34 protein-coding genes, 1 tRNA gene and 1 pseudogene are annotated in these 41080 nt (G+C 62.1%); 24 read left to right on the top strand and 12 right to left on the bottom strand.

What is annotated here, in order from left to right; translation table 11 throughout:
* Positions 1 to 491: RNA-guided endonuclease TnpB family protein (locus C3418_RS11410; RefSeq protein WP_146054105.1), on the top strand; the 491-nt coding region annotated here is incomplete at its 5' end.
* A gap of 325 nt (positions 492 to 816) precedes the next feature.
* Positions 817 to 2460 carry a mechanosensitive ion channel family protein gene (locus tag C3418_RS11405; protein WP_029314351.1) on the top strand — a complete coding sequence of 548 codons (1644 nt, stop codon included), beginning with the start codon at positions 817 to 819 and terminating at the stop codon, positions 2458 to 2460.
* Positions 2461 to 2522: 62 nt separating this feature from the next.
* Here C3418_RS11405 and C3418_RS11400 read toward each other — a convergent pair whose 3' ends face one another.
* The 5 genes from C3418_RS11400 to adhE form a co-directional block, all read right to left on the bottom strand.
* On the bottom strand, positions 2523 to 3944 hold the full coding sequence (locus C3418_RS11400) for a carbon starvation protein A (RefSeq protein WP_103858533.1): 1422 nt from the start codon (positions 3942 to 3944) through the stop codon (positions 2523 to 2525).
* Between the two features lie 144 nt (positions 3945 to 4088).
* Positions 4089 to 4793, bottom strand: coding sequence for a two-component system response regulator BtsR (gene btsR, locus C3418_RS11395; RefSeq protein WP_103858532.1), 705 nt, complete (start codon positions 4791 to 4793; stop codon positions 4089 to 4091).
* Positions 4790 to 6481 (bottom strand): sensor histidine kinase, encoded by a 1692-nt coding sequence (locus tag C3418_RS11390; RefSeq protein ID WP_103858531.1) that lies wholly within the window; start codon positions 6479 to 6481, stop codon positions 4790 to 4792. Before C3418_RS11390 ends, btsR begins: the two co-directional genes overlap by 4 nt.
* A 352-nt stretch (positions 6482 to 6833) precedes the next feature.
* The gene (locus C3418_RS11385; protein WP_103858530.1) at positions 6834 to 8069 is read right to left on the bottom strand and encodes an HD-GYP domain-containing protein; all 1236 of its coding nucleotides are present in this window, start codon (positions 8067 to 8069) and stop codon (positions 6834 to 6836) included.
* Positions 8070 to 8179: 110 nt separating this feature from the next.
* On the bottom strand, positions 8180 to 10855 hold the full coding sequence (gene adhE / locus C3418_RS11380; RefSeq protein WP_103858529.1) for a bifunctional acetaldehyde-CoA/alcohol dehydrogenase: 2676 nt from the start codon (positions 10853 to 10855) through the stop codon (positions 8180 to 8182).
* A gap of 833 nt (positions 10856 to 11688) precedes the next feature.
* Between adhE and C3418_RS11375 the strand changes: the two genes are divergently transcribed.
* The 7 genes from C3418_RS11375 to C3418_RS11345 all read left to right on the top strand — a co-directional run bounded on the left by C3418_RS11375 (position 11689) and on the right by C3418_RS11345 (position 19490).
* On the top strand, positions 11689 to 12324 hold the full coding sequence (locus tag C3418_RS11375) for a YchE family NAAT transporter (protein ID WP_010674328.1): 636 nt from the start codon (positions 11689 to 11691) through the stop codon (positions 12322 to 12324).
* A gap of 280 nt (positions 12325 to 12604) precedes the next feature.
* Positions 12605 to 14224: an ABC transporter substrate-binding protein gene (locus tag C3418_RS11370; RefSeq protein WP_041212840.1), complete on the top strand. Its 1620-nt coding sequence runs from the start codon at positions 12605 to 12607 to the stop codon at positions 14222 to 14224.
* 97 nt (positions 14225 to 14321) lie between these two features.
* Complete coding sequence (gene oppB / locus C3418_RS11365; RefSeq protein ID WP_010674330.1) at positions 14322 to 15242, top strand: oligopeptide ABC transporter permease OppB; 921 nt, start codon at positions 14322 to 14324, stop codon at positions 15240 to 15242.
* 14 nt (positions 15243 to 15256) lie between these two features.
* Positions 15257 to 16168 (top strand): oligopeptide ABC transporter permease OppC, encoded by a 912-nt coding sequence (gene oppC / locus C3418_RS11360; RefSeq protein ID WP_010674331.1) that lies wholly within the window; start codon positions 15257 to 15259, stop codon positions 16166 to 16168.
* Between the two features lie 108 nt (positions 16169 to 16276).
* On the top strand, positions 16277 to 17257 hold the full coding sequence (locus C3418_RS11355; RefSeq protein WP_039038983.1) for an ABC transporter ATP-binding protein: 981 nt from the start codon (positions 16277 to 16279) through the stop codon (positions 17255 to 17257).
* Positions 17258 to 18253, top strand: coding sequence for a murein tripeptide/oligopeptide ABC transporter ATP binding protein OppF (oppF, locus tag C3418_RS11350; protein ID WP_103858528.1), 996 nt, complete (start codon positions 17258 to 17260; stop codon positions 18251 to 18253).
* Positions 18254 to 18545: 292 nt separating this feature from the next.
* Positions 18546 to 19490, top strand: coding sequence for a TerC family protein (locus tag C3418_RS11345; protein ID WP_029314355.1), 945 nt, complete (start codon positions 18546 to 18548; stop codon positions 19488 to 19490).
* A 54-nt stretch (positions 19491 to 19544) separates the two neighbouring features.
* Here the strand turns inward: C3418_RS11345 and alr are convergent, their stop codons facing one another.
* The gene (gene alr, locus C3418_RS11340; protein ID WP_103858527.1) at positions 19545 to 20771 is read right to left on the bottom strand and encodes an alanine racemase; all 1227 of its coding nucleotides are present in this window, start codon (positions 20769 to 20771) and stop codon (positions 19545 to 19547) included.
* 179 nt (positions 20772 to 20950) lie between these two features.
* Between alr and C3418_RS11335 the strand changes: the two genes are divergently transcribed.
* On the top strand, positions 20951 to 21397 hold the full coding sequence (locus C3418_RS11335) for an isoprenylcysteine carboxylmethyltransferase family protein (RefSeq protein ID WP_010674336.1): 447 nt from the start codon (positions 20951 to 20953) through the stop codon (positions 21395 to 21397).
* A 70-nt stretch (positions 21398 to 21467) separates the two neighbouring features.
* Here the strand turns inward: C3418_RS11335 and C3418_RS11330 are convergent, their stop codons facing one another.
* From C3418_RS11330 to C3418_RS11320, 3 genes are all read right to left on the bottom strand, one after another.
* Positions 21468 to 22727, bottom strand: coding sequence for a dicarboxylate/amino acid:cation symporter (locus C3418_RS11330; protein WP_103858526.1), 1260 nt, complete (start codon positions 22725 to 22727; stop codon positions 21468 to 21470).
* A 203-nt stretch (positions 22728 to 22930) separates the two neighbouring features.
* Entirely contained in the window at positions 22931 to 23407 is a 477-nt protein-coding gene (locus C3418_RS11325) for a hypothetical protein (protein ID WP_010674338.1), read from the bottom strand.
* Between the two features lie 120 nt (positions 23408 to 23527).
* Positions 23528 to 23604 (bottom strand) — tRNA-Pro (locus C3418_RS11320).
* A gap of 34 nt (positions 23605 to 23638) precedes the next feature.
* On the opposite strand from C3418_RS11320, the gene C3418_RS11315 reads away from it, so the two are divergent.
* Positions 23639 to 23953, top strand: a complete 315-nt coding sequence (locus C3418_RS11315) for a hypothetical protein (RefSeq protein WP_103858525.1) — start codon at positions 23639 to 23641, stop codon at positions 23951 to 23953.
* Here C3418_RS11315 and C3418_RS11310 read toward each other — a convergent pair.
* Entirely contained in the window at positions 23943 to 25286 is a 1344-nt protein-coding gene (locus tag C3418_RS11310; protein WP_103858524.1) for a dihydroorotase, read from the bottom strand. The genes C3418_RS11315 and C3418_RS11310 overlap by 11 nt on opposite strands.
* 79 nt (positions 25287 to 25365) lie before the next feature.
* Here C3418_RS11310 and C3418_RS11305 point away from each other — a divergent pair, with 79 nt between their 5' ends.
* Entirely contained in the window at positions 25366 to 26250 is an 885-nt protein-coding gene (locus C3418_RS11305; RefSeq protein WP_180911619.1) for a 6-carboxytetrahydropterin synthase, read from the top strand.
* A gap of 67 nt (positions 26251 to 26317) precedes the next feature.
* Here C3418_RS11305 and C3418_RS11300 read toward each other — a convergent pair whose 3' ends face one another.
* Entirely contained in the window at positions 26318 to 28330 is a 2013-nt protein-coding gene (locus C3418_RS11300) for a methyl-accepting chemotaxis protein (RefSeq protein WP_043155729.1), read from the bottom strand.
* Between the two features lie 256 nt (positions 28331 to 28586).
* On the opposite strand from C3418_RS11300, the gene hinT reads away from it, so the two are divergent.
* The 10 genes from hinT (at position 28587) to C3418_RS11250 (ending at position 38604) form a co-directional block, all read left to right on the top strand.
* Positions 28587 to 28937 (top strand): purine nucleoside phosphoramidase, encoded by a 351-nt coding sequence (gene hinT / locus C3418_RS11295; RefSeq protein ID WP_010674343.1) that lies wholly within the window; start codon positions 28587 to 28589, stop codon positions 28935 to 28937.
* Positions 28937 to 30358, top strand: a complete 1422-nt coding sequence (locus C3418_RS11290; RefSeq protein ID WP_180911620.1) for a COG3014 family protein — start codon at positions 28937 to 28939, stop codon at positions 30356 to 30358. The genes hinT and C3418_RS11290 overlap by 1 nt, the downstream gene beginning before the upstream one ends.
* Positions 30359 to 30426: 68 nt before the next feature.
* Positions 30427 to 30825: a YcfL family protein gene (locus tag C3418_RS11285; RefSeq protein ID WP_041212850.1), complete on the top strand. Its 399-nt coding sequence runs from the start codon at positions 30427 to 30429 to the stop codon at positions 30823 to 30825.
* Positions 30825 to 31421, top strand: coding sequence for a penicillin-binding protein activator LpoB (gene lpoB, locus C3418_RS11280; protein ID WP_010674346.1), 597 nt, complete (start codon positions 30825 to 30827; stop codon positions 31419 to 31421). Before C3418_RS11285 ends, lpoB begins: the two co-directional genes overlap by 1 nt.
* A complete protein-coding gene (locus C3418_RS11275) occupies positions 31411 to 32274 on the top strand; it encodes a phosphotransferase (RefSeq protein ID WP_103858523.1) in 864 nt (287 codons plus the stop codon). The genes lpoB and C3418_RS11275 overlap by 11 nt, the downstream gene beginning before the upstream one ends.
* A 51-nt stretch (positions 32275 to 32325) precedes the next feature.
* Positions 32326 to 33186 carry a DUF6279 family lipoprotein gene (locus C3418_RS11270; RefSeq protein ID WP_041215412.1) on the top strand — a complete coding sequence of 287 codons (861 nt, stop codon included), beginning with the start codon at positions 32326 to 32328 and terminating at the stop codon, positions 33184 to 33186.
* Positions 33187 to 33292: 106 nt separating this feature from the next.
* Entirely contained in the window at positions 33293 to 33760 is a 468-nt protein-coding gene (locus C3418_RS11265) for a hypothetical protein (protein WP_041212852.1), read from the top strand.
* Between the two features lie 148 nt (positions 33761 to 33908).
* A complete protein-coding gene (gene secD, locus C3418_RS11260) occupies positions 33909 to 35711 on the top strand; it encodes a protein translocase subunit SecD (RefSeq protein ID WP_103858522.1) in 1803 nt (600 codons plus the stop codon).
* 109 nt (positions 35712 to 35820) lie between these two features.
* Positions 35821 to 36735 carry a protein translocase subunit SecF gene (gene secF, locus C3418_RS11255; RefSeq protein WP_174213908.1) on the top strand — a complete coding sequence of 305 codons (915 nt, stop codon included), beginning with the start codon at positions 35821 to 35823 and terminating at the stop codon, positions 36733 to 36735.
* A 249-nt stretch (positions 36736 to 36984) separates the two neighbouring features.
* Positions 36985 to 38604, top strand: a complete 1620-nt coding sequence (locus C3418_RS11250) for a methyl-accepting chemotaxis protein (protein WP_103858521.1) — start codon at positions 36985 to 36987, stop codon at positions 38602 to 38604.
* A 54-nt stretch (positions 38605 to 38658) separates the two neighbouring features.
* Here C3418_RS11250 and C3418_RS11245 read toward each other — a convergent pair whose 3' ends face one another.
* Positions 38659 to 39261, bottom strand: a complete 603-nt coding sequence (locus C3418_RS11245) for a DUF924 family protein (RefSeq protein WP_103858520.1) — start codon at positions 39259 to 39261, stop codon at positions 38659 to 38661.
* 206 nt (positions 39262 to 39467) lie between these two features.
* On the opposite strand from C3418_RS11245, the gene C3418_RS11240 reads away from it, so the two are divergent.
* Both C3418_RS11240 and C3418_RS11235 read left to right on the top strand, forming a co-directional pair.
* Positions 39468 to 40379: a DUF808 domain-containing protein gene (locus C3418_RS11240; protein ID WP_103858519.1), complete on the top strand. Its 912-nt coding sequence runs from the start codon at positions 39468 to 39470 to the stop codon at positions 40377 to 40379.
* 169 nt (positions 40380 to 40548) lie between these two features.
* A pseudogene (locus C3418_RS11235) lies at positions 40549 to 41080 on the top strand (peptidase M3); the annotation flags it as partial.

Genomic DNA, 41080 nt, shown 5'->3' with positions numbered 1-41080 from the left:
ATATCGCCAATACCCGCCGCGATTACCTTCACAAGGTCACAACGACTATCAGCAAAAACCACGCGATGATCGTCATTGAGGATTTGAAGGTTGCCAGCATGTCAAAATCAGCAGCGGGCACGACCAGCCAGCCGGGGCGCAACGTCCGGGCAAAATCAGGGCTGAATCGTTCGATATTAGATCAGGGCTGGTTTGAGCTGCGCCGCCAGCTCGAATATAAGCAGGCATGGCGAGGCGGTCAGGTGTTGGCGATAAACCCGGCCTACACGAGCCAGCAGTGCGCCTGTTGTGGGCATACTGCGAAGGATAACCGCCAGACGCAAAGCCAGTTTAAATGCGCTGCGTGTGGTTATGAGGCGAACGCCGATGTGAACGGCGCTCGCAATATTTTAGCGGCGGGACACGCCGTTTTAGCCTGTGGAGGCGTGGTGCAATCAGGCCGCCCGATGAAGCAGGAACCCGGTACTGCGCGAGCAGCTATCACCCAGTAATGGGAATCCCCCTCCTGTGACGCGAAGCGCTAAGGTGGGGGAGGATGTCAAAGAACATGACCAAGACGACAAACACCAGGATCCCCAGGGCAATGTAGTCAAGTACCATCGATTTTTCCCGTCTGAGTCGCTAACAATGCTTCGATTGTCGAGTCGAGGCTTCGGCAATAATGACAGCATATGCCGTCGGTGCAAGTCTGCAATCGGAGAGTTGGTGTGGCGGTACAGGCATGGTTCATCGGTTGCTCATTTAACACACAAAATTGATTTGGTTAGATAAAATCAAGCAGCAATGGATGCCCGGGCAAGGTGAGAGGTGAACCTGATGAACGAATGGTGCAGTGGCAAAGGATGGCGGCTTGGCCTGTTGCTGATCTGCCTGTTGTGGTCCCGCCTCGGCTGGACCGCCGAACCCAGAATGGAGCCCAATGAGCAGGAGTTGGCACAGACCCTGGTCCTGCTTCATGAACCCATCGTCATGCTGACGGCTAAATATGGCAACCTGGATGGGGCGGCCAGGGTACGGCTGGCCCATGAGCGAGTTCAGCGGATGGAGCCAAGCGACCTCATGACGCCTGTGGCCGTGACGAAAGGCAGTCGACACGGCCAGGAGAGCCGGGAGTTTCTGGTCAATGGCAAGCGCATTCTGGTGCTGCTGGAAGGGGACCTTGATGAATTCGACGAGCTGACCCTGGATCAGGCGGCCGAACGTGTCCTGCATCGGCTCGACGGCGTGCGCATCAAGTATCTCGAGCTGCACTCGACCCCCTATTTGCTCAGAGCCGTCGGCTTGGCGGTGGTGGTCAGCCTGATCTTCTTCGGCCTCATCTGGCTGTTGCAGCGGGGGCATCGGCGAGTCAGAAAGTGGCTGGCCAACCGCCTGTTGCTGCAGAAGGGGCTGGTCCCCCACTCCTGGCGCCAGGTCACCGGGAATGTCGAGGTCCGCTTGCTCGGCCTCATCACGCTGCTGCTCATCTTCATGCTCACCTATGGCTGGCTGACCTATGTGCTCGGCCTGTTCCCCCAGACCCGGGCCTGGAGCTATCAGCTTGGGGAATCCCTGTTTGCCCTGTGTGGCGACATGCTGGAGGGCATGATTGCCGCCATGCCCGGTCTGGTAACCGTGCTGCTTATCGTGGTCATCACCCGTTTCTTCATCAAGATGCTGGCCATCCTCTTCGACCGCATCGAGCGTGGCCAGTTTCGGGTGCAGGGTTTGCACGCCGAGACCATAGGCGCCACCCGGCGACTGCTGTCAGTGGTGATCTGGCTGTTTGCCCTGACCGTGGCCTACCCCTATCTGCCGGGTGCGGATTCCGATGCCTTCAAGGGGATCAGCGTCTTCTTCGGTCTGATGGTGACACTGGGATCGGCCGGTATCATGAACCATGCCATGAGCGGCCTGGTGCTCATTTACTCCCGCGCACTGCGGCCAGGGGATCTGGTGCAGATCGGCGAGGTGGAGGGGATGGTGAGCGAGCTCAATGCCCTCTCGACCAAGCTGGTGACGCGCCAGGATCACGAGGTCACGCTGCCCAATGCAGTGGTGGTGGGGGGCAAGGTGGTGAACCTGACACGGCTGGCGGGCGAGAAGGGGGTGGCCCTGTTGACCAAGGTGACCATCGGTTATGACACCCCCTGGCGTCAGGTACATGCCATGCTGGAGCTGGCCGCGCGGCGCTGCACCCGGCTCAATCAGGATGAAGCTCCCCTGGTGCGGCAGTTGCATCTGCAGGATTGGTATGTGGAGTACGAGTTGCAGGTGAGGATGAAGGCAAGCGAACTCCCTGCGGTGGTCAAGACGGAGCTCCATGGCCATATTCAGGATGTCTTCAACGAGTTCGGGGTGCAGATCATGTCCCCCAACTTCATTGCCCAGCCGGAACAGGCTGTGCTGGTGGCCAGGGAGCAGTGGTATCAGGCGCCGGCCCGGGCGCCCGATTCCGCCGAGCCCCCCGCCAGAGAGTGACCACAAAAAGCAGAGGCCCGGCAGCAATGCCGGGCCTCTTGTCATGAAGAGAAGCTGACGCCTCAGTTCTCCTTGGCCTCTCTCAGTTGGGAGGGCCTGAATTTCACCAGGAAGGCGAGGGTGATGAGGGCGGTGCTCACCAGACCGATGATGGTGGAAACATTCATCTCGAGGCCGAAACCGATGGGGGCGTTGGCCAGGTAGGTGATGACCACTGCGGTCATGAAGATGGCGGGAATGGTGCATACCCAGTGCAGCTTGCCTTCCTTGATGAGGTAGGCGGCCGCAGCCCACAGCATGATGACGGCGGTGGTCTGGTTGGCCCAGCCGAAGTAGCGCCAGATCACCCCGAACTCGGCCTTGGAGATGATGAAACCAAGGATGAACATGGGGATGGCGATGAGCAGACGCTTGGCCATGGGCTTCTGGGTCAGGTTCAGGAAGTCCGCCACGATGAGGCGGGCGCTGCGAAACGCGGTGTCACCGGAGGTGATGGGCAGGATCACCACGCCGAGGATCGCCAGGATGCCGCCCACGGTACCGAGCAGGCTGGTGGAGACTTCGTGCACCACGGCAGAGGGGCCGCCGCTGGCCAGGGTGGCGTTGAGTGCCTCGGTGCTGTCGTAGAAGGAGAGACCCAGGGTGCACCAGATGAGGGCGATGATGCCTTCCCCTATCATGGCGCCGTAGAAGATGAAGCGACCGGAGCTCTCGTTCTGCATGCAGCGCGCCATCAGCGGGGACTGGGTGGCGTGGAAACCGGAGACGGCACCACAGGCGATGGTGATGAACAGCAGCGGCCAGAGCGGCAGGTCCGTCGGGTGCAGGTTGGAGAAGTCCATCCCGGTGTTGTAGAAGCCCTTGCCGGAGACGATGAGGCCGATGATGAGGCCGACCGACATGAACACCAGCAGCGCGCCGAAGATGGGGTAGAAGCGGCCGATGATCTTGTCGATGGGGACGATGGTCGCGAGGATGTAGTAGGCGAAGATGGCCGCAATCCAGTAGACCAGGTCGGTGGAGGTGAGGTTGGCGAGCAGGCCCGCCGGGCTCAGGACGAAGACCACGCCCACCAGCATCAGGAGCACCACGGCAAAGAGGTTCATGAAGTGCTTGGCGGCGGTGCCCAGGTGCTCACCGACTACGGTCGGCACCGAGGCGCCCCTGGCGCGTACCGACAGCATGCCGGAGAAGTAGTCGTGGACCGCACCGGCGAAGATGCAGCCAAAGACGATCCAGAGCATGGCGACCGGACCATAGAGGGCACCCAGGATGGGGCCGAAGATGGGGCCGACGCCGGCGATGTTGAGCAGTTGAACCAGGTAGACCTTCTTGTCCGACATGGGGACATAGTCCACCCCGTCCGCCATGGTGATGGCGGGGGTCTTCAACTCGGGTTTGGGCCCGAATATCCGTTCGATGAATTTGCCGTATATGAAGTAGCCGGCTACAAGTAAGCCGACACAGAGGAAGAACCAGATCATTGCTACGCTCCTGCTTTGTTATTTTTTGGTGTGCGCAGCCAGTGTAGGGGGGGACTTCTGTTAACGGCAGGTGAAAGGGGGTGAGCGGCGACATGGCGACCCGAGCGGTTGTCCGCTGTGATCCGGAGCACATCGCGCCCCGCTTTATTCCAGTCCCAGCTCGTCTTTTAGCTCCTTGAGGTAGCGGCGGCTGACCGGTACCCGGGCCCCGCTCGGGGTCACGATCTCCGCCAGCTGATTATCCAGCAAACGGATTTCGAAGATGGCGGCCGGGGCCACCAGATACTGGCGGTGACAGCGCAGCAGCGGGGTCTTCTCCTCGAGGGACTTGAGGGTGAGCTGGGTGTGAAACAGCTCGCCCTGGCAGGCGACATGGACGCCGCCGAGATCGGAGAAGGCGTACTCCACCTGGGAGGTTGGGAGCAGCCGCACCCGGTTGTGCAGGTATCCGGGGATATGGTGGATGGTCGGGGCCAGGGTTCCGACCGGTTGCGGGGTGATGTCCTGCCTGAGCCGCGCCAGGGTCTTGGCGAGGCGCGCCGGCTCCACCGGCTTGAGCAGGTAATCGAAGGCGTTCTCCTCGAACGCCTGGATGGCGTAGTCGTCGAACGCGGTGACAAAGACGATGCGGGGCAGGGGATCGAGCATGGCCACCAGCTCCATGCCGCTGAGTTTGGGCATCTGGATATCGAGAAACACCACATCCGGCTTGAGTTGCTGGATGAGGCCGAGCGCCTCGATGGCGTTGCCCGCCATGCCCAGGATCTCGATGTCGGGATCGCTGGCCAGCAGCTCTGCCAGCTCCTCGCGGGCATAGGGCTCGTCATCGACGATCAGGGTGCAGATCATGTCATCTCCTTGGCGGTGGTGCGGGGTTGTCGTGGGAGCGTCAGGGAGACCCGGGTCCATTGCTCCGGCTCCCACTGGACGTCAATGCCATAGCGCTCGCCAAAGGCGCTCTTGAGGCGCTTGTCCACCAGGCTCATCCCCAGACCATCCCCCTGGCCGGATGGCTGCCAGGCCCCGGCGTTGTCTTCGACGCAAAGGGTGATCGCCTCGGGGGTTTCCCTCGCGAAGAGGCGAAGTCGCCCCTCTCCCAGCAGGGAGCAGATGCCGTGCTTGATGGCATTCTCGATGAGGGGCTGCAGGGTGAAGCTCGGCAGTTGCACCTCGGCAAGGTGGGGCGGGATCTCGTTGATGACGATGAGCCGCTCGCCAAAGCGGGCCTGCTCTATCTCCAGGTAGGAGAGGCAGTGCTCCTGCTCCTCACGCAGCGTGGTCAGGCCGCTCTGGCGCTTGAGGTTGTTGCGAAAGAAGCGGGAGAGGTGCAGCAGCAGCTCCCGTGCCCGTCCCGGATCGCGGCGGGTAATGGCGCTGATGGTGTTGAGGGTGTTGAACAGGAAGTGGGGGTTTATCTGTGCCTGCACCAGCTTGAGCTCGGATTGCACCAGCAGGCGCTGCTGCTGCTCCAGGCGGCCTGCCAGCAGTTGCTGGGACAACAGGTTGGCGATCCCTTCTCCCAGGGTGTGATTGATCTTGAGGAAGAGCCGCTTCTTGGGCTCATAGAGTTTGATGGTGCCGATCACCCCCTCGTCACCCTGCAGGGGGATCACCAGCACGGAGCCGAGCTGGCACTGGGGGGAGATGCTGCAACGATAGGGCTGGCTGTTGCCATCGGCGAACAGCACCTTGTTCTGGGCGATGGCTTGCAGGGTGATCGCCGAGGTGATGGGGGTGCCCGGCTTGTGGTGATCTTCTCCGGTGCCGATGAAGGCGAGGATCTTGTCGGTGTCCGTGATGGCGACGGCGCCGACGCCGGTCTCTTCCTGAACGATATGGGCTATCTTGCCGCTGGCCTCCGGAGTGAACCCCTGGCTCATGATGCCGACGGTACGGTTGGCGATGGTGAGCGCCTTGGCGGAGAAGACCCGGGAGAACTTTTCGTACATCCGCTGCTGGTCGCGGATCATGCTGATGAAGAGCGCCGCCCCGCAGGAGTTGGCGAGGATCATGGGGGTGGCGATGGTGCGCACCAGCAGCAGGGACTTGTCGAAGGGGGTGGCGACCAGCAGGATGATCACCATCTGCATGATCTCGGCCACGAAGGTGGTAAAGAAGGCGACCCTGGGTGCAAAGAGGTCATTGACCCTGCCTGCCCGCATCAGCCGCCAGTGCACCAGCCCCCCCAACAGCCCCTCGCAGGTGGTGGAGATGGCGCAGGCGAGATCGGTGAACCCCCCCAGAGTATAGCGGTGCAGGCCGCCGGTCAGCCCCACCAGGAATCCCACCAGGGGGCCGCCCAGCAGTCCCCCCAGTACGGCACCGACCGCCCGGGTGTTGGCGATGGCGTCATCGATGTCGAGGCCCACATAGGTTCCCAGGATGCAAAAGCAGGAGAAGATGACATAGATGAGCACCTTGTGGGGCAGCCTGACGGAGTAGTTGGCCAGGGGACGCAACAGGGGGCTTTTGGAAAAAAGGTAGGCGATGACCAGGCTGACGCTCATCTGCTGGAGCAGAGAGAGGACTAGTTGCATAAAAAAGCTTCCTCAAACACCACGCCGGAGCCGGGCGTTGTCATGACGCAGGGTGAGCCTGAGCCCGTCTTGATGCGGGCTGCGGGCTGAACGCTGCGGCAGTTTGCCAGAATGGAAAAATAAAACCATATAAAATCAGCACGTTAAATTGATATTTGTGTAATCGATGCCCGCTTGATATTGCTGATGCGAGCATGAAGGTATCCACCGGATACGCCACACGGAGGTGGCATGCTCCGCCCGGCCATCGGCTGGGCGTTTTTTATCCAGCTCCAATGGTGGACGATTTCGAGGGGACCTGAGCAATTATTCAGGTTTGTCCAATGAGTTATCCCCAGCTTCTGGGGATAACTCAGAAGGCGAAATAGTAACAGACCCGCCGACCCAGACCGAAAAAAGCGCGTTGCGCGTCGTCCAGCTCTTCCTGTCTGAGGGTGGCGACGATGCTTCGCGCATCTTCCCGCAGATCGATCATGGCCACTCCTTCCGGCCGCTGCCCCTTGAGGTAGGGCAGCACCTTGGGTCTGAGGGGCATGCTGGGCTCGGTGGAGAGCACCAGGGCCAGGGCATCGTCATCCAGGCGCACCAGGGAACCCGGTGGATAGACCCCCAGCACCTTTATCAGCAACCTGACCTGGGTTTGCTCGAACTTCTTCTGGGAGAGCTTGTAGAGCTGGCCGATCACCTGGCTGGGCCCCGGCGGGTTGAGGCCGCTGCGCGGGTGAAGCAGCTCGTCATAGTGATCCACCAGCCCGATGAGGCGGGCGAGGGGGGGGATCTTGTCGCCCTTGATCCCGAGGGGAAAACCGCTGCCATCGAGGCGTTCGTGATGCAGGTAGGCGACCTCACGGATCCTGGGTTCGAAAGCCTGCAACTGGTTGAGCATCACCAGTCCGTACTGGGGGTGCATGTTGAGGAAATTCTGCTCCGCCTTGCTGAGCTCCCCCCGCTTCTGGATGATCTGGCCCGGGATCCTGAGCTCGCCGATGTCGTGGAGCAGGCCCGCCAGACCGGTCTCCTCGATCTCGACGGGATTCATGCCAAGCTCCCGTGCCATCAACATGGCGATGAAGGCCACGCTCAGGCTGTGTTGCAGCAGGGTATCCGTGTTCTGGCTGCGGATGAGGTGCAGACCGAGCGGCCCCTGGTGTTCTGCCAGACGGGCGGCGGTGCTGCGCACTATCTGCGCAGTATTGGCCAGGCCTTCGTCCGGTTTGAGGTTGAGGGCGCCAAGGGCGTCGCGAAGATCTGACAGGGATTGACCGAACGCCTTGTCCGCGATGCGAAGGGAGCGCCTGAACGCCTTTTCGTCGAAGGTGGGGCCCTCAGAAGAGGGGGCGGTATCCCCGGTGTCGCTCATCTCAAGAGAGGGAACGGGTTCGGCCCGCAGCAGGGGCTCGACCGGCAGATCGCTCTTGTCGGGATCCACCATCAGCAGGGTCAGGTCGAGGTGGCGGATGATGTCGAGCTGTTGCTGGTCCTTGATTTTGAAGGCGTTGAACATTAAAGGGTGGCTCGTCCATCCCGTGGGAAGATGGATGTAGTGGCCGACTCTCAACTGCTCGATGGAGGCCTGTATCAGCGCCATGGACTAGCTCTTCTGTCGAATTTGCCTATCAACAAGCTAGCAAAATTAAACAGATAGACAAACAAAAAAGCCCGCGCATGTGCGCGGGCTCTTGTCATCAGTGGCGTTTATCAGGCCTTGGATTTTTTCTTGTTGTCCACCTTGGCGTCGACCTTGGCTGCAACCGGGGCAGCAGCAGGGGCTTCCTCGATGAAGGGACGGCCGTAGTAGGTGTCCATCAGGATGGCTTTCAGCTCGGTGATCAGCGGGTAGCGCGGGTTGGCGCCGGTGCACTGGTCATCGAAGGCTTCCAGGGCCAGCTGGTCTACCTTGGCCAGGAAGTCCGCTTCGTTCACGCCGGCTTCGCGGATGGAGGCCGGGATCCCCAGGGTGGCCTTCAGCTCGTCCAGCCAGGTCAGCAGCTTCTCGATCTTGGCGGCGGTACGGTCACCGGCAGCGGTCAGGCCCAGGTGGTCAGCCACTTCGGCGTAGCGACGGCGAGCCTGCGGACGGTCGTACTGGGAGAACGCGGTCTGCTTGGTCGGGTTGTCGTTCGCGTTGTAGCGGATGACGTTGCTGATCAGCAGGGCGTTGGCCAGACCGTGGGGGATGTGGAACTCCGCACCCAGTTTGTGGGCCATGGAGTGGCACACACCCAGAAATGCGTTGGCAAACGCGATACCGGCGATGGTGGCCGCGTTGTGCACCTTCTCGCGGGCAACCGGGTCGTTGGCGCCGTTGATGTAGCTGGAGGGCAGGTACTCCTTCAGCAGTTTCAGGGCTTGCAGCGCCTGACCGTCGGAGTATTCGTTGGCCAGCACGGAGACATAGGCTTCCATGGCGTGGGTCACGGCGTCGATACCACCGAAGGCACACAAGGATTTGGGCATGCCCATTACCAGGTTGGCATCCACGATGGCCATGTTCGGGGTCAGCTCGTAGTCGGCCAGCGGGTACTTCATGCCGGTGGCGTCGTCGGTCACGACCGCAAACGGGGTCACTTCAGAACCGGTACCGGACGTGGTGGTGATACAGACCAGTTCGGCCTTCACGCCCATTTTCGGGAACTTGTAGATACGCTTGCGGATGTCCATGAAGCGCATGGCCAGGTCTTCGAACGCGGTGTCCGGGTGCTCGTACATGACCCACATGATCTTGGCGGCATCCATGGGTGAACCACCACCCAGGGCGACGATCACGTCCGGCTTGAAGGAGTTGGCCATCTCGGCGCCCTTGCGGACCACGGACAGGGTGGGGTCGGCTTCCACTTCGTAGAAGATCTCCACTTCCATGTTCAGCTTCTTGAGCAGGCGAACCACTTCATCGGCATAGCCGTTGTTGAACAGGAAGCGGTCGGTCACCACCATGGCGCGCTTCTTGCCTTCCAGGTCGCCCAGGGCGATCGGCAGGGAACCACGACGGAAGTAGATGGATTTCGGAAGTTTGTGCCACAGCATATTTTCTGCCCGTTTTGCGACTGTCTTCTTGTTGATCAAGTGCTTGGGACCGACGTTCTCGGAGATGGAGTTACCACTCCAGGAGCCGCAACCCAGGGTCAGGGACGGGGCCAGCGCGAAGTTGTACAGGTCACCGATACCACCCTGGGTGGAGGGGGTGTTGATGAGGATACGGGCGGTCTTCATCTTGTCGCCGAAGTACTTGATGCGGTCGGCATTGCGATCCTGGTCGGTATAGAGACCGGAGGTGTGGCCGATACCACCGATGTTGACCATGTCGCAGGCCATTTCGACGGCTTCTTCGAAGTTCTTGGCACGGAACATACCCAGCGTCGGGGAGAGTTTCTCGTGAGCGAACTCGTCTTCTGCGCAGAGTTCCAGACCTTCACCGATGAGGATCTTGGTGGTGGCAGGCACGGTCACGCCGGCCATGGCGGCGATCTTGGTAGCAGGCTGGCCCACGATGTCGGCGTTCAGGGCGCCGTTGATCAGCAGCACTTTACGCACCTTGTCCGCTTCGTCCTTGGAGAGGATGTAGCCGGCGTGGGTCGCGAAACGCTCCTTGACCTGGTTGTAGATGGAGTCGACCACGATGACAGCCTGCTCGGAGGCACAGACCACGCCGTTGTCGAAGGTCTTGGACATCAGGATGGAGGCGACGGCACGCTTCACGTCGGCGGTTTCGTCGATGACGATGGGCACGTTGCCCGCACCCACGCCGATGGCGGGTTTGCCGGAGGAGTAGGCGGCCTTCACCATGCCCGGGCCACCGGTGGCCAGGATCAGGTTGATGTCGTCGTGACGCATCAGGGCATTGGAGAGTTCGACGGAGGGTTGATCAATCCAGCCGATGATGTCTTTCGGCGCACCGGCAGCCACGGCAGCATCCAGTACCAGCTTGGCAGCGGTATTGGTGGAGTTCTTGGCGCGGGGGTGCGGGGAGAAGATGATGGCGTTGCGGGTCTTCAGGGAGATGAGGGCCTTGAAGATCGCGGTGGAAGTCGGGTTGGTGGTCGGTACGATACCGCAGATGATGCCTACCGGCTCGGCGATGGTGATGGTGCCCATCTCGTCATCTTCACTGAGGATGCCGCAGGTCTTCTCATCTTTATAGGCGTTGTAGATGTATTCGGAGGCGAAGTGGTTCTTAATAACCTTGTCTTCGATGATACCCATGCCGGATTCGGCAACGGCCATCTGGGCCAGGGGGATACGGGCGTTGCTGGCGGCCAGAGCGGCGGCGCGGAAGACCTTGTCTACCTGCTCTTGCGAGAAGCTGGCGAATTGACGCTGTGCTTCTTTGACGCGGGCAACCAGTGCATCCAGTTCAGCCAAATTGGTTACTGCCATGTTTATCTCCTGATGATTTGAAAACTGTTTAGTAAGACCTTGGCAATGCCCGGCAATTATAGCCACCTTGTCAAGGCGAGAATCACCATAACGGGGTATTTACATGCCTTAGTAAACTGTTTTCTGGCTCGATTATAGGGTCGGGATGTGTCAGAAAAGATTGATCTGGATCATATGTAACAAAAGAACAAAAGAAATTTTGTTTCACCCCTTGTCGCACCACTATGTTACGGGAGTGTGTCATCCTTTCTTGGCACCACGAGCTGCTGTCATGCGCCCTTGGAATATCTGCTCAGGGAAGGGGATCCGATGAATTCTCGCCTTGGCCGGGATGGGGGGAGGCGGTATCGCCGTGATGGTGGCAGAACGTCCACTCCCCTGACGTTTCATTTATGTTGAGAAAGGGGTTGTTGTTTTCATCCAGTCGCCCTGGCGAAACAGCACATCTGGCGGTGGCAGGGAGCGTGTCACCTCTTCACAGCCGGCCCCACTGGCGCCGCACCAGGGTGAGAAAGGCCAAAAATCGGGGTCACAGGAGCGGGTGGGGGCGGCAAGCAGGCGTGGTGAGAAGCAAGGGTGCCATTTGCCGAAAATATCGTTTCTTGGCTGAGGGTTGATATAACGCGCTGCCATGGCACCCGGCGATGTTAATGGCGACCTCTCTCCCTTAACAACCCGATATGTTGAATTTTTTCGATACATTAGCGGAACTAACTAAAAAGCCCCGGTAAGGGTGAGATTATTTGATTGGAGAAGGGAAAAGCCATGGTGTAAATTTACGCGCAGTTTGGGGGCTGGCCCCTTGTGGCTCGTATTGGTTCTGGATGGCGCCTATGGCAGCAATAGACTTCTCTTTATACCTGAAATTTTTCGTCGGCCTGTTTGCGATCATCAACCCGCTGGGTCTGTTGCCGGTCTTTGTGAGCCTGACGGGCCACATGTCGCCGGAGGAGCGACGCAAGACCAACACCACCGCCCACATTGCCGTGATGATCATCCTGATGGTCTCCATGTGCATGGGACAGCTCATCCTCGACAGTTTCGGCATCTCCCTGGCGTCGTTTCGCATTGCTGGTGGCTCGCTGATCACCCTGATCGCCTGGTCGATGCTGCAGGGCAAGCTGGGGGAGGTGAAGCACAACAAGCAGGAGAAGGGTGAACTGGCTGCGCGTGAATCCATTGCCGTGGTGCCCCTGGCTCTGCCGCTGATGGCCGGACCCGGTGCCATCTCCTCTTCCATCGTCTATGCCAGCCAGAAGACCCTGCCCCAGATGGCCGGCATGTTCGTGGTGGTGGTGGCGTTTGCCTGCTGCTCCTGGCTCATCTTCCGCGCCGCTCCCCTGCTGTTCAAGCTGATGGGCAACACCGGCATCAACGTGGTGACCCGTATCATGGGTCTCATCATGATGTCCCTTGGCATCGAGATCATCGTGGCGGGCATCAAGGGAGTCTTCCCCGGTCTGGTGTGAGCCAGGTCCGTTTTTGTCGGAGCCGGTCCTTGTGACCGGCTTTTTATTGTTTCTTTTTTGTTGGTCATTTCCTAGAATCGAGCGGCCTTGTACGAAAAATGACCGCTGCGGGATATTTAAATGCTGAATAAATGGTTTTAAGTTGTTTTTTTGACCATGAAAGCGGCCTGTTCCTGATGATATCTATTGCATTATCAGAATTGTCAGGGAATTATGCGGGCAGCGAGGTGTTTGTCTCGTGGATAACAAATGCATGGAATGTTCTTGTTGGAGTATGGAAATGACTCATAGAAAAACAATTATTAATACCCTTTTATTGACTGCACTTTTCGGTGGCGCCACCCTGGCTCACGCCGCCGATGTCCCCGCCGGTACCAAGCTTGCTCCCGAGCAAACCCTGGTGAAAGGCAATGGTTCCGAACCCGCCACCCTGGATCCCCAGAAAGTGGAAGGTACCCCCGAATCCAACGTATTGCGTGACCTGTTCGAAGGTCTCGTCTCCTCCGGCCCCAAGGGTGAGACCCTGCCCGGCGTCGCCGAGTCCTGGGAAACCAAGGACAACAAACATTACGTGTTCCACCTGCGCAAGGATGCCAAGTGGTCCAACGGGGATCCCGTCACCGCTCATGACTTCGTCTTTGCCTTCCAGCGCGCGGTGGATCCCAAGACGGCCTCTCCCTACTCCTGGTACATGGAGATCCCGACCATCATCAATGCCTCCGACATCATCGCGGGCAAGAAGCCGGCCGACACCCTGGGCGTGAAGGCGGTGGACGATCATACCTTCGAGGTGCAGCTGGAGAAGGCGGTGCCTTACTTCGTCAGCATGCTCTCCCACACCACCACCTATCCGGTCCCGAAGAAGGTGATCGAGAAGTTCGGTGACAAGTGGACCCAGCCCGGCAACATGGTATCCAACGGCGCCTACGTGCTGAAGGACTGGGTGGTCAACGAGCGCGTCGACGTCGAGCGCAACCCCAACTACTGGAACAATGGCAAGACCGTCATCAACAAGGTGACCTACCTGCCCATCCAGTCCACCAACGCCGAGCTGAACCGCTATCTGGCTGGCGAAGTGGATCTGACCTACAACATGCCCATCGAACGCTTCAAGCAGATGAAGAAAGAGCTGCCGGACGAAGTAAAGGTCAGCGGCTATGTGGGCACCTACTACTACCAGTACAACTTCAAGCACAAGCCGTTTGACGACGTGCGGGTGCGTACCGCCCTATCCTATGCCATCGATCGCAACGTGATCGCCGACAAGGTGATGGGCAAGGGCGAAACCCCGGGCTATACGCTCGTGCCTGACTTTGTAGATGGCTTCAAGCCGGTGGCGCCGGCCTGGTCCAAGCTGACCCAGGCAGAGCGCGATGCCAAGGCGAAAGAGCTGCTGACCGAAGCCGGTTACGGCCCGGGCAAGCCGCTCAAGTTCGAGCTGCTCTACAACACCGATGACAACCACAAAAAGGTGGCCGTGGCCGTCGCCTCCATGTGGAAGAAGCTCGGCGTGCAGGTGAGCCTGGTGAACCAGGAGTGGAAGACCTACCTGGAGACCAAGAAGCAGGGTAACTTCGACGTGGGCCGCGCCGGCTGGATTGCCGACTACAACGAAGCCTCCTCCATGCTGGATCTGATGCAGACCACTCACGGCAACAACGACGGCAAATACTCCAACCCGACGTTCGACAAGCTGATGAGCGAGTCCCGCAACCAGGTGGATGCCGAGGCGCGCAACAAGCTCTATGTCCAGGCCGAAGAGATCCTGGCCAAGGACATGCCGATCGCCCCCATCTATCAGTACGTGACCTCCCGCATGGTCAAGCCCTACGTGGGCGGCTACCCGGCCAACCCGCTGGACAACATCTACAGCAAAGACATGTACATCGTTGCTCACTGAGTAAAGAAACAAGTCGCATAACAAGCAGGGCCCGCCAGACGGCGGGCCTTTATTACAACCGCGACCCTTTGGAAGCAGTACAGGACAGGAAATGTCTATGTTGAAATTCATCCTTAAACGTCTACTGGAAGCGATCCCGACTCTGCTGGTCTTGATCACCGTCTCCTTCTTCATGATGCGCTTCGCCCCGGGTAACCCCTTCACCAGCGAACGCGCCCTGCCGCCGGAAGTCCTGGCCAACATCGAAGCCAAATATGGCCTGGACAAGCCCATCGGCATGCAATACCTCACTTACCTCGGCAACCTGGTCCAGGGGGATCTGGGGCCCTCCTTCAAATACAAGGACTTCACCGTCAATGATCTGGTGAGCCAGGCCCTGCCTGTCTCCGCCAAGATAGGCTCGGTCGCCTTCCTGCTGGCGGTGACCCTGGGGGTCACCTTCGGCACCATTGCGGCCCTGAAACAGAACACCCTCATCGACTACCTGTTGATGTCGTCGGCCATGGCCGGGGTGGTGATACCCGGCTTCGTCCTGGCACCGCTGCTGGTGCTCTTCTTCAGTATCTATCTGGGCTGGTTCCCGGCGGGGGGCTGGCAGGGGGGCGGCGCCCAGTTCATGGTACTGCCGGTGTTCGGCATGATGATGTACTACATCTCGGCCATCTCCCGCATCATGCGCGGCAGCATGATCGAGACCATGAACTCCAACTTCATCCGTACCGCCCGCGCCAAGGGGCTGCCCCTGCGCCACATCATCCTCAAGCACGCGCTGCGCCCGGCCATGCTGCCGGTGGTCTCCTACCTGGGACCGGCCTTCGTGGGCATCATCACCGGCTCCGTGGTCATCGAGACCATCTTCGGCCTGCCGGGGATCGGCCAGCTGTTCGTCAACGGTGCCCTCAACCGTGATTACTCCATGGTGCTCGGTCTGACCATTCTGGTCGGCGCCCTCACCATCACCTTTAACGCCGTGGTCGATATTCTCTATGCCGTCATCGATCCCAAGATCCGTTACTAAGCCGGGAGTACATCATGGTAGTCACAACTGAAAAGCGCGAAGCCGTCGAGGCGTTCGCCCAGAAAGTGGAAGTGGTGGAAGGACGCTCCCTGTGGAAGGATGCCCGTCGCCGTTTCCTGCGCAACAAGGCGGCCCTGACCAGCCTCATCATCCTGACCATCATCGGTCTGGCGGTGATCGTGGGGCCCCACCTGTCCCAGTACACGTTCGATGACCCGGACTGGGGGGCCATGCAGAGTGCCCCGGACATGGAGACCGGCCACTGGTTCGGCACCGACAGCCTGGGGCGCGATCTCTTCGTGCGTACCCTGCTCGGCGGACGCATCTCCCTGATGGTCGGCATCATGGGGGCCCTGGTGGCCGTCATCATCGGCACCCTCTACGGCGCCGCGTCCGGCTTCATCGGCGGTCGCGTCGACAGCCTGATGATGCGGGTGCTGGAGATCCTCAACGCCTTCCCCTTCATGTTCTTCGTGATCATGCTGGTGACCTTCTTCGGTCGCAATCTGGCCCTCATCTTCCTCGCCATCGGGGCGGTGAGCTGGCTCGACATGGCGCGGATCGTGCGCGGCCAAACCCTGAGTCTCAAGAGCAAGGAGTTCATCGAGGCGGCCCACGTCTGCGGCGTCTCCAAGTGGAAGATCATCACCCGTCATATCGTGCCCAACGTGCTCGGCATAGTTGCGGTTTACGCCACCCTGCTGGTGCCGGGGATGATCATGTTCGAATCCTTCCTGAGCTTCCTGGGTCTGGGCGTGCAAGAGCCCATGACCAGCTGGGGCGCCCTGCTGGATGAAGGCTCCAAGTCGATGGAAGTGGCCATCTGGCAACTCCTGTTCCCCGCCGGTTTCATGGTGGTGACCCTGTTCTGCTTCAACTTCCTCGGGGATGGTCTGCGTGATGCCCTGGATCCCAAGGATCGCTGATACCCAGGGACCGGCAAGACGCCAAGGGGCCATCAGACCCGTTCAGGGAACGCACCGCGTTCACCACGGGCAGGCCCCCATCACGACAGCGCGATAAGGAGTACTGAGATGAAATTACTGGATGTGAAAGATCTGCGGGTCGAGTTCAAGACCCCGGACGGCAATGTGGTGGCCGTCAACGACCTCAACTTTTCTCTTTCTGCTGGCGAAACTTTGGGGATCGTCGGGGAGTCAGGCTCAGGCAAGTCCCAGACTGCCTTTGCCATCATGGGGCTGCTGGCCAAGAACGGTGTCATCACCGGCTCGGCCAAATTTCAGGGGGACGAGATCCTGAATCTGCCGGAGCACAAGCTCAACAAGATCCGCTCCGAGAAGATCGCCATGATCTTCCAGGACCCCATGACGTCGCTCAACCCCTACATGAAGGTCAAGGATCAGCTGATGGAAGTGCTGATGCTGCACAAGGGGATGACCAAGGCTGCCGCCTTCGAGGAGTCGGTGCGCATGCTGGACGCGGTGAAGATCCCCGAGTCGCGCAAGCGGATGAACATGTACCCCCACGAGTTCTCCGGCGGCATGCGCCAGCGGGTGATGATCGCCATGGCGCTCCTGTGCCGGCCGCAGCTGCTCATCGCCGACGAGCCGACCACGGCGCTGGACGTGACGGTACAAGCCCAGATCATGACCCTGATGAACGAGCTCAAGCGCGAGTTCAACACCGCCATCATCATGATCACCCACGATCTTGGCGTCGTGGCCGGCATCTGCGACAAGGTGCTGGTGATGTACGCAGGCCGGACCATGGAGTACGGCCGGGTCAACGATATCTTCTATCGCCCGAGCCACCCCTATACCGAAGGCTTGCTGCGCGCCATTCCCCGCCTCGACACCGAAGGGGAAGAGCTGCCCACCATCCCGGGCAATCCGCCCAACCTGCTGCGTTTGCCCACCGGCTGCCCCTTCCAGGAGCGTTGCCACCGGGTGAGCGAGATTTGTGGCCAGCAGTCTCCGATCCTGACGCCGTTCAACGACGGCCGGGAGCGGGCGTGCCACTGGGTATCGGATGCCATGATCAAGGGAGTGAACTAAATGGGTACTGACAAGAAACTGCTGCTGGAAGTGTCTGACCTCAAGGTTCACTTCCATATCAAGAGTGACAAGGCCTGGCCCTGGGCCAAGCCCTCCGCCCTGAAGGCGGTGGACGGAGTGACCCTGCGCCTCTACGAAGGGGAGACCCTGGGCGTAGTGGGGGAGTCCGGTTGCGGCAAATCCACCTTCGCCCGTGCCCTCATCGGCCTGGTACCGGCCACCGACGGCAAGGTGGTGTGGCTTGGGCAGGACTTGACCAAACTCGAGCAGAACGCCCTGCGGGAGAAGCGCAAGGAGATCCAGATGATCTTCCAGGACCCGCTGGCCTCCCTGAACCCCCGCATGACCATAGGGGACATCATCGCCGAGCCCCTCATCACCTTCTACCCGACCCTGGCAAGGGAAGAGGTGAAGGAGAAGGTGCGCGCCATGATGACCAAGGTGGGTCTGTTGCCGAACCTGGTGAACCGTTACCCCCATGAGTTCTCCGGCGGCCAGTGCCAGCGCATCGGCATCGCCCGGGCGCTCATCCTCGAGCCCAAGATGATCATCTGTGACGAGCCGGTCTCGGCGCTGGATGTCTCCATCCAGGCTCAGGTGGTGAACCTGCTGAAATCCCTGCAAAAGGAGATGGGTCTCTCCCTCATCTTCATCGCCCACGACCTCTCCGTGGTCAAACACATCTCCGATCGGGTGCTGGTGATGTACCTGGGCAACGCGGTGGAACTCGGCACCGGCAAGGAGATCTTCGCGAACCCCTTGCACCCCTATACCAAGGCGCTGATGTCGGCAGTGCCCATCCCGGATCCGGACGTGGAGCGCAGCAAGACCATCCAGATCCTGGAAGGGGATCTGCCGTCCCCCATGAACCCGCCGTCCGGTTGCGTATTCCGCACCCGCTGCCCGGTGGCAGGCCCGGAGTGCGCCAAGACCCGGCCCCAGCTCGAGGGCAACTTCGACCACGCGGTTTCCTGTCTCAAGGTGGACCCGCTCTGAGGATGGGAGCGTGACAGGGGCGCCCGGGTGGCGCCCCTCTTTTTTGCCTGCCCATCAAATCCTCTCTTGGCGCCAGCGGTTGTCGCTGCTACTATCCGCCTCACAAGGGGAGTAACTTCTCGCCGGTTTGTCGTCATTACGGTGCACCCATATCCTGCAGTGCACCCGGCAGCCGGGCAGTCGATGTCAATCGGCTGTAAGTGAGACCTTGCCGAGAGGCAAGGTGTATCTGCTCCAAACGCGAACCCACTGCCTCCCGGCCGTGGGTTTTGTCGTTTTGGGAGAAGTGAAAATGGGTGAATGGTGGATGTGGACCGGTTTCTTCAGCATAGTGCTGGTCCTGTTGTGGATTGATATCCGCTTTGTCGGTGGCGGCAAGGCGCACAAGGTGTCGCTGAAAGAGGCGGGCATCTGGTCTCTCATCTGGGTCAGCGTGGCGCTCCTGTTCAACCTGGCCATCTGGCTCTGGCTGGATCACAGTGCCGGGCGCGAGATCGCGAACCAGAAGGGGCTGGAGTTTCTCACCGGCTACCTCATCGAAAAGGCACTGGCGGTGGACAACGTCTTCGTCTGGCTGATGCTGTTCGGCTACTTCGCCATCCCGGCGGAGCTGCAGCGTCGGGTCCTGCTCTACGGGGTGCTGGGGGCCATCGTGATGCGGGCCGGCATGGTGTTCGCCGGCAGCTGGCTTATCGAGCAGTTCCACTGGATCCTCTACCTGTTCGGGGCTTTCCTGCTGCTGACCGGTGCCAAGATGCTGTGGGCGGCCGACAAGGAGCCGGATCTCGAGAACAATGCCCTGCTCGGCTGGATGCGTCGTCGCTTCAAGGTGACCGAGACGCTGGAGGGGGAGAAGTTCTTCGTCTGGCGTGACGGTGTGCGCTACGCGACCCCGCTGCTGCTCATCCTGGTGCTGGTGGAGGTGAGCGACCTCATCTTCGCGGTGGACAGTATCCCGGCCATCTTCGCGGTGACCACGGATCCCTTCATCGTGCTCACCTCCAACATCTTCGCCATCATGGGGCTGCGCGCCATGTACTTCCTGCTGGCCGGGGTGGCCGATCGCTTCGCCCTGCTCAAATACGGCCTGGCGCTGATCCTGATGTTCATCGGGGTCAAGATGCTGCTGCTCGATATCTTCAAGATACCGACCGGCATCGCCCTTGGCGTGGTGGCGCTGATCCTGCTGGCCTCCATGGGGCTGAGTCTGCTGATGACCCGCAAAAAGGCGGCATGAACGGCGCAGTAAAAAGGGCTCCCGAGGGAGCCCTTTTTCATGTCAGCAATTTGCTTAGCGCTTGATCTTCTTGGGGTTGGTGTAGCCCCAGACGGTGTACATGTCCGCCAAGAGGGCACCGTTGTACTCCTCCAGATCAGATTGTTTCACTTCGGCATCACCCTGGCGTCCGAACAGGACCACCTCGTCACCGGGTTTGATCCCCTTGATGTCGGTGACGTCCACCATGGTGGTGTTCATGGAGGTCTTGCCCACGACGGGGGCCTTCTGGCCATGGATCAGCACATAGGCCTTGTTGCTCATGGCGCGGCGGTAGCCGTCGGAGTAGCCCATCGGCAGGTTGGCCAGCAGGGAGTCGCGCTTGAGGGTGAAGGTGCGGTCATAGCCGACGGTGTTGCCCGCCGGGTAGTGGTTGACGGAGGCGACCTGGGTCTTGAACGCCATCACCTTCTTGTACTCGGTGTAGGAGGGAATGGTGTCGCCATAGATGATACCGCCCGGGCGCACCATGTCAAAGTAGGCTTCCGGCACTTCCAGGGTGGCGAAGGAGTTGGCGGCGTGGATGGTGAGCTTGCTGCGATCCAGCTTGCCGGCGTCGATGAGCCACTGGTAGTCCAGCTTGAACTGGGCCAGCCCCAGCTTGACGTCCTCTTTCTCCTCCACCGGGAAGTGGGTCATGATGCCGACCGGGGTGATCCCCTTGAGCTTGAGCATGGCCAGGGCATCGGCCTTGGCATCGTCCTGGCGCAGATCGATGCCGTTGCGGCTCATGCCGGCGGAGTTCAGGCCGATGTGCACCGGGATGGTGGTGTGATGGCGCTGGGCGATGCCGGCGATCCCCTTGGCGCTCTCCAGGCTGCCGATGAGCTCTTCCAGCTTGTAGGGCAGGGCCTGCTCCACTTCATCCGGGGTGGCGGCACGCACCCGCATCAGGCGGCCTTCGAAGCCCTTCTCGCGGGCAACACGTGCTTCTTCATTGCTGGCGATGCCGATGCAGGGGATGCCTGCCTTGACCACCGAGGGGACCAGCAGGTCGATGCCGTGACCGTAGGCGTCCGCCTTCATGATGGCGCAGATCTGCGGGCCCTTGTCACCGAGGCGATTTTTCAGGGTCTGGATGTTGTGCTCGAAGGCGCCGAGATCCACTTCCAGCCAGGCGTTGGCGGCGGTCTGTTCCTGACCGTTGCGGTGGTCGTCGGCGAGCGGCAGATAGGGGGCGGCGACCGCCTGGCCGGCCAGCAGGCCAAAAATCAGGGTCGCGAGCAGTGTTTTCTTGTGCATGGGGCAAGTCCTTTCTTATTGTCTTGAGTTGAGGCTGGGCTCATCGCTGAGGCGAGCTGCGGCATGGCTGGTCATAGCATGTTGCTATGCTAATGATATATTTCACTTTTTATCCAGATGCCGACGCTGCGAGTGTATCTCAACGGCGTCAATCGTGGCACGTGTTGCAGGAAGAAAATATGAAGCTGACGTTGCGGATTCCACCGCTGCTGCTGTTCGTCGTCATCGTGCTCGCCATGTGGCTGGGGCGGGGCGAGGGGAGGGCTGCGCCCCTGTGGCTGGTGCTGGTCGCCACGCTGTGGCTGGCGGGAGCCCTGCTGGGAGGCGGTGCGCTTCTGCATTTCTGGCAGCAGCGCACCACCGTGCACCCCCAGCGGCTGGAGAGCAGCCGGGTACTGGTGACTCGGGGCGTCTATCGCATCAGCCGCAATCCCATGTACCTGGGGCTGCTCTGCTGGACCCTGGCGCTGGCGTGCTATCTGGGAGGCATGGCAGTGTGGCTCGGGCCGCTGCTGCTCTGGGGCTGGCTTACCCGCTTCCAGATCCTGGCAGAGGAGCAGGCGCTGCGGCGGCAATTCGGCGATGCCTATGACGACTACTGCCGTCAGGTCAGGCGCTGGTGTTGAGGCGCGGCGTGCCCATCAGGCATATGACAACGGCCCGCAGAGGCGGGCCGTTGTCATGGGGGTCAGGGGATCACGCCTTGGCGGTGTCCACCTCGCCGAGGGGGGCGGTCTCCCCCAGGCTGTCTTCGCTCTTGGCCACCACGCTCGCGGCGATGGCGTTGCCCAGCACGTTGGTGGCGGAGCGCCCCATGTCGAGGAAGTGGTCGATACCGAGCAGCAGCAGGATGCCCGCTTCCGGGATGTGGAACTGGTTGAGGGTGGCGGCAATCACCACCAGGGAGGCGCGGGGCACCCCGGCCATTCCCTTGGAAGTAACCATCAGCAGCAGCAGCATGGTGATCTGCTGGGCCGTGGAGAGCTCGATGCCATAGGCCTGGGCGATGAACATCACCGCGAAGGTGCAGTACATCATGGAGCCGTCCAGGTTGAAGGAGTAGCCCATGGGGAGCACGAAGCTGGCGATGCGCTTGTCACAGCCAAATTTCTCCAGCCTGTCCAAGGTCTTGGGGTAGGCAGCCTCGGAGCTGGCGGTGGAGAAGGCCAGCAGGATGGGCTCGCGGATGAGGGCGAGCAGGGTCAGGATGCGGCGGCGGATGAAGAGGCTGCCCATGGCGATGAGCAGCAGCCAGAGGCAACCGAGCGCCAGATAGAACTGGGCCATGAAGGCGCCATAGGTGGCGAGGATGCCGAGCCCCTCCTTGGCGACCATGGCGGCGATGGCACCAAACACCGCGAACGGGGCGAAGTTCATCACGTAGCCGGTCACCTTGAGCATGATCTCGGCGCCGCTGGCCATCAGTTTGACCACGGGCTTGGCGTCGTCCCCCAGGGCGGCGGCGGCCAGCCCGAAGAAGAGGGAGAAGACCACGATCTGCAGGATCTCGTTGGTGGCCATCGCCTCGACCACGCTTTTCGGGATGGCGTGGGTCACGAAATCCTTGAGGGAGATGGCAGTGGCAACCACGCCGGAGCTGGCGCCGTCATCGGGCAGGGAGAGGGAGAGCCCCACCCCAGGTTGCATCAGGTGGACCATGACCAGCCCCAGGGTCAGGGACATCAGGGAGGCGAGCATGAACCAGCCCAGGGTCTTGACGCCGATGCGGCCCACGGTGCGGGTGTCGCCCATCTTGGCGATGCCGACCACGAGCGTGGTGAACACCAGGGGGGCGATGATCATCTTGATGAGGCGCAGGAAGATGTCGGTCAGCAGGGTGATGTCATCGGCAAAGCCTGCGGCCTGTGCGGGCGCGAGCAGGCGATAACCCTGCCCGGTCACGATGCCAAGCAACATCGCAATGAGGATGGCAACGGTCAACTTGTTCATTTTCATGGGGGAGTTCCGGTTTCGATAGGTGCAATGCCTGTGCAGGCGGCGAGGGGCCGCCTCAGTCCTTTTTTGTGATCCGGGCGGTGGAATCCAGACAGCCGGTGTGCTGGAGCATGCCTAATCGCGAAGGGGAAATCCAGTGACTTGTTTCGGAGTTTTGTGCTGTTGTTAGCTGCATTTGATATGCATCTTGTGATTTGTTTGTATTAATCGCTGTTTATTTTAATTTTAGCGAGATAAACAGCTTCCATGCTCTGCGCGTCCCGGGGGCTGGCCTCCAGGGTGAAGACGAGCAGGGCCGAGGTGCGATGTTCCACCTGCATGTCGTCCATGAAGGTGTCTGGCTCGTACTCGTCGAACCCGAATTGGGGGCGGGTCGGGGTGACCCTGACGGCATCCCGCGACAGGGTCAGCGTCTCGACCTGAATCCAGGGGTATCCCTTTGCCAGTGCCACCTCACCGGCCCGCTTGAGCACGTATTTGCGCGCCGTTTCCCTGTCCACCAGATCGTTGCCCACAAACTCCAGTTGCCAGCGGGCCGGGCCAAGCTGGGTCTGTGAAAAACCGGTCTGGCCATTCCAGAACGATTTTTTACTGTCATAGGCGGTGGCGCAGCCCGTGAGCTGGCCGACCAGCAGGGCGCTGAGGGCAAGGGTGCAGAAAGTACGAAGGGAAGGCAACATGATGCGGGCCGCTTGGCAAAGGGGGTTTTACTACAGCACAAAGGGGTTGGAGAGACAATCGCGGCGGAAGACCATAAAAGAAAAGGCCTTGTCGTCTGACAAGGCCTTTCTCGGGGAATTTGGTCGGTGTGAGAGGATTCGAACCTCCGACCCTCTACACCCCATGCAGATGCGCTACCTGGCTGCGCTACACACCGACGGAGTCAGCTCGGCTGACGGTGGAGGAAGTTTATGGAGATGCCCCGACCCTGTCAACAGGGGAAATCCAGGTTCGAGATCGTTTGCCTGCTTTGCGAGCAACTTCGGATCAAAGTGCGACCAGTGGTGCATTTTGTCGGCACCTCACCGCTGTCTTGTATGAAAAACGGCCGCCCGGAGGCGGCCGTTTGGCGTGATGCTCTCAAGCCGAGATCAGCGGTTGAAGGTCAAGCGCTTGCTCAATACCTTGCCGGTGACCTGACCGTGCTGCCAGGCTATTTGCCCGTTGACCAGGGTCATCTCAAGCAGGGCGCGCTGGAAGCGGTCATCATCCAGATCAGCGGTTGAAGGTGAGACGCTTGCCCAATACCTTGTCGGTGACTTGGCCGTTCTGCCAGGCAATCTGGCCGTTCACCAGGGTCATCTCGATGGTGCTCTGGAAGCGGTAGCCGTTGAACGGGGACCAGCCGCACAGATAGAGCAGGTTGCTGTCGGTGACCACGTAGGGCTTGCCGAGATCCAGCAGCACCAGGTCGGCGAAGTAGCCTTCCCGGATGTAGCCGCGATCCTGCACCTGGAAGCGTTCGGCCACCGCGTGGGAGGTCTTCTTGACGATGGTTTCCAGGCTGAAGACTCCGTTGTGGTAGAGCTCCAGCAGCGCCTGCAGGGAGTGCTGCACCAGGGGCACGCCGGACGGCGCCTTGAAGTAGCTGTTCTGCTTCTCTTCCCAGGTGTGGGGGGCGTGGTCGGTGGCGATGATGTCGAGCACGTCGTTGCGTACCGCATCCAGCAGGGAGTGCTGGTCGGCTGCGCTCTTCACCGCCGGGTTGCACTTGATCTGGCTGCCCAGGGTGTCGTAGTCCGCCTCGTTGAAGAAGAGGTGGTGGACGCACACTTCGGCGGTGATGTTCTTGTCCTTGAGATCCTTCAGATCCGGGGTGGCGGTAAAGAGCGAGAGCTCTTTCGCCGTGGTCAGGTGCAGCACGTGCAGCTTGGCGCCGTACTGCTTGGCCAGGGAGACCGCCATGCTGGAGGATTTGTAGCAGGCGTCCGCGCTGCGGATGCGGCCGTGCTCGCGCATGGGCACGTCTTCGCCCCACTTGGCGCGAGCTTCGTCTTCCAGCACCTTGATGGACGGGGTGTCCTCGCAGTGGGTGACGATCATCACCGGGCTCTCGCGGAAGATGGCTGCCAGGGTCTCCTGGTTGTCCACCAGCATGTTGCCGGTGGAGGCCCCCATGAAGATCTTGATGCCGCAGGACTGCTTGGGATCGAGTTTCTTGATCTCTTCCAGGTTGTCGTTGGTGGCACCCAGGTAGAAGCTGTAGTTGGCGGCGGCGGAGTTGGCGGCGATCTGGTATTTGGCTTCGAGGGCTTCGATGGTGGTGGTCTGGGGGTTGACGTTGGGCATTTCCATGAAGCTGGTGGTGCCACCGGCCACGGCGGCCCGGGATTCACTGGCGATGGTTCCCTTGTGGGTCAGGCCGGGCTCCCGGAAGTGGACCTGGTCATCGATCATCCCGGGGATGAGATGACGGCCCGTTGCATCGATCACCACGGCATCGGGGGCACTGATGTCCGGGGCGACGCGGGCGATCCGCTCACCCTCGATCAGGACGTCGGAGGCATAGATGCGGCCTTCGTTGACCAGGGTGGCATTCTTGATAAGCAATTTGTTCATGGGGGGTTCCAGTTCCTTTGCCGATAATCCGGGGTCATAATATCGCAAACTGCACTTTCTCTGTAGCAAGGCCTGAGTAATGAAGTTATTTGTTAGAGATTTGACTGTGATCGATTCCAGCTATTTATGCGAGCGCCGCGGCATGGTGGGCGAGAGCTGGCTGGTGGACATCGAGATGAGCGGTGAGCTCAACGAGATGAGCATGCTGCTGGACTTCGGTCGGGTGAAGAAGCTCATCAAGTCGATCATCGATGAAGAGGTGGATCACAAGCTGCTGGTGCCGACGGAATGTCCTCTGGTCCATGTCCACGCGCTGGAGAACGACGAGAGCACCGTAGATCTGCTGCGTCCGGGTCGCGCCATCCACCTGCGCTGTCCGAGCCAGGGCTTCGCCTTCATTCCCGCGCCCCAGGTGGATAAAGAGTCGGTGACCCGCTATCTGCTGGGGGTACTGGCCAAGCGGCTGCCGGGCAATATCAAGGACCTGACCCTGACGTTGCGCTCGGAGCGCATCGAGGGGGCCTTCTACCACTACAGCCACGGCCTCAAGAAGCACGACGGCAACTGCCAGCGCATCGCCCATGGTCACCGCTCCCCCATCGAGATCCTGGTGGATGGTGAGCGGGATGAGGAGCTGGAGTTGAACTGGGCCGAGCGCTGGGCCGATATCTACCTGGGCACGGAAGAGGACAGGGTGGCCCTGTCAGAACTGGCGCTGAGCGAGCGGGCCGAGGCGTCACTGAAAGAAGGGGACGCTCACTACATCGGCTTCAAGTATGTGGCGCCCCAGGGGTTGTTCCAGCTCGCCATGCCGGCGGCGGAGGTGGAGATGATCGACACCGATACCACCATCGAGCTGCTGGCCCATTACATCGCCCGCGAGGTGAAGAAGCAGGTAGGGGACAAGTTCGTCAAGATTGTCGCCTATGAAGGGGTCGGCAAGGGCGCCATCGCCTACGCCTGAGCCAGGTTCTTCGCTGCCATGAAAAGGCCCCGCCAATGCGGGGCCTTGTCGTATCGGGTCGTGGCCATCAGGCACTGAGGCGGAAGCGCTGGACCAGCCCCTCCTGCTGCTCGGCAAGGGAGTCGAGCTGCTGGCTGGTCTCGGCGACCCGCTCTATGCCCTGATAGTTGAGATCCGAGATGTCGGAGATGCGGTTGAGGTTGGTGGCGATGTCGGCGCTGGTGGCCTGCTGCTGCTCGGCGGCGGAGGCTATCTGGCTCGACATGTCGCTGATGAGCACCACGATGCCCTGTACCTCTTCCATGGCGTTGTTGGCCTGGGAGCTCTGATCCACGCAGCTGTCCATCTCGCGGGAGCACTCCTGCATCACGTTGACTGCCCGGGCGACGCCTTGCTGCAGGTTCTCGATCATGGTCTGGATTTCGCTGGTGGACTGGGCGGTGCGGCCAGCCAGGTTGCGCACCTCGTCGGCCACCACCGCAAACCCGCGTCCCTGCTCGCCGGCGCGGGCCGCCTCAATGGCGGCGTTGAGGGCCAGCAGGTTGGTCTGCTCGGCGATACCGCGGATGACGTCGAGGATGTTGCCAATCTGGCCGCTCATGGCGCTCACGTCGCCAATCACCTTGCCGGTCTGCTGCAGCTTGCCCGCGAGCTGATGGGTGGTGGTGATGTTGCCTGCCATCACCTTGCGCCCCATCTCGGAGGCCTTCTCCACATCCTGCACCCGCTCCAGGGTCTGGTTGGCGGCCTGGGCCACCTCCCGCACCGAGGCCTCCATCTGGGTCATGGCGGCGGCGACCGAGGCGGTCTCCTGACGCTGTTTCTCCAGATCCGCCCGCACCGATTCGGTGGTGTGGCGGTTGTCGTGGGCGGCGCTGTTGAGCTGGGTCGACGCCTGGGAGAGCTGCTTGAGCACATCCCCCATCTGGTGGATCAGCAGGTTGATCTGGCTGGCGAGCTGGCCGAATTCGTTCTGGCTCTTGAAGCCGACGCGCTGGGTCATGTCACCCTGGGTCACCTCGGTCAGCACCCGCAGCAGCTCTTTCAGGGGGCGGCGGATGGCCTTGCCCAGGGTGAAGGCCACCAGGATGGCGACGAAGATGGCGATGGCGATGCTGATCCCCTGGGTCAGGGTACTCTGGGTCTGCACCCGATCGGAGGCCTGGATGCTGGCGTTCATCAGCTGCTGGCTCTGGGCGGTGATCCCCTCCAGCTTGTTCTGGATGCTGAGGATGAGCTGGCTAGCCTGCTTGCTCTGCTCGCGCATGGCCTGCTGCTGCTTCATCAGGGCCAGGTATTGGGAGAGCACGCCGTCATTGCCCGTGGTGTCGCGCACGAAGCCATGGACGTAGTGGCCCATGTTGTTGTCGAAGTCCTTGAGCTCCCCCTGGAGATCCTTGATGGTGCTGTTGAAGCCCTCGATCTGCATCTTGTTGCGCTTGAGCGCCGCCTCGATGGGGGCGGGGATGCTCTGGTTGAGGGCATCCATGGTGGAGAGCTCGATGGCGGATAGCTTGGTGGTCAGGGTCTCGGAGAGCATCTTGATGAAGCTGTCGTCGATGGTGACCATCATGTCCCCCAGGTTCTTCTTGAACTGGGGCAGGCTGACCTGGAACTGGCCCTTGGCCTGATTGACCTTGTGCAGCCGGGTGAGCAGGGCCTCGTGTTCGCCGGGCAGGGTCTGGGTCAGTTGCAGGTAGTCATCCACCAGCTTGACGAGGACTGTCATGTCCGCCTGCAATTGGGGATGCACCGCCACCTGCTGCTTGAGGCTGGCGACCATCTTGTCGACCTGGCCCTTGGCCTGTTGCAACTCGGCCACTTCCGCCGGCAGTTGCTTGAGATCCTGCTCGGTCAGCACGTCGGTGAGCCATTTGTTGGCGCTGAGCAGGCTTATCTGGGTCTGGCTGCTGGCGAGTACCAGCGGCATGGACTCCTGGGTCACCTGATCCAGGGCGCCGCTGAGTTCGCTCTGGCCGCGAAAGGTCAGTACCGCACTGGCGACCATGACGGCGACCAGGATGGCAAAGCCCAGATAGACTCTCTGTAGGATCGAGAGGTCTGACATTGTTTGTTTCATTATTGTCCCGCTGTCTGTGCAAAAGTCCCTTGCCTGAGTACCCCGTCCCTTTGATACCCTGCATGCCCCGAAGGGGATGCCGTTGTGGTTCGCGGGACGTCTCCTCGCTATCGGTATTCTTCACAATAACTGAAGCGATTGGGACAACGGCTGTGCCAAATGTCGGCTTGTGTCACACTTGGCGCGTTGCGGCGGCCTGTTTGGGAGCCGCTTGAGCTTTGTATTGAATTTTCTTTTTCCTATAAAGGAGTTACCCATGGCGCAAGAAACCATTTTCAGCAAAATCATCCGCAAGGAGATCCCCGCCGACATCCTTTATCAAGACGATCTGGTGACCGCGTTTCGCGACATCCAGCCCAAGGCTAAGACCCATATCCTGATCATTCCCAACGTGCTCATCCCCACCGTCAACGATGTGGAGCCGGATCACGAGCTGGCGCTGGGCCGGATGTTCACCGTGGCCCGCAAGCTCGCCAGCGACGCGGGCATCGCCGAGGACGGCTACCGCCTCATCATGAACTGCAACCGCCACGGCGGGCAGGAGGTCTATCACATCCACCTGCACCTGGTCGGTGGCGAGCCCCTGGGACCCCTGCTGAGCCTGTGATGCGCCTCGTCCCGTCGACCGGCCTGCTGTTGGCCGGTCTGCTGCTGGGAGGCTGTGCCTCCCAGTGGAAAGACATGTTCGTCTCCTACTCGGATCAGATGGTGCCTCTGCGCAACCAGCTGCTGCTGGGCCATGCCGCCGAAGCCCTGCCCGAGGTGCGCGAATCGACCCCGGGGGACGACACCTTCGTGCTCGACCAGCTGGAGAAGGGGCGCATCGCCTGGCTGGCGGGTCAGGACGGCCCCAGCAAGCAGGCCTTTGCCACCGCCGACAGCCGGCTTGCGTGGGAAGACAATCAGGCCGAGTACCGCCTGAGCCAGGGACTGGCCCAGGCGGGCAGCCTGCTCACCAACGATCAGACCCTGGCTTACCAGGCGCCCGATTACGAGCGCACCATGCTGCACCACTATCTGGCGCTCAACTACTTGCAGCGCGGGGATGCCGACGGCGCCCTGGTAGAGGTGCGCCGTGCCAACCAGGTGCAGGAGCAGGCCCTTAAACGGCGGGCCGACGAGGTGCGCAAGGCCGCGCAGGAGGGGGAGCAGGAGGACGAAGCCGGGGAGATGCGCCAGCTGATGTCGCGCGGCGCCCCCGAGCTCGATCGCCTGATAGGCCAGGTGAAAAACGGTTTCCAGAACGCCTACACCTTCTATTTCTCCGGCGTGCTCTACGAGGCGGCCGGGGATCTCAACGATGCCTGGGTCGATTACCAGCGCGGCTACCAGATAGCGCCGGACAACCAGAGCCTGCAGGATGCCTTGCTGCGCCTGGCCCGGCTTCGCGGCTCTCCCGAGGAGCTCAAGGAGACCGAGCAACGGATGGGCCGCAAGGCGCCGCCCTTGGCCAAGGATCAGGGCCAGCTGGTGGTGCTGTTTGAAGATGGCCTCATCCCGGCGCGCCGTGAGCTCTTCCTACCGCTGCCCATCTCCACCTCCAGCGGCGATTTTCGTACCTTTACCGTGGCGGTGCCCTATTACGACAATCGGGCCAGCGACGGCGCCCCGCTCACCCTGTCGGTGGGCAAGGGGGTGGCGCAGACCAGCGAGCTGGTGAGGCTGGAGGCGTTGGCGGCCAAGGATCTGCAGGAGCGGCTGCCTGGCATGCTGACCCGGCAGTCCCTGCGGCTGGTGGCCAAGGAGCAGGTGCGGCGCACCGCCGCCAAGGAGGGGGGGGATGTGGGCAACATCCTGGTGGGGATCTTCAACACCCTCTCGGAGCGGGCGGATACCCGCAGCTGGCTGACGCTGCCCGCCAAGGCCTCGAGCTGGCAGGGGATGGTCCCGGCCGGGAACGTCACCCTGACCCTGGGGGCGGGCAGCGCCATGCGTACCCTGCCACTCAGCGTCCACGCCGGGCGCACCACCCTGGTGTGGGTACAGCGCCTGGGGAGCGGGCTCACGACCCGGGTGATGCCCCTCTAGGGGGAACCGGATATGGCAACTCAGATGAATGACCGGTCGGGCCGACGGCCACCGGCAAGGAGAGCAAGATGAAAGCACAAGGGTTGGCCCTGGGCCTGGTTCTGCTGCTGGCGGGCTGTGCCACCAATACTTCCGGCGTGGCGCTCTATGGCGCGGCCGGTGCGGCGGCGGTGGCCGAGCAGCATCAAAACGTCAACGTCACCCTGACCGAACTCAGCCGGCGCCAGCAGAACGGCCTGTTGCAGGTCAACGTGGCGGCGGCCAGCACCCAGCGTGGTGACAACAGGCTGCAATATCTCTTCTACTGGTATGACGACGCGGGGCAGGAGGTGGCCAGCGATGGCCGCGGCTGGACCCCCCTCAAGTTGCATGGCTACCAGACCCGCACCCTGTCCGCCCTGGCGCCGAGCCCGGCCGCCCGGGGTTACCGGATTTACGTTCGCGAAGTGATGGAGGAATCCTACTGATGAAAATGAATCATGCCCTGCTGATCCTGACCGGCGCCCTGCTGCTGGGCGGCTGCTCCAGCACCACCGTCAGCTATGGCGATCCCACCGAGACCGAGACGGTGACCGTCGATTACGGCTCCTCCGACTTGCAGGCCATCGCCGACAAGATGGCGGATTCCATGCTGGCGTCCCCGGCCACCAGCGAGATCACCGCCGGGGGCCGCCCGGTGATGTTCATGGACTCCATCCGCAACAAGACCTCGGAGCACATCGACACCGAGGCCATCACCGACACTATCCGCACCAAGCTGCTGCGCTCGGGCAAGTTCCGCTTCGTGGACATGAGCAAGGTGGCGGCGGTCAAGCAGCAGCTCGAATACCAGCAGGGCAGCGGCATGGTGGATCCCGCCACCATGGTGCGGCTCGGCAAGCAGACCGGTGCCCGCTACATGGTCTATGGCAACCTCGCCAGCATCGTCAAGGACAACGGCAAGGTGAAGGACGTCTACTACCAGATGACCATGAACCTGATGGATGTGGAGAACGGCGAACTGCTGTGGGCCGATCAGAAAGAGATCCGCAAACAGGCCAAGAAGTCCACCTTTGGCTGGTGAGGACCCGCGGGGGCAGGGGGATCTGGCGGAGCTGGCGCTCCTCGCCAGCCTGCCGGCGCCCTGGGATCAGGGGCGCCTTGAGCCGCTGGGCCAGGGCCTGACCAACGGCAACTACCGGCTCTGTCTCCCCACTGGCGAGCAGGCCTTCCTGCGCCGCGGTCATCCGGATCCGGTGCGCCTTGGCATCGACCGGGCCACCGAGTGGCAGCTCTACCAGGGGGCGGTGGGGCAGGGGCTGGCGTTGCCCTGTCATCACGGCGATCCCGCCACCGGCCTGATGCTGCTGGCGTGGTGCGACGAACCCAACTGGGCCGAGCAGGCGCCGCCTCTCGCCGCGCAGCCCCGCCTGATGGCGGATGTGCTGGTGCGGCTGCACCGCCTGCCGGTGCCGACCGTGGTGATGGCGGTGCGGGCCCACAGCGGCGGGTATCGGCAGCGTCTGGCCCATATCCCTCCCTGGCTGCCCGCCCTGGAGCGGGCCCTGCTCGCGAGCCGGGAGCCGGACGACTGCTGGCTCCCTTGCCATCACGATCTCAATCCGGCTAACTTGTTGGGGTCGCGGCCCTGGGTCATCGACTGGGAGTACGGCGCCGCCGGCCATCCAGGGTTCGAGGTCGCCAGCATTCAGCGCACCCACGGCTGGAGCGAAGAGCAGCGGTGCCAGTTGGAGAGCTGCTATCTTGAAGCCATGGACGGGGCACCGACGGGGCTGGGGCCCCGGGGATTCCAGGCCGACGCCTTCCTGCCCTGGGTCGATTACATCGGCCTGCTGTGGGCGCTGCTGATGGCCGAACAGCAACCCGGGCCCGAGTATCAGGCCCTGATCGACATCAACCGCCAGCGCCTGGAGTGATGCCCGGCAACGGCCCGCGCGACGCGTGTATTCAATGAATGGGAGGCATGCATGGTGACCACATTCTCATGGCGTCAACCGCGTAGCTGGAGCCTGCTGCTGCTCTGCCTGCTGCTGACGGGTTGCGCCACCCGGGTGATCTACTACTGGCTCGACTCGGCCATCGTCTGGCAACTGGACGACTACTTCTCCCTGGACCGCAGCCAGAAGAAGCTGCTGGACCAGGAGGTGAAGGGGCTGATGGCCTGGCACCGGCAGCATGAGCTGCCCATCTATGCCCGGGATCTCGATGCCCTGGCCAAGGCGGTGGCCAGCCCCATGAGCCCGGCCCAGGTGACCCTGCATCTGGACAGAACCCAGGCGAGCCTGACCCGCACCCTGGAGAACGCCATTCCCCGCACGGTGCGCCTCGCCAAGACCCTGACCGACGAGCAGGTGGCTCGCTTCATGGCCGATCGGGTGAAGCGCCAGCAGGAGCGTCAGCACGATTTTGCCACCCAGTCGAAGGCCGAGATGATCAAGGGCTTTCGGGAGAAGATGAACGAGCGCCTGGTGTTCTGGATTGGCAAGGTGAAGCCGGCCCAAGAGCCTCTCATCACGCAGTGGGCCGAGTGGCAATACGAGATGATGGCCCCCTGGCTCGACTTTCAGGAGGCCTGGACCAAGGAGCTTGATCGGCTGATGAAACAGCGCCAGAGTCCGGATTTCGGCCAGGAGCTGACCCGCTTGCTCCAGCAGGGGGACGGCCTGATGGATGGCCGCTTCACCGGCTACACGGACCAGTCCCGCCAGCGCACCATCCAGTGGCTGAGCGATCTCAGCCACTCCATGGATCTCTCCCAGCGGGCCCACCTCTACACCCTGCTCAAGGACTATGCCGAGGACTTCGAGGGCATGACCCGCAGCCGCTGAGGACGCGGTGAGACAACACAAGGGCGGCGGGCCCCGGGCCTGCCGCCCTTGTTCTTGTGGGGCAGGCTGTGGTAGCTTGCCCTTTCTATTGTGTGGGAATTAACTTTTGAACCTGACCGACAACGTGAAACTGGCGGCGATGACCCTGCTCATCACCCTCGCACTGTTGTTCTCTACCCTCTCGGTGGAGGGGGTCAAGGTACCCGCGTTCCAGCCCTCGGCCCAGCAGGCTCACTCGCTGGCGGAGGGGGCGGCGCCTGCCGACGCAAGCCCGGCGGCCCACGGCGTCAGCGGCAGTGACGATGGCATCGTCAAGTTTGTCGGCTCCCACCAGAATCACCTGCTGCGCCTCGAGCACTCCCTGAGCCGCGATCATCAGCCCGGCAGCGTGGTCTACGAGCTGGTGATGAGCTGGTCCCAGCAGGCGATCCTGCTGCTGCTGTGCGGCCTGCTGTTCTATGCCGCCCTCTTCTACCCGGGGACGAGCTTTCGCGATCACTTCGCCGGCATTCACAGGCGCCGCCTGCAGCGCCGGCATCTGCAGTACCGCTTCGCCCAGAGCTTCCTCGCCTGATCCCGATGGGGTCAGCTTGCCACCTGTTGCCTCATCTTCTCTCTGTTGCTGTTCACTTTTAGTGAACGGCTAGGCTGTCTTGTTTCATTTTTTTGCACGGCGCGACCCCGGTGTCGCCCCTTGCCATCGCCTGACAGAGGCCGATTTCATGAGAAAAAAGAGTCATACCGTGTTGAACCGCATGAGCCTGTGGCAGTACGCCCTGTTGCTGCTGATGCTGGTCACGTTCGCGTTCTATTCCCTGCCCACCTTCTTCGGTGAGCAGCCCTCCCTCGGTCTGCACGGCCAGTCGCGCCTGAGCGACGCGCAGCGCACCCTGCTGGCCGAGAACCACATCGACCCCCTCAAGCAGATCGCCCAGGGTGGCCGGATAGCGCTGGTGTTCGCCAGCCAGGGGGAGCAGCAACTGGCCAAGCAGTTGCTGGAGCAGCAGGGGCTGGACAGCGCCGCCCTGACCCTGGAGTTCTACTCCAACGCCCCGGCCTGGATCAGCCGGCTCGGCGCCGACCCCATCAAGCTCGGGCTGGACCTGCGCGGTGGCTCCCAGCTGCTGATCGGGGTGGACGTGGATTTCGTCATCGACAACCAGACCAAGAACCTGGTGGATACCCTGCGCACCCGTTTTCGCGAGGCCAACCTGCGCGGCGCCAGCGTGATGCGCATCGCCCAGGGGAGCGTGGCCGTCACCCTGCCCGACGTGGCGGGGCAGGAGGCCTGGCTCTCCATCATCAAGGAGAGCGCCGGTACCCGCCAGGATCAGTGGACACTGAGCCGCTCCGGCAATGCACTGACCCTGGTGCTGAGCGACGCCGAGCGCACCCTGCTGGTGAACAACGCCGTGACCCAGAACCTGTCGATCCTGAAAAAGCGGATCAACGAGCTCGGCATCGTCGAGGCCTCGGTGGTGCGTCAGGGGCAGGACGGCATCCGCATCGAGCTGCCGGGGGTGCACAACCCCAAGCAGGCGAAAGAGGTGATCGGCGCCACCGCGTCCCTGGCCTTCTATGAAGCCAAGGCCGACAGCCGCTTCTTCATGGCGGATCGCAGCGGCCAGGCAGTGGGGCTGGCCCGCCAGCCGGTGCTGAGCGGCGAGCACATCGTCGATGCCCGCGCCAACATGGGGGAGATGGGGCAGCCCCAGGTCAACATCGTGCTCGACACCCTGGGGGGGAGCAAGATGAACCAGTTCAGCCGCCAGCACGTGGGCAAGCCCATGGCCACCGTCTTCACCGAGTACAAGACCAACGCCGAAGGCAAGCTGCGCGCCCGAAGCGAGGTGATCAACGTCGCCACCATCCAGACCGCCCTTGGCAACCAGTTCCGCATCACCGGGATTGGCAGCCTGCCCGAGGCCCAGGAGCTTGCCATGCTGCTGCGGGCCGGGGCCCTCACCGCGCCGCTGAAGATCCTGGAGGAGCGCAGCATAGGCCCGACCCTGGGTCTGCAGAACATCGAGGCGGGCTTCACCGCCCTGGCGTTCGGCATGGCGGGCATGATGCTGTTCATGATGGCCTGGTATCGCAAGTTCGGCTGGGTCGCCATCACGGCGCTGGTTGCCAACCTGCTGATGCAGGTGGGCATGCTGGCGGTATTGCCGGGGGCCGTGCTGACCCTGCCGGGGATCGCCGGTCTGGTGCTCACCGTCGGCATGGCGGTGGATACCCATGTGCTGATTTTTGAGCGGATCAAGGACCGGCTGCGGGAAGGGGGTTCGTTGGCCAAGGCCATCGACTTTGGTTATCGCTCGGCGTTTCGCACCATCTTCGATGCCAACATCACCACCCTCATCTGCGCCGTGGTGCTCTATGCCATCGGTTCCGGGCCGCTGCAGGGCTTCTCCATCACCCTGATCCTGGGGCTCATCTCCAGCATGGTGACCGGCATCTGGGGCACCCGCGCCATCATCAACCCCCTGTGGGGCAACAGCCGCGCCAAGCTGCTGAGGGTATGACCATGAACCGACTTCATCACCATGACGCCGCGCCCGTGAGTCTGCATGACCTGCGCACCGACCGCTTCCTGCCGGGAAGCCTGAACCACCTGACGTCGAGGGAAGAACAATGCTGAGAATGATCCTGGCCATGGGGCTGACCCGCTGGCGCTATATCGGGCTGTGGGCCTCCGTGCTGCTGACCCTGGCCTGCGTGGCCATCCTTGCGACAAAAGGGCTCGCCCTCGGGCTCGATTTCACCGGCGGGATCCTGCTGGAGTTTCGCATCCAGACCCTGAAAGAGGCCCATGAGCTCAATGCTCTGCTGACGGCGCCCCTGGCGGGGGTGGTGGAGCTGCACGGCGCCGGTGTGCCCGGCGAGTGGCTCATCAAGCTGCCCCCCCACGCGCTGCCCTGGGCGGCGGAGGATCTGGCGACCATGCTGGGGCAGCAACTCGCCTTGCCGGTGGAGCTCTTGCGCACCACCATCGTCGGGCCCCAGGTGGGCGCAGAGCTGTTCCAGCAGGGGATGCTGGCGGTGCTGGTGGCCTCGCTCGCCATCTCCGCCTACCTGGCGGTGCGCTTCGAGTGGCGCCAAGCCATCGGCATCCTGGTGTCGGTACTGCACGACGGTCTGGTGGCCATCGGGCTGCTCGCGCTCTTTGACATCGAGTTCGACCTCAACGTCATCGCGGGCCTGATGGCGGTGATAGGCTACTCCCTCAACGACAGCATCGTCATCTCGGACCGGTTGCGGGACTTGCTGGGGTCTCGTACCCGCATGGGGATCCACGAGTGCTCGGACGTGGCCATCAAGGCCACCTTCAGCCGCACCATGATCACTTCGGGCACCACCCTCTTCACCGTGGGGGCCCTGCTCCTGTTCGGCGGCGACGCCCTCTACGGCTTCTCCTTCACCCTGTTCGCCGGCATCCTGGTGGGGACGCTCTCCTCCATCACGGTGGCCTCCACCGTGCAGGAGCTGCTGGGGCTCTCCCCCCAGGCCTACCAGAAAAAAGAGGAGGAGCTGGCCGAGGCGGCGTGACCGGCGAGCGCCCTGTCACGGGGCTCATGGGCGGCCAGTGCGGCCGCCCCGGGCAAAAAAGGAAGGCGAATGCCTTCCTTTTTCCATTCTGCCAGAGGGGGGCGGCGGTCCCGAAGGCCGGGTTGGGGCGGCGGGTGTGACGCGGCCGAGCAGAAGTTGAAAAGTGTAATGAAATGCATGTTTTAGGCGCTATTTTCGGGGCCCGCATCGGCTACCCTGGCAGGGAGTCTATGGATGGAGTAAGCACTCATGAATATCGCTCGTCGGCTTCAACTCATTGCCCTGCTGGTCATGCTGGCCCTGGGGTGTCTCAGCTGGTTCAGTATCAGCAGACTCTCCTCCGCCAATGCGGATCTCAGCTATGTAACAGACAACACAGTCCCCAGCATTTCCACGATCAAGGAGATACAAACAGACTTCTACGCCCTGCATTCATTGATCCAGGCGCACGTGCTCAACACCGACGACGGCAAGATGAGTCAGATAGAGCAGAGCATTGCATCCCTTCACACCAAGATGGACGCCCTGCTGAGCCAGTATGAAAGCGGGATGATCTCCAATGAGGAGGACAGGCAGCTCGTCGCCGATGATCGGCGCCTGGTTGCCCAGTACGGCAAGGCCTCTGAAGACGTCCTGCGCCTGTCCCGCGAGAACAAGAATGTGGAGGCCAGAGAGGCGATCGACAAGGAGCTTGCCCCCTTGTTTGAGCAGCTTTCCCAGGCCATCGACAAGCACGTCCACTTCAACATCCAGCAAGGTGACGCCGTCAAGCTGCGAGGCGAGCAGAATGCCGATAGCAGCATGCAGGCCCTGTTGTTCATCTCGGTGGGCGCGGGTGCCCTCACGCTGGTGCTCTTTCTCTGGCTGTTCAGGCAGGTCGCCAATCCCCTCCGTCTGGCCATGGCGACCCTGTCCGAGATCCAGCGCGACCTGAACTTCACCCTGCGGGCCAATGTGAGCCAGCAGGACGAGATCGGCCAGACGCTGACGGCGGTCAACCGCCTGCTGGACACCTTGCAGCAGACCTTCACCGAGTTCTCAGTGGGCAGCCTGCAGATCAAGAGCACGGCAGAGTCCCTCTCCCAGGCGGCCCAGCACATGGCGGAGTCGGCGAGTCAGGCCAATGACGCCACCAGCCTTATCGCCGCCGGGGTGGAGGAGATGAGCGTGAGCATCACGGACATCTCCCAGCGCACCCAGGAGACCAGCCGCATCACCAATGAATCCGGCAAGCTCGCCAGTGACGGCGGGGCCACCATAGAGCGCACTGTGCTCGCCATCAACGACATCGCCGACGCCATTCGTCAGGCCTCCCGCGATGTGACGGCGCTGGGGGAGGGGATCTCCCGCATCGGTGGGGTGGTGAACGTCATCAACGATGTGGCGGGGCAGACCAACCTGCTGGCGCTCAACGCCGCCATCGAGGCGGCGCGGGCCGGTGAGCAGGGACGCGGCTTTGCGGTGGTCGCCGACGAGGTGCGCAAGCTGGCGGAGCGGACGGCCCAGTCGACCCAGGAGATCTCAAGGACGGTGGAGGCTATCCAGCAAGGGTCCGAGGCCACGGTGGCCAGAATGGTCCTGGTGGAGGAGAAGGTGGCGCAAGGGGTGGCCATGGCGACGGAAAGCGGGGCCATCATCACCCAGATCCGCCAGGCCTCCCATCGCGTCATGGATCAGGTCGGCGAGATCACCCTGGCCATCCGCGAGCAGACCTCGGCGGCGGAATCCATCGCCCTCCAGGTCGAGCAGATAGCCCAGGTGGTGCAGCAGACCAGCAGCACGGCGGAGGAGACCTCCGCCGCCGCAGAGGAGCTGAACGTGACCACGGAGAATATCCACCAGCAGATCTCCCGCTATCGCATCCAGTGAGGTGCGGATCGGTTGTTCTCTCCCCGCCATGCCCATGGCGGGGATTTTTTTATGTCAGAACCCCGAACCGGGCTGTTGCAGGAAGGCGGCCTCTTCCTCCGTGCTCGCCCTGCCCAGGATGGCGTTGCGGTGGGGGAAGCGGCCAAAGCGATCGACGATCACCTGGTGGCGGCGGGCAAAGTCGGCAAAGCCTTCGAAGGTGGTCCGGGCCGGGTCTGTGGCCTGCTCGTCGGCCAGGGCCTCGAACAGGGCGACGCTTCTGGCCTGCTGCTCTTTGGACTCCGCGTGCTCGAGGGGCAGATAGAAGAAGACCCGGGCCAGCGGCGAGAGCCCCTTGTCGACCCCGAGGGTGAGCCCCTTGAGGCACAGCGCCCTGGCCTTGTCGTCCTGGGCGAAGGCGGCGGGGGTGTGGCGGTGAAGGTTTCGCGGCAGCTGGTCCAGCAGCAGGATGAGGGCCAGGCGCCCTGCGGGATCGTCCTCCCAACGGGCGAGCTCGCCCGCTGCGGCACGGGCCGCCAGTTCGCCGAAGCGTGAGGCCAGCAGGACATCGGTCTCGCTGCTCTTGCCCCACCAGAGGGGGGCCTGACGGGCGGCACGGGGAGCGTCGTCTGCGTCATCGCCAAACCAGAAATCGAGCAGAGGTTGCCAGGGTTGCATGGGAACTCCTTGGGCCGGTGGCCGTGAGGTGAAAACGGAGCAGGGGATCTGCCATGGGGGGCTGCCGCCGTGGCGGCTTCCCGTTACACTGTGCCATCTTTTGCCCCAAAGGGTGATCCCCGGATGGGCCCGTGGTCCCCTGACCCCCTCATCACCCTGACCGGGGCAGCCCGGATGTGTCCCACTCAATAGAAGGAATGCCAGATATGGCCGGAGCCAGTTTGTTGACCCTGCTCGATGATATTGCCAGCGTGCTCGATGATGTCGCCCTGATGACCAAGGTGGCGGCGAAGAAGACGGCCGGGGTGCTGGGGGACGATCTCGCCCTCAATGCAGAGCAAGTCTCCGGGGTGCGGGCCGAGCGTGAGCTGCCGGTGGTGTGGGCGGTGGCCAAGGGGTCGTTTCGCAACAAGCTCATCCTGGTGCCTGCCGCCATCGCCATCAGTGCTCTTATCCCCTGGCTCATCACCCCGCTCCTGATGCTGGGGGGGGCCTACCTCTGTTTCGAGGGGGCGGAGAAGCTGGTCCACAAGTTCCTGCCCCACGAGGAGGAGGTGCATCAGGCGGCGCCGGTGCCCGAGGATCTGGCGGCCTATGAGCGCCAGAAGGTGAAGGGGGCCATTCGCACCGATTTCATCCTCTCGGCGGAGATCATCGTCATCGCCCTCGGAACCGTGCAGGGGTCGAGCCTGGGCCTGCAGATCGCCGTGGTAGCGGGCATCGCCCTGCTGATGACCGTCGGGGTCTATGGCCTGGTGGGGCTCATCGTCAAGCTCGACGACATCGGTCTGCACCTGCTGCAAAAGCCCGATGGCGGCGCTGTGCGCCGGGCGGTGGGGCAGGGGCTGCTGGTGACGGCGCCCCGCCTGATGCACCTGCTTGCCCTGGTGGGCACCATCGCCATGTTCATGGTCGGCGGCGGCATTCTGGTCCATGGCTGGTCCTTCCTCCATCACCTTATCGAAGGGACGGCGGGCACGGTGGCCGCCCTGCCCGGGGTCGGCGGGGTACTGGCCGTGGTGACGCCCACCCTGCTGAGCGCTCTGGCAGGCGTGGTGGCAGGGCTGGTGCTGGTGCTGGCCATGACCCTGGTGAGCAAGCTTCAGCCCGCCAAATAGATCGCTTGTCGGGGGAGGGCCGACAGGGGCCGTCGCACCCGGGGGCGCTCTTCTGCTGGTTGCCTCGAATGGGGGCTAGGCAAGTGCCTGGCCCCCTTCGTACTATCCGGTTTCACCCGCCCGCAGAGGCGGGGTGACCCGATATGGACGCAAACAGACAAGGACAACCATGAAACCACCCGTTTGGCGAGATGATCACATCTATGCCGCCCCCGACGATCCTGCCATCGAGGCCGCCTTCCAGGAGGCTGCCCGCGCCCTCACCCGGCTTGACGCCCTCCTGGCGGACCTGCCGGATCCCGCCCATCCCGTTGCGGATGCCAATGCCCTGCGCCACCTGCTGCGGGCCATCCGCCGCGAGGCCAACGGGGTGAAGAGCCTGGCCTGGAACAGTCAGGTCTATGGTTACAACCGGCTGAGCCAGAACGGGCGCGACGAGGAGGCCCGGGTACTGCTCTCCCGGGGCCAGCAGCTGGAGGCGACCCTGGCCCAGCGCAGCAAGCCGGTGGACCTGTTCTGGGTTCGCGCCCCCAAGTCACTGGTGCGCACCCTGCTGCAAGATCCCGAACTCTTCGAGCTGGCCTACCACATCCATCACGACAGAGCGCAGCAGGATCAGTGGCTTTCGCTCGAGAGCGAGCAGCTCATCGAGGGGTTGGCGGTAGACGGCCTGCAGGGGTGGGGGGATCTCTATGACAACC

This window comes from Aeromonas sp. ASNIH8, from assembly GCF_002919855.1.
Classification (GTDB): Bacteria; Pseudomonadota; Gammaproteobacteria; order Enterobacterales; family Aeromonadaceae; genus Aeromonas; species Aeromonas caviae.
The sequence above is the reverse complement of the archived record's forward strand: the minus strand, read 5'-3'. Positions and strand labels throughout refer to the sequence as shown.

Coding starts and splice junctions, on each gene's coding strand:
- C3418_RS11405 (WP_029314351.1), top strand. CDS start 817: ATGAACGAATGGTGCAGTGGCAAAGGATGGCGGCTTGGCCTGTTGCTG.
- C3418_RS11400 (WP_103858533.1), bottom strand. CDS start 3,944: ATGATCTGGTTCTTCCTCTGTGTCGGCTTACTTGTAGCCGGCTACTTC.
- btsR (WP_103858532.1), bottom strand. CDS start 4,793: ATGATCTGCACCCTGATCGTCGATGACGAGCCCTATGCCCGCGAGGAG.
- C3418_RS11390 (WP_103858531.1), bottom strand. CDS start 6,481: ATGCAACTAGTCCTCTCTCTGCTCCAGCAGATGAGCGTCAGCCTGGTC.
- C3418_RS11385 (WP_103858530.1), bottom strand. CDS start 8,069: ATGGCGCTGATACAGGCCTCCATCGAGCAGTTGAGAGTCGGCCACTAC.
- adhE (WP_103858529.1), bottom strand. CDS start 10,855: ATGGCAGTAACCAATTTGGCTGAACTGGATGCACTGGTTGCCCGCGTC.
- C3418_RS11375 (WP_010674328.1), top strand. CDS start 11,689: ATGGCAGCAATAGACTTCTCTTTATACCTGAAATTTTTCGTCGGCCTG.
- C3418_RS11370 (WP_041212840.1), top strand. CDS start 12,605: ATGACTCATAGAAAAACAATTATTAATACCCTTTTATTGACTGCACTT.
- oppB (WP_010674330.1), top strand. CDS start 14,322: ATGTTGAAATTCATCCTTAAACGTCTACTGGAAGCGATCCCGACTCTG.
- oppC (WP_010674331.1), top strand. CDS start 15,257: ATGGTAGTCACAACTGAAAAGCGCGAAGCCGTCGAGGCGTTCGCCCAG.
- C3418_RS11355 (WP_039038983.1), top strand. CDS start 16,277: ATGAAATTACTGGATGTGAAAGATCTGCGGGTCGAGTTCAAGACCCCG.
- oppF (WP_103858528.1), top strand. CDS start 17,258: ATGGGTACTGACAAGAAACTGCTGCTGGAAGTGTCTGACCTCAAGGTT.
- C3418_RS11345 (WP_029314355.1), top strand. CDS start 18,546: ATGGGTGAATGGTGGATGTGGACCGGTTTCTTCAGCATAGTGCTGGTC.
- alr (WP_103858527.1), bottom strand. CDS start 20,771: ATGCACAAGAAAACACTGCTCGCGACCCTGATTTTTGGCCTGCTGGCC.
- C3418_RS11335 (WP_010674336.1), top strand. CDS start 20,951: ATGAAGCTGACGTTGCGGATTCCACCGCTGCTGCTGTTCGTCGTCATC.
- C3418_RS11330 (WP_103858526.1), bottom strand. CDS start 22,727: ATGAAAATGAACAAGTTGACCGTTGCCATCCTCATTGCGATGTTGCTT.
- C3418_RS11325 (WP_010674338.1), bottom strand. CDS start 23,407: ATGTTGCCTTCCCTTCGTACTTTCTGCACCCTTGCCCTCAGCGCCCTG.
- C3418_RS11315 (WP_103858525.1), top strand. CDS start 23,639: ATGGAGATGCCCCGACCCTGTCAACAGGGGAAATCCAGGTTCGAGATC.
- C3418_RS11310 (WP_103858524.1), bottom strand. CDS start 25,286: ATGAACAAATTGCTTATCAAGAATGCCACCCTGGTCAACGAAGGCCGC.
- C3418_RS11305 (WP_180911619.1), top strand. CDS start 25,366: ATGAAGTTATTTGTTAGAGATTTGACTGTGATCGATTCCAGCTATTTA.
- C3418_RS11300 (WP_043155729.1), bottom strand. CDS start 28,330: ATGAAACAAACAATGTCAGACCTCTCGATCCTACAGAGAGTCTATCTG.
- hinT (WP_010674343.1), top strand. CDS start 28,587: ATGGCGCAAGAAACCATTTTCAGCAAAATCATCCGCAAGGAGATCCCC.
- C3418_RS11290 (WP_180911620.1), top strand. CDS start 28,937: ATGCGCCTCGTCCCGTCGACCGGCCTGCTGTTGGCCGGTCTGCTGCTG.
- C3418_RS11285 (WP_041212850.1), top strand. CDS start 30,427: ATGAAAGCACAAGGGTTGGCCCTGGGCCTGGTTCTGCTGCTGGCGGGC.
- lpoB (WP_010674346.1), top strand. CDS start 30,825: ATGAAAATGAATCATGCCCTGCTGATCCTGACCGGCGCCCTGCTGCTG.
- C3418_RS11270 (WP_041215412.1), top strand. CDS start 32,326: ATGGTGACCACATTCTCATGGCGTCAACCGCGTAGCTGGAGCCTGCTG.
- secD (WP_103858522.1), top strand. CDS start 33,909: ATGAGAAAAAAGAGTCATACCGTGTTGAACCGCATGAGCCTGTGGCAG.
- secF (WP_174213908.1), top strand. CDS start 35,821: ATGCTGAGAATGATCCTGGCCATGGGGCTGACCCGCTGGCGCTATATC.
- C3418_RS11250 (WP_103858521.1), top strand. CDS start 36,985: ATGAATATCGCTCGTCGGCTTCAACTCATTGCCCTGCTGGTCATGCTG.
- C3418_RS11245 (WP_103858520.1), bottom strand. CDS start 39,261: ATGCAACCCTGGCAACCTCTGCTCGATTTCTGGTTTGGCGATGACGCA.
- C3418_RS11240 (WP_103858519.1), top strand. CDS start 39,468: ATGGCCGGAGCCAGTTTGTTGACCCTGCTCGATGATATTGCCAGCGTG.